This window comes from Gemmatimonadaceae bacterium (genome assembly GCA_019752115.1).
Taxonomy (GTDB): Bacteria; Gemmatimonadota; Gemmatimonadetes; order Gemmatimonadales; family Gemmatimonadaceae; genus Gemmatimonas.
The window spans coordinates 1-57671 of the sequence record JAIEMN010000026.1 but is presented as its reverse complement, the minus strand read 5'-3'; the positions used below and the strand labels follow the sequence as shown (position 1 = coordinate 57671).

Below are 57671 nucleotides of genomic sequence, written 5' to 3'. Positions count from 1 at the left end.
GGGCTCTTCGAGATCCGCCATGACCCGTCGATTCTGGCGGCGGTGAATCCGATGTATGCGGTGGTGTTCGCCAAGGCGCACGGCGTGCTGGCCTTCCTGGTGCTCGGCTCGGTCGTGCTCGTGGTGACCGGCGGCGAGGCGCTCTACGCCGACATGGGCCACTTCGGCCGCCGTCCCATCCGCGTGGCATGGCTGGGGCTCGTCTTCCCGGCGCTGCTTATCAACTACTTCGGCCAGGGCGCGCTGCTGCTGCGGAGCCCGGAGGCCGCCGAGAATCCGTTCTTCCTGCTGGCCCCCAAGGCGCTGCAGCTGCCGCTGCTCGTGATTGCCACCATGGCGGCGATCGTGGCCTCGCAGGCGCTCATCTCCGGCGCGTTCTCGATCACCCGCCAGGGGATCCAGCTGGGCTACATCCCGCGCCTCGAGATCCGCCACACGAGCAAGACCGAAGAAGGGCAGATCTACATCCCCGAAGTGAACTGGTTCATCGCGGTGGGGTGCCTGCTCATCGTGATCGCCTTCCAGAACACCTCGAACCTGGGCGCGGCCTACGGCATCGCGGTGACGGGCACGATGTTCATCACCACGCTGCTCTTCGACGTGGTGGCGAAGCTCCGGTTCCGCTGGGAATCGTGGAAGGTCATGTCGCTCACGGCGTTCTTCATGTCCTTCGATCTGGCGTTCCTGGCCGCGAATCTGGTGAAGCTCCAGCACGGCGGGTGGGTCCCGCTCGCGCTCGGGATTTCACTGTTCGTGCTGATGATGACCTGGAAGCGCGGGCGCATTCTGCTCAACCAGCGCCTCGCCGAAGGCACGATGCCCATCCAGCTCTTCCTTGAGGGGGTCGAGAAGTCGCAGGTCCATCGCGTGCCCGGCACGGCGATCTTCATGACCGGCAGCGATGAGGGGGTGCCGCCGGTCCTCCTGCACCATCTCAAGCACAACAAGGTGCTGCACGAACGCGTGCTGCTGGTCTCGGTGAAGACGGCCGATGTCCCCGAGACGAGCGCAGGCGAGCGCGTCCGTGTCATGCCCCTGGGTCACGGGTTCTGGCGCGTGATCGCCAGCTACGGCTTCATGCAGACGCCGAATGTGCCGCAGGTGCTCGAAGTCGTGGACCAGATGGGCATCCGCTGCAAGCCCATGGAGACGTCGTATTTCCTCGGTCGAGAACGTCTGATTCCGACGCCGACCCGCGCGACCGACAAGGTCGCCCTCTCTCGCTGGCGGAAGGTCATTTTCGCCATCATGGCCCGCAACGCCCGTTCGGCCACGGAGTTCTTCTGTATTCCGCCGAACCGGGTTGTGGAACTGGGCACGCAGATCGAGTTTTAATCCCGATGGCGTGCAGCCAGTTGGCTGCGCTCCAACGGTTCGGACTCGTTGTGCATTAGTGTGATTGGCGGGGCTCGATGTCGGGCCCCGACCACGTCCGGTTCGCCTGAGCGACCGGGACGTACTGAAGGGTACCGATGGAGTACCATGACCAATGCATTCCCGGGTGCTGCACTTGGCACCCGCCAATCTCCCGCCGGGGGCGTCGCTGCGGTTGACAGCGGCACCGTCCTGCTGGTCGACGACGAGGAAGGCGTACGCGCCGTGACCTCGGTGCTGTTGCGACGCCGTGGCTTCCGCGTGGTCGAAGCGGAGCATGGCAGCGATGGCCTCGCGCTCTATGTCGCGAACCCGACCATGTTCACGCTGATGCTCGTGGATCTCTCCATGCCCCACATGGACGGTGCGGCGTTTCTCACGGCCGTCCGCGCACTCAATAGCAAGCAACCGATCATCGCCATCAGCGGCCACGATTGGAAAGACGCGCGCAAACTGATCGGCAGCCAGCCGATTGATGGGTACTTGCAGAAGCCGTTCACGCCCGAGCAGTTGTACGAGGCGATCGCGAAGGCGCTGGGGCCGGTGTCGCAGTCCTAGCGAACCCACGACCCACGACCAAGAACGCGAAACCCTGAACTGATCAGTTCAGGGTTTCGGGCTTTTGGTCGTGGGTTTTGGGTTACTGCCTTTAATCACCCGCGACCGGCACCGGCTCCATCCCACCAACCGCAGACGTCGCCTTGGCGGCGGCGCGGTCGCGCTTCCGGTTCGCCAGGCGATCGAGCAGCGTGTACACGACCGGCGTCACGTAGAGCGTGATGAGCTGCGAGAACGCGAGACCACCCACCACCGCGAGGCCGAGGGGCTGGCGGGATTCGCCACCGGCGCCGTAGCCGACCGCGATGGGGAGCGTCCCCATGAGCGCGGCCATCGTGGTCATCATGATCGGGCGGAAGCGCACGCGCGCCGCTTCCACGATCGCGTCGGCCGGCGCCATGCCGTCCTTGCGCTCGGCTTCCACGGCGAAGTCGATCATCATGATCGCGTTCTTCTTCACGAGGCCGATGAGCATGATCACGCCGACGTAGGCGTACACGCTCAGGTCCTTGCCGAAGAGCATGAGCGTGATGAGCGCGCCCACCGCCGCGAACGGCAAACCCGAGAGAATCGTGATCGGGTGAATGAAGCTTTCGTACAGGATGCCGAGCACCATGTAGATCACGAAGATCGCGACGACCAGCAGCGCGAGCAGGCCACTCTGTGCCTGCGCGAAGGCCTGCGTATCACCACTCAGCACCGCCGTGACGCCGCTGGGGAGCACGTTGGCCGCTTCACGCTGCACCGCGTCAACCGCCGAGCCGAGGGCCACGTTGGGGCGCGTGTTGAACGAGATCGACACGGCCGGCTGCTGCCCGTTGTGCTGCACCGACTGCGGGCCGACGCCCTTCGTGAAGGTGGCGACGGAGCCGAGGTTCACCAGCTGCCCCGTATTGGAGCGCACGTACAGCTGGCTTAGGGCCGCCGGATCCTTCTGGAACTCCGGCAGGAGCTCCAGAATGACCTGGTACTGGTTCGTCTGCGTGTAGATCGTGGAGACCTGCCGCTGCCCATACGAGTTGTAGAGCGCGGCCTCGAGCTGCGCGGCGGTGACACCAAGGGCGGACGCGCGTTCGCGATCGATCGTGACCGCCACCTGCGGATTGCCGACCTGCAGATCGCTCGAGATGTTTTCGAGCTCCGGCAGCTCGCGCATGCGCTGTTCGAGGGCGCGTGCGGAGGTATAGAGTTCCGCGATATCGGCGCCCTGCAGTGAGACCGAGTAGGCGCTGTTGCCGCGACGGCCACCGATGTTGATCGGCGGCGGATTGCGGAAGAACACCTGCACGCCCGGCACCTGCGAGGTCGCGCGCGTGAGCTCGCGCATGATCTGATCGACGTGCGGGCGCTTGAACTTCTTGCTGTCCTTGAGGGTGATCTGGATGCGGCCGGAGTTATTGCCGCCAAATCCACCACCGCCACCCACCGACATCAGCGCGAACTCCACGTTCGGGTTCGCCTGAATGATCTTGCCCACCTCGCGCACCTTGGCGGCCAGCGCGTCGTAACCAATGCCTTCGGGGCCTTCCACCGAGCCCTGGAGGCGACCGGTGTCTTCCGACGGAATGAAGCCCTTGGGGATGTACATGAACAGCGCGACCGTCAGCACGGCCATGAAGGCGCTGAAGGTCATGGTGAGGCCACGGTGCCGCATGACCCAGCCGAGCGAGCGCACATAGCCGCGCTCGGAGGCCTGATAGAGCCGCTCCACCGAGCGCCACGAGCCTGTCCCCTCATCGTGGGCGTGGCCTTCCCCGCCCTTGAGGAAGCGCGCGGCCAGCATCGGCGTGAGCGTCAGCGAGACGAAGCCCGACACCAGGATCGACACGCCGATCGTCACCGCGAACTCGCGGAAGAGGCGCCCGACCAATCCCGGCATGAACAGCAGCGGGATGAACACCGCCACCAGCGACAGCGTCATGGAGAGAATCGTGAAGCTGATCTCCTTGGAGCCGTCGAGCGCCGCCTGTAGCGGCTTCTTCCCCATTTCCATGTGACGCACGATGTTCTCGAGCATCACGATCGCGTCGTCCACCACGAAGCCCACGGCCAGCGTGAGCGCCATGAGCGACAGATTGTCGAGCGAGTAATCCAGCATCCACATCACGCAGAACGTGCCGACGATCGAGAACGGCAGCGCGAGCGACGGGATGATGGTGGCGCGGGCATTCCGCAGGAACAGGAAGATCACCAGCACGACGAGCGCGACGGTGAGGAGCAGCGTGAACTGCACATCCTCCACCGAGTGCTGGATGCTGACCGAGCGATCGAAGATCGTTTCGACCTGCACACTGGGCGGCAGCTGCGGGAGCAGCTTTTCCATCTCGGCCTTCACGCCATTCGCGGTGGCCACGGTGTTCACGCCGGGCTGCCGGATGATCGACAGCGAGATGTTCGACCGACCGTTGAGCTCCGACATGCCGCGCATCTGCTGCAGGCCGTCGAAGACGTTCCCCAGGTCGCCGAGACGCACCGGGCTGCCGTTGCGGTAGGCCACCACGAGCTGACGGAATTCCGCCGCGTTCTTGAGCTGGCCACTCGCCTGCAGCGTGAACGACTGGTTGGCGCCCATGAGCACGCCAGCCGGCTGATTGGAGTTGCCCTGATTGATGGCCTGCTGCACTTCGTCGATGCCGATGCCGCGCTGCTGGAGCGCCGCCGGATCGAGCTGAACGCGCACCGCGAACTTGGCCGACCCGAACACCTGCACCTGCGCGACACCGCTGACGGTGCTGAGGCGCTGCCCGATGAAGGTTTCGGCAAATTCGTTCAGCTCCGTGCGCGAGAGCACGTCGGAGTTGAGCGAATACATCATGATCGGCGTGTCGGCCGCGTTCGCCTTGTTGTACGACGGCGGATTGATCCCCTGCGGCAGCTGGCGCAGCGTCTTGGAGATCGCCGACTGCACGTCGGCCGCGGCCTTGTCGATGTCACGGTCCAGATTGAACTGGATGGTGACGTTCGTGCTCCCCTGCGAGCTCGACGACGTGATGTTGTCGATGCCGGAGATCGTGGAGAACTGCTGCTCGAGCGGCGTCGCCACCGACGTGGCCATGACTTCCGGACTCGCGCCCGGCAGACCGGCCGACACCGTGATCGTGGGATAGTCGATCGTGGGCAGGTCGCTCACCGCCAGACTGCGGTAGGCCACGAAACCGAACACGAGAATGCCGATCATGACCAGCGTGGTCATGACCGGCCGACGAATCCAGATCTCGCTGAGATTGACGCCGGACTCCGCCTCGGCGCCCGGCTTCACCACATCACTCATGGAGTCCCCCCTCCGCGACGCCCACCCGACCGCCCACCAGCATTCCCGCCGTTCGAGCTCCCGCCGTTCGAGCTTCCGCCGTTCGAGCTCCCGCCGTTCGAGCTCCCGCCGTTCGGGCTTCCGCCGTTCGGGCTTCCGCTCTTCCCGCCGTCCGTCTTCCCGCTGTCCACGGCACCCGGCCCCGCCGCCGCCGACCCACCCGCCCCATTCCGCCCGCCACGCCCACCGCGCCCGCCCCGTCCACCGCGGCCACCACCGGCCACGGCCGAACGCAGCTGCACCTTCGCGCCGTCGCGCAGCTTCTGCTGTCCTTCCACGATGACCGACTCGCCGCCCACCAGGCCGCTGTCGATCTTCACCATCTCGCCGAACTGGCGGCCGACCTTCACCGGCGTCCGCACGGCGGTGCCGTCCTGCATGAGGTACACGAACGTGTTCGTCCCCGACTGAATCACGGCCTCGGACGGCAGCGTGATCGCATCCTGCTCCACGGCGAGTTCCAGCGCGACGTTCACGAACTGCCCGGGCCAAAGCGCCCGATCTTCATTCGGCACTCGCGCCTTGAGCAGCACCGAGCCACTCGCGCGATCGATCTGGTTGTCCACGAACGCGAGCGTCGCGGTGATGACGTTCACCGTGTCGCCGTTGCGCGTGATCTTGACCGGCAACGGCTTGTCCACCCCGGCGCGCTTGCGGAGTTCTTCGAAGTCGCGCTCCTGCACCGGGAAGCGCACCAGCACCGGACGCAGCTCGTTGATCGTGACCAGCTGATCGGTGGACGCGCGCACCAGCGCACCGAGGCGGAAGTTGATCTGCCCCGTGCGACCGGCGATGGGCGCGCGCACCGTGGTGTTCTCGAGATCGAAGCGCGCGCGGCTGATGAGCGCCTTGTCGGCCGCCACCGTCGCGCCGAGCGCGGACGCTTCGGCGAACGCCTGATCGAGCTGCTGCTTGGTGATGTAGCCATCCTTTGCGAGCCCGGCGAAGCGCGCCGAGTCGGCGCGGGAGCGGGCGAGGTTGGCTTCATCGCGAGCGAGGGTGCCGAGCTGCTGATCGAGCGTCGCCTGGAAGGGACGCGGGTCGATCTGGAAGAGCACCTGCCCCTGCTTGACCTCGTCGCCTTCGCTGAAGTTGACCTTGGTGATCTGCCCGGAGACGAGCGACTGCACCGCAACGGTCTTGTTGGCTTCGACCTGCCCGTTCGCGAGCACGACGTACGGCAGCGGGCCTTTCGCGGCCGGCTTGACGGTGACGACGGCGGGGGGACGCTGCGGGCGCGGCGGCTCCTTGCACGCACCGAGCGTGAGGAGCGTGAGCGAGGCACCGGCGACCGCGGACTGTATCGTGAGCCGGTGCGCGCGGCGCATCGGCAACTGGTTGACTGGCATTCGCTTGGCGAACGGCGGGGCGAAAAAGACACCCCACGCGCCACGGCGGGCGGAGGGGGCGTCCGAGAGGGGTGAAACCTTGGAAGCTACGTCTGATTGTACGCCTGCGAATGGCCCAGCGTTGGTACAGGTGGGACGAACCGTGTGAGGGATGAGATGTGAGCAACCCCTCAGGCGTCAGGCGGAAGAACATCAGGGGGAAGGCATCAGGACTGCCCCCACGGCAGTCCTGATGCCTCCCCCCTGTATCCCTCCCCCCTGACCCCTGAGGGGTTCCTCACCACTCACGTCCGACCTCCAAGAGGTCAGACTACCATTCCCCTTTCCATACTACAGAATTACCACCACCCTCCGCCCCCTCGCCGGCACCTCCCGCAGGTCAAAACTCCTGAGCCCGCCCTCCAGGCCGCGCTCCAGCCCCCGTTCGATCCCCCGGCGCATCTCCTCGATGCTGTCGCGCAGCCGGTCGAGGTCGATCCGCATCTCCTGGCCGTCGAAGCGCAGCCGCCCGATGTCGCCATCGCGATCGAACTCGAACACCCGCGGCGGCTGCGGCGCCCGGGGCGCCGACGGGGCCCGCGGGGTCAGGATCTGCATCGCGCCATCGCCCACGGAGATGCTGAAGCCGGTGCGCGGCAGGTCGCTCGCCTTGGCCGCCGTGACGGCGACGTCCCGATAGCGGCCATTGCCATAGACGCGCAGCGTCAGCGTCTTGCCCGGGGCCGCCTGCTGCACCTCGCGCACAAAGCGGTTGACGCGCGCCGACACCGCGGGCGCATCGTCCACATCCTCGCGCGCGACGCGCACGTCCACGCCGTTCACCGCCGCCACCCGTTCGCCTTCCACGATCCCGGCCTTCTCGGCGGGTCCGCCGGTGACCACGCTGCTGATGAACAGCCCGAGCGTGTCGCGCGCATTGCCCGCCGCGCCCACCGTCAGCCCCACCATACCGCGTTCGGCGCTCCCGCGCTCGTCCGCCTGACGCTCGCCGGCGCGGCGCTCCATCACCAGAGGTTCACCCGGAGCCCGCGCCGCCACGGCCCGATCCAGCTCCGCCTGCGAGATGGTCTTCACCGCAAGCTTGCGCGGCGCGGTCGTGCCCGAGCGCACGAGCAGCGTGATCTCGTCACCCGGCTTCACGGTGCCGAGCGCGCGCTGCAGACGGCGCTGAGCCAGGCCGCCCACGGCGAGATCCTCGGCGTCTTCGCGGCTCAACCGGAGCGACGTCCCATTGATCTCGGTGATGACGTCACCGGCCTTGAGCCCCGCTTTGGCGGCGGGACCGTTCGCGTCCACCTCTTCGACGCGCACACCAGCGGTGTCCGCGCGCGAGCCGGTGGCCATGAGAATGCCGAGCACGGCACGATCGCCCGGTGGCGCCATGCGGCGGACGGCGATCTGCGGCGCCAGGCGAATGCGCGCGGTGGCGTCCTGCGCCACGGCGCGGCACGGGGTCACCAGCGCGGACGCGGCGACCGCGGACAGCACGAGTCCAGCAGAGATTGGGCGGGCGTATGCCCGCAACGGAAAGAGCACCATGGAAATCCTCGCAGCAGGTGGTTCGTTGTCCCGTCGGACACGCCACCACCGGCGAAGGGTTTCCTCGGCCTCGCTCAGGGGCGGGGCAGGCGCGCGCGGATCTGCCGCGCGAGCTCGTCGCGGCGAATGGGCTTCTCGAGCACGAGCAGGGTGGGGTCGGCCACAAAGGCCTCCGCTTCCGCACTCGAGGCGCCCCCGGTGAGCACCACCAGTCGCTCCCGCAGCGCCGGATGCGCGGTCGCGAGGCGCCGCGCGAACTCGGGGCCGGAGACACCGGGCATCATGAGGTCCGTGATCACCAGATCCACCGGTTCCGACGCCAGCCACGCGAGCGCCTCCTCGGCGCCACCGGCACCGTGCACGGTGAACCCTTCGGCCTGCAACCCGCGCACGAGCGCACGCAGCGCGGCCGGATCGTCTTCCACCAGCAACACGCGCGGCGCAGCGGCCGCCGGGTCGCGCGGGGCATCGCCCGGGGTTGCACCAGCGCTGGGCGGTACAGCGGAAGGCAGGCCGCCGGCATCCACATCACGCGCGGCAGGCAACATGATTCGCACCATCGCGCCGCCGGTGGCGCGATTCGCAAAGTGCATCGACCCGCCATGCGCCTCCACGATGCCGCGGGAGACAAACAGCCCGAGCCCGGTTCCGCCGTGCTCCGCGCGCGTCGTGACGTAGGGTTCCCCCAGGCGGGTACGCACCGCCGACGGAAAGCCCGGGCCTTCGTCGAGAATCTCGATCTCGGCGTCGCCCTCGAGGGTGGTGCGCGTACTCACGATGAGTCGCGTATGGCCGCGCGTGTTGCCGCTCGCGTAGGCCTGCAACATGGCCTGCGCCCCGTTCACCAACGGATTGAGAATCACCTGCACCAGCCGCCCTTCGTTGCCACGCACCAGCGGCGCCTTCCCGAATCGCGTTTCGACGGCCACCCCCTGGCGGAGCTGCGGGGCGGCCACGCGGAGCGCCGCATTCACCAGATCGCGGACATCCAGCACGGCCCGATCGGCATCACTCGGGCGTGCGTAGGTACGCAGCCCTTCCACCACTTGGCGGATGCGCTCCACGCCGTCGTACGCATGGGCCAGCGCGGCGCCCGCCTCGCTCTCGGGCGCGGGCGCGAACTGCGCCTGCAATTCGTCGAGATTGAAGCGCAAGTACTGGAGCGGGTTGTTGATCTCGTGCCCGACACCGGCGGCGAGACGACCGAGCGCGGCGAGGCGCTGCTGCTCCACCATCGCCACGCGCGCCGCATCGCGCTCTTCGGTGCGGCGATCGACTTCACTGGCCAGCTGCTGCGAGAGCGTATCGAGTTCGAGGGCGTCGTCGCGAAAGCGCCGGAGCAACTGAATCGTGACCGGCGCCACGGCACAGACATACCCGATATCGGCGAGGTAGACGAACTCGATCCACCCTGCCGCCACGGCGATCTCCTCCGCCACCGCGGCGAAGAGCAGTGCAAAACCGATCAGAATGCCACCGGATCCCGGCTCGCCTTCGCGCCAGCGGCGCCAATAACCGGCCACGCTCAAGAGGAAGAACACGAACGGGACGATCGTGACCACGCTGCCGAACGTCGTCAGCTCACCGCTTTGGTAGGTGATGCCAAAGCGCGGAAGCTCGAGGATCATGGGTTCGGGCTTCACCACGAAGATGCCCGTGGCCGCCAGAAACGCGGCGGCGACCACGCCACCGATGGCCCACCGCTGCACCCAGCGCGGCAGCGACGCCCACGTGCCGTCTTCGCCCACGTGCGAGTAGACCAACCAGCTCACGGCGTTCAGCGTGCCGTTGAACAGATTGGCCCGGGTGGCCCAGATGTACGAGCCCTCGCGCAGCACCGACGACGCGAGCAGGTCCACCAAGGCGTAACACGCCGCGGTAAACGACACCGCCGCGAACCACCGGACCCGACGCCATCGCGGCGTCGAGCCCAGGGTCAACACCACCGCCGTCGTCGCAAACTGCAGCGTCAGACTGACGAGCGCGATGGCCAGCAGCAGGTTCATGTCATTCCCATTGGGGGGAGTGTGCGGTGATTACACCACGATATTGAGCAAACGCTTCGGGACGAAGATGACCTTCTTTGGCGTATCTGTCACGAACTTCGCAATCGCGGCGTCGGCCAGCGCCAGCGCCAGCACCGCCTCCTGCGTGGCATCGGCGGCCGCGCGCACCTTGCCGCGCACCTTCCCGTTCACCTGCACCACAATGTCCACTTCGTCGTCCACGAGCATGGCCGGATCGTAGCTCGGCCAGCCGGCGTCGAAGACACTGGCGGTGTGGCCGAGCGTTTCCCAGCACTCCTCGGCCAGATGGGGCGCATAGGGCGCGACCATGGGCACGAGCGGCTCGACTTCGGCGCGGTGTGGGACGCGCTCACCGCGACGCACGGCGTTCATGTACTCCATCATGGCCGCGATGGCCGTGTTGTAGCCCAGGTTCGCCGTATCTTCGCCGACCTTCTTGATGGTGCGGTGCAGCTTGCGCATCACGTCGGGATCGGGCGCGCCCTCCGTCGTGGCATCGCGCACCGACGCCCACAGGCGGTCGAGGAAGCGACGCACGCCACTGATCCCCTGATCGCGGAAGTCACCACCTTCCTCGTACGGCCCGAGGAACATGAGGTACATGCGGAAGGCGTCGGCCCCCCACTCCTCCATGTACTGGTCGGGATTGATGACGTTGCCCTTGGACTTCGACATCTTCGCGCCTTCGCGAATGATCATGCCATGCGCGCGGAAGCGCGTGAACGGCTCCTCGAAGTCGATGTGCCCCGCGTCCTTCATCACCATCGTGATGAAGCGCGAGTAGAGCAGATGCAGCACCGCATGCTCATTGCCACCGATGTACGAATTCACCGGCAGCCATGTCTTCGTGCGCGCGGCATCAAACGGTACATCACTGCGCGTCGCGCTCGGATAGCGCAGGAAGTACCACGCGCTGTCGAGGAACGTGTCGCTCACATCGGTTTCGCGACGCGCCGACTTGCCGCACGTGGGGCACGGCACGCGATACCACTCCTCGTGACGCGCGAGCGGCGAGATGCCGGAGTCGTCGGGCTTGAAGTCGGGGATGTTCGGCAGCTCGACCGGCAGGTCCTGCTCCGGCACCGGCACCGCACCGCAGCTGTCGCAGTAGATGATCGGGATCGGCGGCCCCCAGTAGCGCTGCCGCGAGATGCACCAGTCATGCAGGCGATAGTTCACCACCGCCTTGCCATGCCCCTGCTCGGCGAGCCACGCGGTCACCGTGCGCTTGCCGTCCTGCACCGCGAGTCCGTCGAACTGCGCGGAGTTCACCAGGCGGCCGTCTTCGTCATCGGTAAAGGCGGCATCGCCCAGCGGCGTATCGGCCTGCTGGTCGGGCGCCGCCACGACGCGTACGATGGGCAGGTGGAACACCTGCGCGAACTCGAAGTCGCGCTCGTCGTGCCCCGGCACGGCCATGATGGCGCCGGTGCCGTACTCCATGAGGACGTAGTCGGCAATCCAGATCGGAATGGGCTGCTTGGTCGCCGGGTTCACCGCGTAGGCGCCGGTAAAGACACCGGTCTTCTCGCGCGTGCTCTTTCGCGACACGAGATCCTGCTTCTTCGTGCTCTCGACATACGCCGCGACGGCATCGCGCTGTGCATCCGTGGTCAGCGACGCCACCAGCGGATGCTCGGGCGCCAGCACCAGGTACGTGGCGCCAAAGATCGTATCGGCGCGCGTCGTGAACACGGTGACGCGGTCGCTGTGCCCCTGAATGTCGAACGTCAGCTCGGCGCCTTCCGAGCGGCCAATCCAGTTGCGCTGCGCCTGCTTGGTGATCGCCGACCAGTCGAGCCAATCGAGATTGTTGAGCAGCCGCTCGGCGTAGGCGCTGATACGGAAGAACCACTGCTCGAGGAAGCGCTGCTCCACCGCCGTGCCGCACCGCTCGCACAGCCCGTTCTCGACCTGCTCGTTGGCCAGCACGGTCTTGTCGGTGGGGCACCAGTTCACCGCCGCGGCCTTCTTGTACGCGAGCCCCTGCTTGTGGAGCTGCAGGAAGACCCACTGCGTCCACTTGTAGTAGTCGGGGCGCGACGTGTCGACCTTCTGCCGCCAGTCCACCATGAAGCCGGCGCGCGAGAGCTGTCGCGTGAAGTTCGCAACGTTCTTGGGCGTGAGCTCCATCGGATGCGCGCCGATCTTGAGCGCGTAGTTCTCCGAGTGAATCCCGAACGCGTCGAAGCCGAGCGGCTGGAAGACGTCGTGTCCGATGAGCCGGTGGTAGCGCGCGGAGATGTCGCTGCCCGTAAAGGCAAAGAGGTTCCCGACATGCAGCCCTTCGGCGCTCGGATACGGGAACATCATCAGCGCATAGAACGGCCGCGCGGGATCATCGAGCTTGGCGGCATTGGTGCCACGGGCGTCCCACGCGGCCTGCCACTTGGGCTCGACGGTCGCGGGCGTATACGGAGTCGGGAGTTCGGTCTCGGACATCCCTCTAACTTAATCGCCCGTTGCCTTCGTTTTGCCGCTTGCGTGGGCTTGGAGTTTGGCGCGTGGGTGTGGCGGCGGCGTGTCGTCCGAACGCTGGTGATCCGGGGTTGGGAAGCGCGGGCGCTGCGCGCCGCGCTCCCAAGCCCGGACACCCAGCGCTCGGACGACACACCGTCGCCACACCCCCAGGCACCCCCGCGTACCCGCTGTTCAGACCCCAGCGCAGGCAGGGCCACCCTCAAGCACGTCGGCCATCGCCGCGCGCCCCGCTCCCCAGGCGAGCGCCCAAAGGGCGCGTCGCCGACCGCAGTCCCGCGGCGCCCGAGCGCAGCCCGGGGCGCCGGCCCGTGTCTCGGCTGCGCGCTGGGTCTCCGGGCTTGGGAACGCCAAGGCGCAGCCGGCGGCGTTTCCCAACCCCGGAGACCAGTGCGCGGGCGAGACGCGGGCCGGCGCCCCCCCGGCACGACCTCTCAGGTCACCGCTTGTACAGGTAGGCCGCGTCCACGAGGCGTGCGCCAGCCGAGTCGCAGACGGCGAAGCGGCCGCCCGAGAACATGGTGGCCCCGCCGAAGCGACCGTCCTTGGTGATGGCGTAGAACTCGAGATCGAACTTCGGCCGCCCCTGCGCATTCAAGAGCCGCGCCTCGGTCGTGGCCACGACGCGCTCGAGCACCTTGAGGCAGGCCTCCTGCGGCCCCATCCCCTGGCGCATGAACTCGACGATCAGGAACGACGAGCAGGCCTTGATATTCGCCTCGCCGCGCCCCGTGCTCCCCGCCGCGCCCACGAGGTTGTCGCAGTACTGCCCCGCCCCGCAGATCGGCGAGTCGCCGATGCGCCCCGGGATCTTCCACGCCATGCCGCTGGTCGTCGTCACCGAGCCCAGGTCACCCTTGGCGTCCACCGCGTTCATGTTGATCGTCCCCGTCGAGAACTTGATCTTGATGTCCTCGTCGTGGTCGAGCCAGAAGTCGTTCGGATTGAGCCGTGCCTTCCAGCGCATCCAGTCCTGGCGGGTCTTTTCGGTGAGGAGATTCGTCTCCTTGAAGCCCATCGCCTTGGCGAACTTCTTGGCGCCGGCGCCGACGATCATGACGTGGTCGGTGTAGTCCATGACCGCCTTGGCCACGAGCGAGGGCGTGGCGATGTCTTCGATCGCCGCCACCGAACCGGCCCGCTTGGTCGGCCCGTGCATGCACGACGCATCGAGCTGCACGACCCCCTCTTCATTCGGGAAGCCGCCAAGCCCCACCGATTGATCGTCGGGGTCGAGCTCCTGAATGTTGACGCCGGCAATCGCGGCATCGAGCGGATCCTCGCCGGCCATGATCTTGTCGTAGGCGACCTTCACTCCCCGGATGCCGTTCGCCGACGACACCACGCAGGGCCGCGCCCGGAAGCCGGGGGTCGTACCGGGGGGCTCCAGCGGTTCGCCGGCGGGGTCGAACAGGTGATCGGGGAGGCGCGGCAGGAAGCCGGCCGCGGCCAGCGCCGAAGAGCGCTCAATGAAGTCGCGACGAGACAGTGGCATGGGTTCGGGTTGAGGACGCCTGAATGTCCGCCGCTCGCGTCCGTTTGGCCAGCGGGCGCGCACGAGGGTGGGCGTTGGTGCGCGCGCGTGGCGGGCACCTGCGCGGGCGCGTGGCGGCGCATGTCGCGGAGACGCCGGTGATCCCGGGTTCGGCAACGCCTTGGCTGCGCCGTCGGCGTTCCGAAGCCGGGACACCCGGCGCCTCCGCGACACACGCCGCCACGCGGGGCCGCCCTCGCGCACCACCCGGCCAGCTGTCGGGGCGGCCGCGGAATCCGAGCGCCAGGTCTCCGGGCTTCGGAACGCCAACGGCGAAGCCGAGGCGTTGCCGAACCCCGGAGACTGGCGCTCGGAGGCCGCGGTCGCCCCGACGGCCCGCACCGATTGGCCCGCACGGATTGGCCCGCACCGATTGGCCCGCATCGAAAGGCCGCGCACCGAATGGCCGCAGCCGGGTACCCAGACCCGTGTGGCGCTGACTGACGTCATCCGTCAGATATCCGAACACGCTGTTCCCACCTGTTTCTCCCCGCCATGACCACTCCGGCCGAAATCGCCGATCTGCTGCGCGCGACCTCGTTCCTCGATGGGCTCACCGACGCGCACCTCTGGAAGCTCTCCCGCCACGTCACCCCGCACACGCTCGCCGTTGACGAAACCATCTTCGTGGAAGGCGACGAACGGCAGCGGCTCGCCATCCTGATCACCGGCGCCGTCGCGATCGAAAAGTCGGGCGATGGCCGCACCACGCGCCTCGTGACCCTCGGGCCCGGCGAGGCCGTCGGCGAAGGGCTGCTGCTCGACGACACCGTGCACGGCACCACCGCGCGGGCCATCATGCCCGGCGTGGCGATGCTCATGAGCAAGCAGCAGCTCGATGACATCACGCGCGAGGCGCCGCAGCTCTATGCCGTGCTCGTGGGGCGTGCCGCCCGCTCCATCTCCGCCCGGCTCAAGCGCGCCGACGCCACGCTCGTGGGGCGTGGCCGCACGCTCGGCTTCGGCGGCCATCGCACGCGCGTCGAACACGACCTCCTGGGCGACCGCGAGGTCCCCTACGAAGCGCTCTACGGCGTGCAGACGCTGCGCGCCCTCGAGAACTTCCCGATCACCGGCATCCCGCTGCGCGAGTTCCCGGTGCTCATCGAATCGCTGGCGTGCGTGAAGGAAGCCGCGGCGCTGACGAACCAGGAATGCGGACTCCTCGATGCCGAAAAGACCGATGTGATCGTGCGCGCCGCGCGCGAAATCCGCGCCGGCCGGCATCACGAGCATTTCCTGGTGGATGTCATTCAGGGCGGTGCCGGCACGTCCACCAACATGAACGCCAACGAGGTGATCGCGAACCGCGCCCTCGAGCTGCTCAATCAGCCGCGCGGCACCTACGACGTGATCGGCCCCAACGATCATGTGAACCTGTCGCAGAGCACCAACGACGTGTATCCCACGGCCGTGCGCATCGCGCTCCACAAGAGCCTGAGCGTGTATCGCCGCGAGCTGGCGCGCCTTGCCGATGCCTTCGAAGTGAAGGGCACCGAGTTCGCGCCGCTGCTCAAGATGGGGCGCACGCAGATGCAGGATGCCGTGCCCATGACGCTCGGCCAGGAGTTCATGGCGTTTGCGCACACGCTCCGTGAGGATGTCGATCGGGTGGCCGAAGCACAGGGGCTCATCCGCGAGATCAATCTGGGCGCCACCGCGATCGGGACCGGCATCAATGCCCCGCCGGGCTACGCTGAGCTCGCCTGCAAGAAGCTCGCGGAGATCGCCGAAGTACCGGTCGTGACCGCGCCCGATCTGGTCGAGGCCACGAGCGACACCGGCGGGTTCGTGCAGCTCTCCGGCGTCCTCAAGCGCACGGCCACCAAGCTCTCCAAGATCTGCAACGATCTCCGACTACTTTCGTCGGGACCGCGCGCCGGCTTCGGCGAGATCAATCTGCCGGCGATGCAGCCCGGCTCGTCGATCATGCCGGGGAAGGTGAACCCGGTCATTCCCGAAGTGGTGAATCAGGTCTGCTTCGATGTCATCGGCGGGGACGTCACCGTCACGATGGCCGCCGAGGCGGGGCAGCTGCAGCTCAACGCCTTCGAGCCGGTTATCGCGTACCGGCTGCTCCGGAGCATCGACATGCTTCGGAACGCCTGTGCCGTGCTGCGCGAGCGCTGTGTGACCGGTATCACAGCCAACGCCGACCGCATGCGTCACTTCGTGGAGCACTCGATCGGCATCGTGACAGCCCTGGTGCCGGTGATTGGCTATCAAGAAGCGACCGACATTGCCCGAACGGCGCTCGCGAGTGGACGGGGCGTCTTTGATCTGGTTTTGGAACGTGGGCTCCTCACCCGGGAGCAGTTGGACGCCATTCTCAATCCGGCGGCCATGACGGCGCCACGGAACGTCACGCAGGAATTTTCTGCAGTCTCGCGCTCGGCGGCTCCAGCGGTAGAGTTGTAGCAGGCCCGGCGCTGGACCGCCGGGCGGCTGCTCTCCCGTGGGCCTTCGGGCCCACGGTTCACCCGCACCCGATTCGGCCCATGCGCATTGCCTCGCTCCGTTCGCGTCTCACGCTTGCCGGTGTGTTGCTCTTGTCGGGGTGCGGCGGTGGTGGCGATTCGACGGCGCCACCACCGAATCCGCCGCAGGTGCGCGGCGTGTCGGTCACGCCGGCGGCGGCCACGCTGCGAGTGGGTGATAGCCAATCGTTGAGTGCGCTCGTCGATGCGATCAACGGGGCCTCAACCGGTGTGACCTGGACGAGTGAGTCGCCCGCGGTGGCGAGCGTCTCCGCGAGTGGCACCGTGACGGCGGTCGCCGCCGGTACCGCGGTGATTCGCGCAACCTCCACGTTCAACGCCGCCTTCTCGGGCACCGCGCTCATCACGGTGCAGGCGCGTCGCACGATCAGCGTCTCGCCCGCTACCGTCTCGCTCGGTTCGGGGCAGACCGCCACGCTGGCGGCGAGCGTTTCCGGCGAGCCGGGCTTCCCCACCGCCGTTACCTGGCGCACGAGCACAGCGACGGTTGCGACGGTGAACGCCAGCAGCGGCGTGGTCACCGGCGTCGCGCTGGGGACGGCCACAATCACCGCGGTGAGCATCGGCGACACAACGCTGACCGCGACGGCAACCGTGAACATCGTTCCAGTCGTGCGTTCGGTGACCGTCACGCCCACCACCGCCTCGGTCTTCATCGGCAACACGCAGCAGATCACCGCTACCGTGAACGCCGATGCCGGCGCCGTGAATACGCTCACCTGGCGCACCAGCAATCCGGCCGTGGCCACCGTGAGCGGCACCGGCGTCGTCACGGCCGTCACGCTGGGCACCGCCACCATTACCGCGCTCTCCACCGCCGACACCACCAAGCGCGCGACCAGCGCGATTACGGTCCCGGCGCGCACCATTGCCGTCTCCATCACGCAGCGCAACGTGAGCGTGAATCCGGGCACGAGCCTGACGCTCAACGCCGTCGTGACCGCCGACCCGGGCGTCAACGCGAATGTGAACTGGACCTCGAGCAATGCGGCTGCGGCGACCATCAACGCGAGCGGCGTGCTGACGGGTGTCGCGAGCGGGTCCACGCTCATCACCGCGACCTCGCAGGCCGACAACACCAAGCGTGATACGCTCACGGTGAACGTGGTGCCGCGTCTGGCCGCCACGTGGACGCCAAGCCGCCTGGGTGGCGCGCTCTACGAAGATGTGGTGGCGATTGCCCCGATCGATGCCACGAACGCCTTTGCGGTGAATTCGGTGGGCGACCTCTATCGCTGGAACGGCACCGCGTGGGCGCCGAGTGCCACCGGCGCCAGCCTGGGCACGACGTTCTACGCGGTGCATGGCACGACTGCCACGAACGTGATCGCCGTTGGCTCGAATGGGGTGGTCGTCCGCTGGAACGGCACGACCTGGAACGCCATGGCGTCGGGCACGACGCGCGCGCTCTACGGCGTGTGGGTCGAAGACGCCACCACGGCGTATGCGGTGGGCGATAACGGCACCGTGCTGCGCCTCTCGGGGAACACGTGGAGCACGGAAGCGGCGGGCTCCACGGCCTCGCTCAACAGCGTGTGGTCGGGGAGTGGCGTGGTGTACGCGGTGGGCGCCAATGGCGAGATGCTCCGCAAGAGCGGCACCTGGAGCAAGGTCGCGTTGCCGACGCTCGAAACGCTGTACGCCGTGCACGGTCTCAGTGCTACGGACGTCGTGGCGGCCGGCGCGGCGGGCACGCTGCTCAAGTTCGACGGCACCACCTGGAGCACGCTGTCGGCCGGCGGGTTCTCCGGCGCGTTCTATGGGATCGACGGCAGCGCCGCGAATGGCGGACGTCGCTATCTCGTGGGCGACGGCGGTGTGGCGCAGCTCGATGGCGCGACGACGTCGATGGTGAGCACACCGTATGCGCCGCGCATGTACAGCGTGGAGATGGACGCCAGCGGCAACGTCTGGACGGGTGGGCAGCGCGGCATCGTCATGCGCGGCGCGGGAACGTGGAGCACGAACAACATGGCGCCCGACCTGCTCGATGTCTGGACGTCCACGCCAACGAGCGCCTATGCGGTGGGTGAGTTCGGGACCGTCTACCGGTGGAACGGCACCGCGTGGACGCGTCAGAATGTCCCGACCACGGTCACGCTCGAAGCGGTGTGGTCGCCCAATGCGAACGAAGCGTTTGCCGGCGGCGACAACGGCACGATCCTGCGCTTCAACGGCACGGCGTGGACGCTGATGACCGTGCCCACCACCGCGAGCATCTACAACCTCTGGGGCACCAGCAACAGCGATGTCTGGGCGGTCACCTCGGCTGGTGAAGTGCTGCGCTACAACGGCGTGACGTGGCAGCTCGCGGCGAATGCGCCGCAGCCGCTGTGGACGATCTTTGGCGTCTCCCCCACGCAGGTCATCGTGGCCGGTGAGAACGGGCTGGTGCAGCGCTTCAACGGCACCAGCTGGACCACGCTCACGGCCCCCGCCACCGGCACGCAGGCTGGCGTGTGGATGACGTCGGCGAGCGACATCTACGCCGTGGGCGCGAATGGCGCGGGCACCGTCGGCACCGCGTTCAACTACAACGGCACCGCGTGGAGTTCGCTGCAGGTCGGCTCGACGCGCATTCTCACCAGCATCTGGGGGCCGAGCCTCTTCGACCTCTACGCCACCGGCGATCAGGGCACGCTGCTGCGCTACAACGGCAACACGTGGACGGCGGTGAACACGGGCACGACCGATCTGCTCTGGAGCATTTCGTCGGCGCCGTCGGCGGTGGGCGGCGCCTTCGCCGTGGGCTACAACAGCACGGTGCTCGCCGGATCGGGGGGGAGCGCGCTGCGCGCCGGCCCGGCCGTCGTGGGTGGCTCGCTCGAGCCGCGCGCAGGCACCCGGGCCGTGCGCGGCGCCCTTCCCACCGGCGCCGCGCGCAAGGATCGGCGGTAGCGCGACGCCATCGCGGCCGGTGGCGGGGCTCCCCCCCGCCACCGGCACCAATCGAGCTGAACCGTGCGGTCCGTCACGGCGCCGACGCCCGTAACGGAACAATTGTGCCGGCCGTGTGACAATCCGGCCGAAAATCGCTACAACCCGTGCCACTGGTGTGCGTCAGTCGTCTTCGGGCTGGATGGAAGACGTTGGGCGCAGCGGGTCCGCCGGCACCGTGGTCGGATGATGTGGTCGCGAGCGCTCAGACCTTACCGGTACGCGCCGCACCATGCTCGACTCGTCTGCCTTTGCCCCTCTTCGCGCCCGCGTGATCCTCGCGGGCGCTGTGTTGCTGACCGGTCTCGCCGGTTGCGCCCCCGCCGATACGACCGGCCCGGGCGACAAGTCCGCCCCCGGCACGGCGACGCAGATCATCGCCTCGGTCACGTCGGTCGATCTCTTTTCGATCGGGGCGTCGGCGCAGGTCACGCTGCAGGTGAAGGACGCCAAGGGCGCGTACCTCTCGGGCCCCACGGTCACCTGGTCGAGCAACGACATCACCGTGGCCGACGTGTCCGGCTCCGGCGGTATCGCCGTCATCACCGCGCGCGCGCCGGGTCGCACGAGCATCCGCGCGGCGAGCGGCCCGATCTATCTCGACATTCCCGTCACGGTGAGCGCGGCGCGCGCCATCACCCTGACGCCGAGCAGTGTGCAGGTGCGCCTGGGCGATACGTATGCCTTCGTGCCGACGATCGACGCCGACGGCACCGCCAAGCCCGAAGTGCGCTGGACCACCGACAGTCCGGCGATCGCGTCGGTGTCGGCGAGTGGCACGGTCACGGGCATTACGGTGGGGACGACGGCGGTGCGCGTCACGGTGGTGGGCGATGCGCGACTGACCGCGTCGGCCACGGTGAACGTCGCCGCTCCGCGCTCGGTCAAGCTGTCGCCAACGACGCTCAGCGTGCCGGCTTTCGAAACGGCACTGCTGCAGGCCACGGTGGATGTGAACGCCGGTGAAAGCCCGGCGCTGACGTGGACCACGGACAATCCGAGCGTCGCCACGGTGGCGAGCAACGGTCAGGTGACGGGTGTGAGCGTGGGCACGACCAAGGTGCGCGCGGTGTCGGTTGCCGATCCGCGGGCCCGCGACTCGGCCACGATTCAGGTCACCGCGGTCCGCGCGGTGGTCGTGACGCCGGCCACCGCCTCCATGGCGACCGGTGAAACCAAGACGTTCATCGCCACGGTGAACAATCCGCCCAACGGCAACAGCGCGGTGATCTGGCGCTCGTCGAATCCGTCGGTGGCGATCGTCGCGTCGAACGGCATGGTGACGGGCGTCTCGCAGGGCTCGGCGACGATCACGGCGCTGGCCGCCGGCGACACCACGCGACAGGGCTCGGCGGTGGTGAGCATCGTGCCGGTGGTGCGCGACATCGATGTGCAGCCCACGGCGCTGAGCGTGTTCCCCGGTGAATCGCGCGCGCTCACGGCCACCGTGACCGCCGATCCCGGCATGTCCAATCAGGTGACGTGGACGTCGAGCAATCCGGCGATCGCGACCGTCAGCGCGTCGGGCAGCGTGACGGGTGTGGCGGCCGGGACGGCGCTGATCACGGCGCGGGCGGTTGGTGACTCGACGCGCACGGCGACCTCGCTGATCACGGTGCGGACCTCGCCGTCGGTGACGCTCTCCCCCACCGCGTTCACGCTGGGGCTCAACGAAACGAAGACCTTTGCCGCCACCGTGTCGGTGCCGGTGGGCGTATCGAACGCCGTGACCTGGACGTCGGCCGATCCGACGATCGCCACGGTGAACGGCAGTGGTGTGGTGACCGGCGTGGGCTTCGGCAACACGTCGATCACGGCCACCTCGGTGGCCGACCCGAACGCCAAGGCGAGCGCCGCGATTACCGTGGCGCCGCAGGTGACGGCCGTGAGTGTGTCGCCGGCGACCGCCACCGTGGCGCCGGGCGCCACGGTGCAGCTCACGCCGTCCGTCACGGCGCAGGGCGGCTTGTCCACCGCGGTGACCTTCCGCAGCAGCAACCCGAGCGTAGCCAGTGTGAACTTTGCCGGCGTCGTGTCGGCGATCGCGAACGGCGCGGCGACCATTACGGTGACCTCGGTCGCCGACACCACCAAGAAGGCCAGCGCGGCCATCACGGTGTCGTCGGGGCCGCTCCGCATGGCGTCGAGCTGGTCCACCACGCGCCTCGGCGGCGCGCTCTATGAAGACGTCGTCTCCCTCGACGCGGTGGACAACAGCACGGCGTTCGCCGTGAACTCGATCGGTGATGTCTTCCGCTACAACGGCACGAGCTGGCAGCTCGCGGCGGCCGGCAGCGCGTATGGCACGCAGTTCCTGTCGGTCAGCGCCGCCAGTGGCAGCGCCGCGGTCGCGGTCGGAACCAATGGCAAGATGATCCGCTTCGACGGCACGAGCTGGAGCGCGGTGAACACGGGGACCACCGCGACGTTGAACAGCGTGTGGCTCGAGACTGCGTCCAGCGGCTTTGCGGTGGGCGCGAACGGGACGGCGCTCCGCCTGTCCGGTGGCAGCTGGGCGCTCACGACGACCGGCTCCACGCAGACGCTGAATGCGGTGTGGTCCGTGAGTGGAATCGCCTACGCGGTAGGCAGTGCCGGCGAGATGCTTCGCTACAGCGGGGCGTGGTCACGCTACACCCCTGTCACCTCGGAAACGCTGTATGGCGTGAGCGGGACCTCAACGTCAGACGTCACGGCCGTCGGCACGTTCGGCACGATCCTCCGTTTCACCGGGAGCTCCTGGACCAAGGCGACCGTCTCCGAGACGTCGGACTTCTACGGCATCGTGACGAACCCGAACTCGGGCACGAGCTACATCGCCAGCGACGTGGGGCTGCTGCAGTACAGCGGCACGACGCTGTCGACGGTGAGCACGCCCTATGCGCCGCGCCTCTTTGCTGCGACACTCGATGCCAGCGGCGTGCTCTGGACGAGCGGGCAGCGCGGCAGCGTGATGCGGCAGGCTGGCGCGTGGGAAACGGTGAACCTCGCGCCCGATCTCATCGACGTCTGGACGTCGTCGGCCGCGAGCGCCTGGGCGGTGGGCGAGTTCGGTACGACGTATCGGTGGACCGGCAGCGCGTGGGCGCGCGTCGCCACGCCCACGACCGCCACGCTCAATGCGGTCTGGTCCCCGTCGGCCAGCGAAGCCTTCGCGGGCGGCGACAACGGCACCATGCTGCGCTGGAACGGCAGCAGCTGGAGCAGCATGAGCTTCCCGAGCTCGGCCAGCGTGTACGGCCTCTGGGGCTCGAGCAGCACGAACGTGTTTGCGGTGACCTCGGCCGGTGAAGTGGTCCGCTGGAACGGCTCGATCTGGCAGACGGTCGCCTCGGCCGGCAACTCGCTGTGGGCGATCCACGGCAGCTCGGCCAACGACATCATGGCGACCGGCGAAAATGGCGCCGCCCTCCGCTTCTCCGCGGGCACCTGGATTCCGTCGAACGTTTCCACCACGGGCACGCTGGCGGGCGTGTACGCCGGCGGTGGCTTCTACCTCTCGGTGGGCGCCAACAACACCGGCAGCGCGGGGCTCGCCTTCTCGTCGGCCAGCGGCACGAGCTGGACCAGCGTGAACACCGGCAGCACGCGCATCCTCACGTCGATCTGGGGGCCGTCGAGCAGCGATCTCTACGCCACCGGTGAGCAGGGTACGATCCTGCGCTACACCGGCAGCAGCTGGACGAGCATGACGACCGGCACCACGGACCTGTTCTGGAGCGTCTCCGGCGCGAGCGATGCCAGCGCGGGCTTCGCGGTGGGCTACAACAGCACGCTCGCCACCGCGACGTCAGGCACGTCCGTGATGGCGATGCGCGCCGGTCTCAGCGCCGGCGTGGCCAGCCTCAATCCGCGCAGCGGTGCGAAGCTGGTACGCGGCGCGCTCCCAAGCGGCGGTGCCCGCGAGCACCGGAAGCGCTAAAAGACCGTCGTACGTCTTCCCGCCGTATGTCTTCCCGCAGTTCGTCTTTCCGCCGTACGCCGTTCAATCCCGACTAAACGCCGCCAACGTCGGCCCCATCGCATCGATCGTCTCCCGCGCCGCCCAGCGATCGCGGCCGTTGTACAGGAAGGCGAAGGCCAGAATCTCGCCGTTCTCGGCGGTGACGTAACCGGCAAGACCAATGACGTCATTGGTCGTGCCGGTTTTCGCATGCAGGTTCCCCTGCGCCGGCGTGGCGCGCATGCGATTGCGCAGCAGCTCCGATTCCCCCGCCACCGGCAGGGAGGCATGGAAGGCGCTGCCCCAGCTGGCGTGGTGCGCGTGGTCGAGGAGCTGGACCATGGCGCGCGGCGTGACGCGATCGAGCACCGACAGGCCACTGCCATCACTGGCGACCACGGCATCCCCGCGCGCGCCAACCTGACGCGTGAGGAACTCCTGCAACGTGGCGTTGCCCGTCTCCGCCGAGCCGATCCCCTTGCGCTCAACACCGCGCGGGGCGTTGCGGAAGAGCATCTCGGCGAGGTGGTTGATGCTTTCGCGGTTCATCACCGAGATGAGCTTGGCAAGCGGAGGCGACGGCAGGCTGGTCACCAGCGTGGCCCCATCGGGGGTGCGGCCCACCTTGAGCTGCCCCTCAATACGGACCCCCTGCGCCTCGAGCGCCGAGCGGAACGCGCCACCGGTGAACGTCACCGGATCGCCCACCACCAGCTGATAGCGCACCGTCCCGGCGCGCGCGCCGATCGTGCCGGACACCACCACCCGATCATCGCCCACGCGCCGCGCACTGATGCGCGAGCCGCCGCCGGCCACCACGCGCACGGTGTTCGTGATCGAGAGCCCGGTGGTGGCCGGTTCGAGGAACACCTTGGCCGACCCGCCGGCGCTGCTGACCCCCACGATGACGATGTTCTCGTCCAGCGAGAGCGCCGAGAACGGGGCCGCGTAGCCGGCGCCGGCGTAGCGAGTGAGCCAGCCTTCGGGGATGCGACGGGATTCGAACGCACTCGCATCGGCAATGAGATCGCCCATGACGCGCTTGATCCCGGCGCCGGCCGTGAACTGCGCGAGCATCGTCATCGGCGCGTCGGGCCCGCCGCGGATGAAGCGCGGCGAGAGCGACGGATCGCCATCCCCCCGCAGAATGAGATTGCCGCGCAGCGTGCCGGTGACGGGATCGAAGCTCCCCTCACGCAGCACGTCAGTGCTGAAGGCATGCTCCGGTCCCAGGCGATCGAGCGCGATGGCCGACGTGAACAGCTTCATCGTACTGGCCGGCACGATCTGCTGGTCGGGCTGGTGCGCAAAGAGCGTATCGCCGCGCGAGATGCTGATGACCATCGCGCCCCATTCGCCGGTGCGCGTCCGGCTGGTCAGCAGCGTCGCGAGATCGGCGCTCAGCGCCGCGGCGCCACGCGGCGTGGTGTAGCGCAGGACCGGGACCACCGGCGTGCGTGTCCGTCGGGTGGTCCCGCGCGAGGCGCGCGTGGCGGGGCGCTTCTTGGTGACGGCGGGTCGCTTGGGCTGACGCTTCTTGCTTTGCTGCTGGGCGGCGGGCGCGGCCCGGACCGCCGTCGGCACCACGAGCGTGGTCCCGACGGCCAGCAGCGTACCGGTCACCACGCGAATCACGCGTCGAACAGAGAGCAACAGAGGCATCACACCTTGAGAACGTACCCGCGCTTCCAGGCGGCCCAGAGAATCAGGAACCAGAGCAGCACGAAGCAGACCGCATAGGCCAGCGAGGCTTCCCGCGGCGGAAGCCATGACGCATAGACCGTCTTGAACACGAATGTCTGCGCAGAGATCCGGGTGCCCGGCAGGCCCGGCTGGGCGCCCGGCGCCGTTTCCCAGGTCCAGATCGACGCGATGCACCGCGCCATCAGCCCGGAGCCCAGGAACGCCAGCATCGGGTTCGTGCCGTACACGACGAACGGAAAGGTCCACCGCCGCCACTGCATGACATCGATGATCCACATGCACGTCGCGAGCGACACCGCGCCCATACCGGCCGTGAAGAGCACGTAGGAGCTCGTCCAGATGCTCTTGTTGATCGGAAACACCCAGTTCCACATCAGTCCGAGCATCATCGCGATCGCACCGGCCGCAAACAACCCCGCGAGCCGATCCGTGAGCGGCTGCGTCTGTCGCGCGATCCATTTCCCCGAGAACGTGCCGAGCATCATCGTCCCCACCGCCGGGATCGTGCTCAGCAGTCCTTCCGGGTCCCAGGTCTTCGAACCGCTCCACAGGTGATTGACCCCGAAGACGGCGCGATCGAGCCAGGCGCTCAGCAACTGCTCGGGCTTGTCGAGCACGAAGCGCCCGGGGATGCCGGTGTCCGGCACCGGCACGAGGGTCTGCAGCGCCCAGTAGCCGAAGAGCAACGCGGCCACGATGACGACCTGCTGGCGGAGCGTAGTCCGCCAGGTGAGCAGCCCACCGAGCAGATACGCCACACCGATGCGCTGCAGGACGCCCATCACGCGCCAATGCTCGAGGCGATCCATCACGCGCTCACCCAGGCCAGCGCCCGGCAGATTGGGCGGCCACGTAAAGAACGGGAAGCCCGACAGCAGGAAGCCGAACAGGAAGATCAGCGCGCCGCGCTTGAGGATCTGACGCAGGATCGCCGATTCATCGTCGCCGCGCGCCCGTCGCGCGCGCAGCGACAGCTCGGTGGTGATCCCGACAATGAACAGAAAGAACGGGAAGATCAGATCCGTGGGCGTCCACCCGTTCCACTCGGCGTGCTCGAGCGGCGGATAGATCGCGGACCACGTTCCCGGGTTGTTGACGAGCAGCATCCCCGCGACGGTCATGCCGCGGAAGACATCCAGCGAGATGAGCCGCTCGGCGCGCGCGCTCACGGCTGCTTGGCGGGCGTTGGCGCGGGGACCGGCGCGGGCGCCGGGGTGGGCTTCTGGGGCGCCGTGAGCCGCCAGCCGGTCGAGTCACACTTCACCTCGATCGCACGATCGGGCGAGCTCTTGCCGTCATGATCGCCGCCCACGTAGTGCCCGCGGAGGTTCACCGTCACCGTGTTGCCGTTGTCGGTCTCGGTCTTGCCGCGGTAGATCACCAGCATGGTGGTGTACGGCCCGACATCGGCCAGCTTGGTCTTCACCTGCGCCTGCGCCTTGGGGTCGCCGTTCCAGAAGTAGGTCGGGCCCTTGGCCTGCAGCACCTTGAAGCCGTCCTCGGGGACGGCCGAGTCGGTGCCGTAGGCGGAGAGATAGCGCTGGGGCAGCGGGGAGGCCGTCTTGATGTACTCGAGCACGGCCAGGGAGACCGGGGTGGTATCGGGGCTGGTGCAGGCGGGGCCCTTGGCGGCCTGCTTGTTGCCGGCAGGTGAGGCCTGATCCTTCGGCGTCCCGCCACAGGCCGCCAGACCGGCAATCCAGACCGCCAGTACAAGTGAACCGTTACGGACGTGGGGGGTCGAATTCATGGCGGGTTCACCTGGCAGGTGGTACATCAACGGGGTGGGCTGCCTCACGGTCACTCAGAGTGACAGCGTCAGCGAGGTTTGTCGAGGGGCAACCTCGCGCACCCGAACGAGGAGGGATTGGACTGATGGCCTCGAACAACGCAGTCGTACGGGAAGGGATTTCTGCCGGCCTGATCGGCGCCACCGCCATCGCGGCGTGGTTCGGCATCCTCGACGCGGTCGAAGGACACATCTTCGACACCCCGGTGATGCTCGGCGGTTCGCTCGGCACGCTCTTCCTGCAGGGAGACCTGCCCAGCCGCGCCGGCGCCTTCCTGCTCTACACCGTGTTTCACTTCACCCTCTTCTGCGGCATCGGCCTGCTCTTCTCGTGGGTGGTGAACCACGCGGAGCGCGTACCGTCGGCCTTCATCGGCTTCGCCGGCCTCTTTGTGGCCTTCGAAGTGGGCTGGGTCGGGTGGACGTCGGTCCTCGCCGAAGGGTTCGGCACCCTGACCTGGGCACAGGTTTTCGTGGCCAACCTGATCGCGTCGGCCGCCATGGGCCTCTACATGTGGCGGCAGCACCCGGCGCTGCCGAGTCGCGTCAGCGCAGTGCTGGCCGGCGCGCAGGAGTAGGAGCGCGCGCTCAGTCCCAGTCGTAGTCGAGCATTTCTGCGAGAGCGGCCAGGCCGTCGCGCCATTGCGCGGCGGCCTGGTGCGCATCGGCGACCCCGCTGAACTCGATCGCCACCGCGCAGCGCGCATTTCCCTGGCGTTCGATCGCGAGGCTGACCTGCCCACCGCTGGGTAGATCGAACCGGACGAACCGTGGCGCGAGCGCGCTCACGACGCGGAAGCCCGGCTCTGGCGCCCAGTTCCGTCGCGAGGGATCGTTGACCGCCGCGTACACGGCCTTCGCCGGCACTTCGAACACGCGGTGCACCCGATCGGCGCCACCCGCGGGCGCCCGCGAGGACGATCGGGCTGGCGATCCCGATGACGGGCGAGGTGACTCGCCACGCGGGCGACGTGGCGGCTCGCTCCGAGGACGGCGCGGCGGCATCAGTGCGCCGTCTCGGCGTTGGTCGGCGCCACCCACCCGACCTGCGCGCTCGCTTCGCTGTCTTCCCCGCGCTTGGACCACTTGAAGAACACCACCGTCATCACCGCGTAGAAGAAGACACCGCCGGGGATCCACATGATCAACCCGCCGTACTGCTGGTCCTGCATCGGCGTGATGCCGAGGAGGCGCGGCGCCGTCGCGTACGCCGGATAGAGCAGCGTATCGGTCATGGCGATGTAGATCGAGATGATCGACATCGGAATGACCATCAGGAAGCAGTAGAGCATCTGCGCCGGGTACGCCGCGCGTGGCAGCTCGGGGAGCGGCGACATCAGCGGCCACCACATCAGCACGCTCACGGCGATGAACATCAGGTGCTGCACGATGTGCACCGGATGGTTCGCCAGCGCGAGGTTGTAGTTGGGCGGCAGATGCCAGAACGCGAGCACGAGATTGAACCACACGAAGCACGCCACAATGCCGGTGTGCTTCTTGGCCAGACGCCCGAGGAGCGCGACGCGCAGCAGCGGCCGCAGCATCCACCCCGGCGTGCCGGCAATCATCAGCGGCGGCACCACCAGCGTGAGGATCAGGTGCTGCACCATGTGCGCGCTGAACAGGTAGAAGTCGCTCAGGTCGTGGAGCGGCCCGTTCAGCGTGAAAAAGAGCAGCGCGAGCGCCGTGAAGAACGCCAGCTGCTGCAGCGGCGTCGGCCCCGCCGGCGCCGCCGCCAGGTCGAGTTGCGCCGCGGTCGCGGTCTCCGCGGTCACGCCCGCCGGAAAGCGATCCGCCGCCGAGGGCCCCTGCTTCGCACGCCACAGGTACACGCCGGCAAAGGCCGCGATGCCAATCGCGGTGCTCGGGTGCACGGAGAAGTCAGAAAGCGCGAGGCGGGCGACGGGGTGGAGCATGCTGAAAGCTAGCGAAAGACCCGTGAACCCCAAACCCAAGAACCCCAAACTCCAAACTGATCAGTTTGGAGTTTGGGGTTCTTGGGTTTGGGGTTCACGGGTTTACGAGATGACGCCCAACCGCAGCACCAACTTCGAGAACAGGAACATCAACCCGATCAGCGTCAGCGCGGCCACAATCAACGGGCCGGTGAAGAGCGCCCGGAACAGCTTGTTGTCGTACTTGAGGTGCATGTAGTACATGACGACGATGTAGAACTTCACCGCCGACATGATCAGCAGACTCGGGACGAACGCCGCGCTGGCGACGAACGACGGGATGTAGTAGGCCGCGACTTCGACGATCGTGATGACCGTGAGGATCACCGCGATCTTCCAGTACGTCGAGAAGTCCGGGTGATGCTCTTCGTGGGCGTGGGCGTGTGCGTGTGCGTGGTCAGCCATCATCGCCTCACTGAATCAGGTAAACGAGCGTGAAGATCGCGATCCACACGACGTCGACGAAGTGCCAGTACAGCGCGGCGATGTCGACGAGCAACGCGTCCGACGGCTTGAGACCGCGCTTGTAGTCGATCGCCAGCAGCGTGAGCAGCCAGAGCACACCGGCGGTCACGTGCGCGCCATGGAAGCCGGTCAGCGTGAAGAAGCTCGAGCCGAACAGGTTCGTGCGGATCGTGAGCCCTTCGTGGATGAACGACGTGAACTCGTAGGCCTGGAAGCCGAGGAACGTCGTGCCGAGGATCGCCGTGGCCCAGAGCCAGAGCTTCGACGACTCACGGATGCGATCCCAAGCCGTGTGCTTCGGCTTGTCGGCGTTCTGCACCGCGGCGAGCGCCATCACCATGGCGAACGACGACATGAGCAGCACGAACGTCGAGGCGGACGTGACCGGGATGTTCAGGATGGGCTTGAACACCTGGCCGGTGGCCGGATTGGTCCACGCCTCGTGCGGATACGGCCCCTCGGGGCTGCGACCCTTGTAGATGAGGTACGTGGAGATCAGCGACGCGAAGAGCATGCACTCGGACCCGATGAAGGTCCAAATGGCGATCTTGCGGTTGTCGAGCCCGAGCGACGTGTGATGGCCGCCGGCGTGTGCGTGGCCGTCGCCGTGGGCGGCGGGAGCAGTGGTGGCGGTCATCTTAGTGGTGATCCTCGAGGGGCGTGAGCAGCCAGTTGTAGAGCGAGCCGATCCAGATGACCGCGCCGACCAGCATCACGGCGGTCGCCGTCTTCCAGCTCGAATCCATGAACAACAGGCCGCCAAACATCACGATGATGCCGAAGGCCACGATGAGCGGCTGGATCGACGGGTTCGGCATCACGATGCCGAGCTCCTCGGCCGTCGGGATGCGCTTGCCCGCTTCTTCCGCGGCCGTCGTTTCGTGCACCAGCTCCGCGCCATCCTTCATGTTCCAGAGCGGATAGCGGCTCTTCACCTGCGGCAGCTCGGCGAAGTTGTAGTCAGGCGGCGGCGAGGGGATCGTCCACTCGAGCGTGGCCGCACCCCACGGGTTGCTCGACGCCGGCGGCCCCCCCTTCCAGCTCTTCATGACGTTGATCAGGCCGAAGAGCGTGCCGACCATCAGGATCCCCGTGCCGACCGTGGAGATCATGTTGAACAGCTCGAGGCCCTGCCCCGCATCGTACTGGTAGTAGCGACGCGGCATGCCGAGGAGCCCGCTGAAGTGCATCGGGAAGAACGTGAGGTTCATACCGATCAGCGAGATCCAGAAGTGCCAGTTGCCGAGCTTCTCGTCGAGGAAGCGGCCCGTGACCTTCGGGAAGTAGTAGTACATGCCGGCGAACAGGCCGAACACCGAGCCACCGAAGAGCACGTAGTGGAAGTGCGCCACGATGAAGTACGTGTCCGTCTGCTGCAGGTCGGCCGGCGGCGAGGAGTGCATCACGCCCGAGATGCCGCCGATCGTGAACATGCCCACCAGGCCGACCGCGAACTTCATGGCCGTCGTGAAGCGGATCTGACCGCCCCACATCGTCGCCAGCCAGTTGAAGATCTTCACGCCCGTCGGAATGGCGATGAGCATCGTGGCCAGCGAGAACACCGAGTCGGCGATCGGGCCCATGCCGACCGAGAACATGTGGTGCGCCCACACGCCGAAGCCGAGGAAGCCGATCAGGATGCCCGAGTACACCATCACCGGGTAGCCGAAGAGCGGCTTGCGCGAGAACGTCGGCAGCACTTCGGAGACGAGTCCGAAGGCCGGCAGGATCAGGATGTACACCTCGGGATGGCCGAACACCCAGAACAGGTGCTGCCAGAGCAGCGGGTCGGCGCCCTTGGCGATCGTATAGAAGTTCGTGCCGAAGAAGCGGTCGAACTGGAGGAACACGAGCGCGATCGTGATGACCGGGAAGGCCAGCACCACGAGGAACTGCACCACGAACGACATCCACGTGAAGATCGGCATGCGCATGAGCGACATGCCGGGGGCCCGCATGTTGATGATCGTGGTGATGAAGTTGAAGCCGGCCGCGAGCGACGAGATACCCAGGATCTGGAGGCCGAGCACCCAGAAATCCATGTTGTGCTGCGGCGAGAAGGCCTTCGTGCTCAGCGGGGCGTAGCCGAACCACCCACCGTCCGGCGCCATCGAGAAGAAGATCGGCACCGTGATGAAGATGCCGCCGAGCAGGTACACCCAGTACGAGAACGCGTTGAGTCGCGGGAAGGCGACGTCACGGGCGCCGATCTGGAGTGGGATGAGGAAATTGAAGAACGCCGCCGAGAGGGGCATGACGGCGAGGAAGATCATCGTCGTGCCGTGCATCGTGAACAGCTGGTTGTACATCTCGGCCGACACGATCTTGCCGTTCGGCGTGGCCAGCTGGGCACGGATGACGGCGGCCTCGAGGCCACCGAAGACGAAGAAGAACAGCCCGGAAATCAGGTAGAGCGCCCCGATGCGCTTGTGGTCCACCGTGGTGAGCCACGACCAGATCCCCGTGTTCGACGGGGCGGTCTTGGTCTGGGTGTACGGGGGCGCGGCAGCGATGGTTGCCATCGTGTCGTGTCAGTCGGTGACGGTTACTTGAGGGCCTGCAGGTAGGCGACGATATCGGCGATGTCGGCGTCGGTGAGACCGCCCACATTCACGACGTTCTTGCGCACGGGGTCCGTCAGGCCCTTGCCCATCGTGGGCATCAGGCTGCCGGGCTTCATGTGCGGCGCGCTCTTGATCCAGTACGCGAGATGCTTCGCGTCATTCGGATAGAGGCCGCCGGCGATCGTGTAGCGCGTGCCGATGTGCGTCAGGTTCGGCCCCACGATGCCCGCGCTCATCGGATTGCCCTTGATGGCATGACAGCCGATGCAGGTGCTTTTGCTGTAGATGTCCTTGCCGCGCGTCGCGTCGCCCTTGGCCAGCAGCCCTTCATCGAAGCGGATCGCGGTCGTGATGGGCGCCGTCGGAATGACGTGCTTGAACTCCTTCTCGAGCTTCTCGCGCGGGAAGACCCACACGGGCACCTCAGCCGGCGCCGGCTTGGTCGAATCGGCGGCGGGAGCCGCCGGCGCGTTCTGCTGCAGCGAGGCGAGCAGTACCGGCGCGGCGCCAGCGCCGCTCGGCACCGGGGCCACCGCGGCGGTCGACGTCGCCGGCGCGGCCACCGCCGCCGGGAAGATCGCGGCCTGCTTCTGATGCGCCGCCCACTGCTCGAACTCCGCCGGCGTCACCGTGAACACGCGGAAGCGCATGTTCGCGTGCGACGGACCGCAGAACTCGGCGCAGAAACCGTTCCACGCCGAGGTCGGCAGGTCGGCGTTCGGCGTGAACCAGAGATAGTTCGTCCGGTTCGAGATCAGGTCGCGCTTACCGCCCATCTGGGGAATCCAGAAGGAGTGCAGCACGTCCACCGTCTTGAGCTGGAAGCTGGCCGTCTTGCCCGTCGGCAGATACAGCTCGTTGGCCGTCGTGATGCCGTACTGCGGATAGCGGAACTCCCACCACCACTGATGGCCGATGACTTCGACCTGCAGCGCGTCCGGCGCGGCTTTCGCCTGCGTCTTGAAAATCGTGCGGACGGTGGGAATCGCGATGAAGATCAGGATGACCGCCGGAATGGCCGTCCACGTGATCTCAAGGACCGTATTGCCATGCACCTGCTTGGGCGTGGCCCCGCCGGGGCGACGGCGGAAACGGAAGATCGTATAAACCAACGCGACTTCGACGCCCACGAACACGATCGTGCCCCAGAACAAAAGCTTGTCCCAAAGCGCGTCCGTCGCGGTGTTGAAATCGGTGTTGTGCGAGAACGTCGAATTCGGATACTCGCCGCCACAAGCCGCGAGTCCGAGGACGAGTGCGCCCAGCAGCGCGGCGCTTGCCCATCGCCGCGGGCGGAACGTGCCAACCATGCCGGTTCCTGAGTGAGTGGGTACCGCCCACGGCAGTGCCGGTATCGGGAACCGGAACACGCATGAACGGGGGGAGTGGGGAGTAGCAAAGCGAAGCTAAACCGGCGTTTCAGGACCTCGCAAGCAAAGCCCGACGACTTCCAAGGGTTTGCCTGACTTTTGTGGTCGCAGTAACCCCTCAACGCATTTTTCACCGGTTTCTCAGTCCGAATCCGGTCCAATTTTTCGGGATCGGACCAGACCGAACTCGCACGGTGACATGACGTTTCGGGAAGCATCGGCAAGTCGTCTGTGAAACGTGATCCACCATCCGCACCGGACTCGGCTAGAGCGCGCCCGCCGCGGCGGCGCCCTCCTGGCGCTGACCCTCGCCGCCGCCTGCCAGAACGCCACGCGCACCACCGGCGTCCCGGTCGGGATCGGCATCGGCGCCGTCCCCGGGACCCCCGGCTACACCAGCATCACCCAGGGCGTCGAGCTGGCCATCGAGCAGCTCAAGGCCGAAGGGGCGACGTTCCGCCTGCGCGCCCCGGCCCCCGACGCCAAGTCGGCCGTGCAGGTCGCCCAGCAGCTGAGCGCCGACCCCGCCGTCCTCGCCGTGATCGGCCACCCGGAGAGTGGCAACACCCTGGAGACCGTGCCGGTCTACGCCGACGCCGAGCATCAGGGCGCCGACGGCGTCGTGATTCTGTCCCCCACCGCCACCTCGCCGCGCCTCACTGGCGTCAGCCCGTGGTTCTTCCGCATTGCCCCGAGTGATGCCGACGTGGCGCGATTCGCCGCCAGCTGGGTCCTCGACTCGCTGAGCGCACGCCGCGCCGCGGTGATCTACCGCAATGACTCCTACGGCCGCGACTGGACCGAGACCTTTGCCCGGGCCTTTGCCCCCGGCGGGCAGATCATCCTGCGCGAACCGTATCTCACCGGCGCGGTCGAGTGGGACGCCTACGCCGCCCTGCTCGCCAAGGTGCGCCCCGATGTCGTGCTCTTTCCGGGCGACGCGGACGACGCGCTGGCGCTGATCCAAGCGCTGCGCGAACTCAACGTGACGATCCCCTTCGTGGGCGGCGATGGCACCGAAGCGATCAAGCAGGCCGCGGATGCCGAAGGCGCCCACTACGTGACCTTCTTCAGCGCCGCCCAGGCAACGGGCGCTGAAGCCGAGCGCTTCCTCGCCCGGTACCGCGAGCGCTACCACACCGATCCTGACTACTTCGCGGCCCAGGCCTACGACGCCGCGCTGGTCATCGGCCGCACGGCCACGCGGGGGGCCCGCACGCGCACCGCGCTGCGGTTGGCCCTCGAAAAAGTGGGCGGGGATGCGCCGTCCATCGATGGCGCCGGCGGCCCGATCGGCTTCCGCCGCAATCACGATGTGCAGGCGCGGCGCCTCTTTGTCGCCCGCGTTGCGCCGCTCGCCGAGGGAACACCGTGATGCGGCGCCTGCTCGCCCTGCTCCGCCTCGACACCATCACCGCGCGGCTCGCGGTGGGCTTTGGCATGTCCACCACGTTGCTCCTCGTGGCGGGGCTTCTGGGCTGGTACGGCCTGACGCGCACCAATCGTGACACCGACGCCACCGTCCGCGGACTCGCCGAACGCTCGGAGTTCATCGAGCGCACCACGACCACCGTGCTGCGCGAGCTGGTGGCCGGGCTGCGGTCGGTCTCCACGCGGCGCAGCGAAGACGAAGCGCGCTACCAGGCACTCGTGCGTGAAGCCGAGGCACTGCGGCGCGACGCGCTCAAGCGCGCCGATCTGTCGTTCGAGGAACGCCGCCGACTGGAAGCGGTGGGGCGGCTGCAGGCGGAGCTCGAAGTTCGCCTCGCCGTCACCCGTGCCTGGCAGAGTGTGGGACGCGAGCCGGAAGCGGAGCGGGTGCTCGCGGCCACCGTCAGCGACATGCAGACGGTGGAGAACGAACTGCGCGTACTGCGCCGCGAAGCCCGCGACCGGGCGTCGGCGTCGATGGACCGCATGGCGGAACAGCTGCATGACACCGAGGCGGTGCTGGCCGTGGTGGTGGCGCTCGCCTTTGGCGTGGCGGCCTTCTTTGGCCTCACCACCGCCCGGGCCGTCACCGAACCCCTGGCCCGCCTGCGCGATGGTATGAAGGCGATCGGCGCCGGCGACCTGCGCGACCCCGCCCCGTCGCTGACGCCCGACAGCGCGGTGGCGCGCGAGTACGCCGAGCTCATCGAGGCCATGCAGCAGGCGCGTGAGCGCCTGCGTGGGCTCCTCTCCCGCGTGAAGGTCGAGGCCGATCACGTCACCGTCGCCGCCAGCGAATTGCGCGCCTCGTCGTCATCGGCTGCCGCCTCCACGCAGCATGTCACCGCCGCCGTGATGGAGATCTCACACGGCGCCAGCGTGCAGCTCACGGCGCTCAACTACGCGAGTGATACGGTCAAGATCCTCGCCGAAGCGGGCGCCACGATCGGCGAAGCGGCCGATGAAACCGATCGCGTGGGGCGCGAAATCCGGAGCACGACCAATCACGCGCGCGATCAGGTCCAGATCGCCGTGGATACGCTGCTTGGCGCCCGTGAAGCGGCGACGCACACGCGCGATGAGATGGGCGCCCTGCGGGATGCCACGGGCGTGATCGACGATTTCGTGAACGTCATTTCCGAGATCGCGACTCAGACCAACCTGCTCGCGCTCAACGCGTCCATCGAGGCCGCCCGCGCCGGTGCCTCGGGGCGCGGCTTTGCGGTGGTCGCGCAGGAAGTGCGCGCGCTCGCCGAACAAAGCGCGCATGCCGCCGGTGAAGTCACCGAGAACGTGAAGCGGCTGCGCGCGCGCATTGCGAGCGCGTCCACGGCCGTGGATTCGGGGGCCGGTCGCCTGCGCGACGTCGAGACGGTGGCCGAAGCGGTGGGCACGGCGCTGTCGCGCATCGAACACGCCGTGGCCCAGGTCGAAGGCGCCGCGTCCCGCGTGAATGGGGCGGTCGATGCGAACCGACAGTCGCTCGCCGTGGTGCAACGCTCGCTCACCTCGGCCCGTGATACCGCCGAAGGTCATGCCGCCGCGGCCGAAGAGGTCGCCGCCAGTACCGAAGAGACCTCAGCGGCCGCGGAAGAAGTGAGCGCGACCGCCGAGATGCTCCAAACGGCGAGTGTCCGGGTCCGTCAGCTGGTGAGCGAGTTCCGGGTCTAGCGTTCGCGCACGGTGATGCCGCGCGCCGCCAGCTTGTCGAAGTACGCCTGGGCCGGCACGCACTCATCGGGCGTGTGCACGCCCGGCGCGATCTGGCCGCCGGCCTGCAACTGGCCCGTGATCGACAGCGTGAAGCCCGTGGTCCGCATCATGGCCGAGAGGCCATGCGCGGTGTCGTAGCGATCCACGACCTCCCACGTCCGCGTCCCGGCGACGCCATCCTTTACCCCCTGCACCACCACGCGCAGCGCCACCAGATCGGGCTTGCCCTTGCGCAGATGATCACCGGCGACCTTCACGAACACGTCGCGCGGTGACACCGCCTGCCCCTTCACCGACACCTCGGTGCGGTCGAGCAATCCGAGATCGCGAATGCTGCGCATGATCGCGGCGTGCCCCGGATAGCGCAGCGTCTTGTACTCCATGAAGGGAATTTCACCGGCGTAGCGGTAGACCATCGTGGAGAGTCCGCCCGCCGTGTGGAACGCTTCGAGATCGCCAATGGGCGCGTCGAAGGGCACCGTTTCCACTTCGGACAAGGCGTCGACCGTGCGGGGCTGGCCGTCGCGTACCACCAGCGACGGCGTGGTGTAATAGTCCACCATGCCCTCGATCGAGTACGCGATCTGATACCCGAGGGGCGGTTCCGGGACCTGCGGCAGCCCACCAACAAACAGTTGGACGCGGGTGACGGTATCGAAGCAGGTGATGCCGTGCTGGGCGATGATATTGACCATGCCCGGCGCGAGGCCGGTGTCGGGGACGATGCTGATCCCCTTGGCCACGGCGGCGTCATGCAACCGCTTCTGCTGTTGGACAATCTCGGTGTTGCCGCCGAGGTCGGTGAAATGCACACCGGCCTCAACCGCGAGCTGCGCGAGACGGCCGTTGAAGTAGTACGGAATGGCGCTGAGCACGGCATCACAGCGGGCAAACGCGGCACGCACGGCGGCGTCATCACGCACATCGAGCGTGATCGGCACCAGTCGTGCACCGTGCGGTCCGTGGCTGTGGTCGCCGTGCAGAAAGGCGGGCAGGACCGAAACGTTCATGTCGGCGAGCAGCACCTGCGTGACCGACGATTCACGAAGCAAATCGAACGCGCACGCCGTGCCTTGCAGCCCGGCGCCGAGTACGAGCAGACGCATCGGGGACTCCAGATGGGTGGGGAAGTGGTAACCGGGAAGCTAACGACTGACCCCGCCGCATGGCGGTCACGGCTGCTGGAGAGCAGCGCGTCCCTGACGCGCGTGCTGGAACGGGTGCAGCGCGTCGCGGTGATCGGCATCAAGCCCGCGCAGGTGGGCGGCCCCGCGTTTTACGTGCCGGAAGTGATGCAGGCCGTGGGCTACGAGATCGTCCCGGTCCCGGTCTACTATCCGGAGGTCGAGGTGATCTTGGGCGCGCCGGTGCATCGATCCCTGCGCACCATCGAGGGCCCGATCGACATGGTGCAGATCTTCCGGCGCCCGGCGGATGTGCCCCGGCACCTGGACGAGATCCTGGCGGCGGCCCCGCAGGTGGTCTGGATGCAGCTCGGGATCCGCCACGATGCGGTCGCCGAGACGCTCGCCAAGGCCGGCATTGACGTGGTGCAGGACCGCTGCGTGAAGGTCGAGCTGGCCCGGATGGGGCGGTAAGCGGCTCGGGGCCGCGCGCCCCGCGCCCCACTACATGCGGACGCGGTTCCGCCCTTCGGCCTTGGCGCGATAGAGCGCGGCGTCGGCGCGCTGGAAGAGATCCTCGACGTTCTCGATGCGGGCGGCCGGGAAGACCGCCACCCCCACCGAGGCGGTGAGCCGGAGCGGCTCCGCCAGCGCCTCGCGCGCGAACGGATGCGTCTCGACCGCCACGCGAATGCGCTCGGCGAAGCTTTCGGCGCCGGCATCATCGGTTTCGGGGAGCAGCACCAGAAACTCCTCGCCGCCGTAGCGCGCTACGATGTCGCTGCCGCGGATGGTCTGCGCGAGCAGCTGCGCCACGTCACGGAGCACGTCGTCACCCACGAGGTGCCCAAAGGTGTCGTTGATGCGCTTGAAGTGATCGAGGTCGATCATCAGCAGCGCCAGCGTGCTGTCGTAGCGGAGCGCCCGCTCCATCTCGGCCGTGATGCGCTCGGTGAGCGCACGGCGGTTGAGCAGCTGCGTGAGCGGGTCGGTCTGGGCGAGCTGTTCGAGGCGCGCGTTGTCGGCCATGGTGCTTTCGACGAGCTGCGCGCGCTGAATGACCGCCACGGCGGCCGTCAGCACCGCTTCGGCGAACTCGAGATCCTCCGGACCGAAGCGTTCCTGCTCCTTCGTACGCCGCACCAGGAAGACCCCGTACTGGCCGCGGTCGATGGAGAACGGCAGTGCGATCACCGAGCGGATCTGCATCTCGATCCCTTCGGCGTCCCACAGGCCGCGCACGTTGTCATAGATCGCGTGTGTATCGACGTCTTCGATCAGCATCGGCTGGCCACTTTCGAGCGCCGCCTTGAGTTCCGGATAGCGCTCCAGCTGCACCGTGAGGTGCTGCAGCGTCGGATCTTCAAAGGCCGCCACGACGGTCGCGGTCTGATCACCGGGCTGCGCAAGGACCACGGAGCAGTGCGAGACGTTGAGCGCACGCGCCGCGCGCCGCACCAGCAGATGAAAGAGCTCGGTGACCGACAGGTCGCCCGTGACCTCGTGCAGGATGTCCACCAGCTTCCGGCGGCTGTCGGCATCCTGTTGGGCGCGCAGCAGCGCCTCTTCGGTGCGCACGAGCGCCAGACGCGTGGAGCGCAGCAGCGCCCCCATGCGCAGCTGCGCCTGCACGCGGGCGAGCAGCTCCTTGGGGCGATACGGCTTGCGAATGAAGTCGGCCGCCCCGAGCCCCAGGGAGCGCACGGAGGCTTCCTCGGGCGGCTGCGCCGAGAGCATGAGCACCGGCAAATCGCGCCAGCGCTCTTCGCCCTTGATGCGCTCCAGCAGCTGGCAGCCGTCCGCATCAGGCATGAGGATGTCGAGCAGCAGGAGATCCGGCGCCTTCTTCTCCAACTGCTCCAGGCACGCATTTCCGCCGCGGGCAGGCACGACATCGTATCCGTTCTCCTGGAGCAACCAGGTCACGGATTCGAGTACTGCTTCGTCGTCGTCGGCTACCAGGATGCGCGACGTCGCCATTCCGACTCCTCAAGAAGTGGCGCGCGTCGATGGTGACGCGCGCCCCGTACAGTCACTGTGACAGACGACGGCGAATTACTCGCCGTCACCCGCCTCGGGAGCGTCAGCGGCGCCGTCGCCCTCGCCTTCATCCTTGTCCTCAGGGATGACGCGCGCGACGGCCGAGACCACATCCTGATCATCGAGCGCCACGAGCTTGACGCCCTGCGCAATCCGTCCGGTCACGCGAATCTCGCTCACCTTGGTGCGGATCGCGATACCGCCCTTCGTCATGAGCATGAGCTCATCCTCGGGGACGACCTCCATGAGCGCGACCACATGGCCGGTCTTGGCTGTGAGATCGAGCGTCTTGATCCCCTTGCCACCACGCTTCTGCACGCGGTACTCGCTCACCTCACTGCACTTGCCGAGCCCCTTCTCCGTCACGACCAGCAGCGTGGCTTCGCGCTTGATGACCACCATGCCGACCACGGCATCGTTGATCTTGAGCTCGATGCCCTTCACGCCGGTGGTGTCGCGTCCCATCTCGCGCACATCGCTCTCATGGAAGCGGACCGAGAGGCCGTCCCGCGTGGCGAGCACCACGTCGTTGTTGCCGCTCGTCATCTGCACGTCCATCAGCTCATCGTCTTCCTCGATCTTGATGGCCTTGATGCCCGTGCTGCGCGGGTTCGAGTACTGGCTCAGCGCCGTCTTCTTCACCGTGCCGTTCTTGGTGCAGAAGAGCAGGAATTCGGTATCGCTGAACTCCTTGGTCACCACGATGGCGCGAATGCGCGTGTCGGGGGTGACGTTGATCAGGTTCACGATCGGCTTGCCGCGCGTGTTGCGCCCGGCCTCCGGCAGTTCATGCACCTTGAGCCAGAAGCAGCGGCCGTCGTTGGTGAAGATGAGCATGTACGTGTGCGTACTCGCCACGTAGAAGCGTTCCATGAAGTCATTTTCCTTCAGGTCCGCACTCGCCTTCCCACGTCCGCCCCGCGCCTGCTTGTTGTACAGCGACAGGCGCGTGCGCTTGATGTAGCCGCCGTGCGAGATGGTCACGACCATCTCCTCTTCGGCGATCAGGTCTTCGATCGAGAACTCGCCTTCGTCGCTCACGATCTCCGTGCGGCGCGCATCGCCGTACGTCTCGGCGACCTTGAGCAGCTCGCCCTTGAGGATCTCCATGCGACGCGGCTTCGACTCCAGGATGCTGCGCAGATTGAGGATCTCGGCGCGCACTTCCTTGAGCTCTTCTTCCAGCTTGTCACGCTCGAGGCCGGTGAGCTTGGCCAGGCGCATGTTGAGGATCGCTTCCGCCTGCCGCTCGGAGAGCCCGAAGCGCGACTGGAGCTGCAGGCTGGCGGTGGGCGTGTCCTCGGCGGCGCGGATGAGCTTGATCACCTCGTCGATGTTGTCGACGGCGATCTTCAACCCTTCCAGGATGTGCTCGCGCTCCAGCGCCTTGTCCAACTGGAACTGGGTGCGGCGCACGATCACTTCGTGGCGGTGCTCGATGTAGTGCTCGAGGCACTGCTTGAGCGTGAGCACCTTCGGCACGAGCTGGCGCGTGTTCGGATCGGGCACGAGCGCCAGCATGATCACACCGAACGTGCTCTGCATGGCGGTGTGCTTGTACAGCTGGTTGAGCACCACGCGCGGAATCGCATCGCGCTTGAGCTCCACCACCACGCGGATCCCGTCGCGGTCGGACTCATCACGCAGCGCGCTGATGCCGGTGAGCTTCTGCTCACGCACCAGCTCGGCGATGTCCTGCACCAGCTTGGCCTTGTTGACCTGGTACGGGACCTCGGTGATGACGATCTGCGACTTGCCGCTCGATTCCTTCTCCTCGATCACGGCGCGCGCGCGCATCACGATGCGGCCACGGCCGGTATCCTGATAATCGGCGATGCCGGCGCGGCCGTAGATGTAGCCGCCGGTCGGGAAGTCCGGGCCCTTCACGAACTTGCGCAGCGCCGGCCCGTCGAGCTCCGGGTTGTCGATGAGCGCGACCACGGCGCTCACGACTTCCTTGAGGTTGTGCGGCGGGATGTTCGTGGCCATGCCAACGGCAATGCCCGACGACCCGTTCACCAGCAGGTTCGGGAAGCCGCTCGGCAGCACGCGCGGCTCTTCGAGCCGGTCGTCGAAGTTGGGCGCGAAGTCGACCGTGTTCTGGTCGATGTCGTTGAGCAGCTCCACCGCCATGCGCGTCAGGCGCGCTTCGGTGTAGCGGTAGGCGGCCGCGCCGTCGCCGTCCATCGAGCCGAAGTTGCCCTGACCATCGACGAGCGGGTAGCGCAGCGAGAAGTCCTGCACCATGCGGACAAGCGCGTCGTACACGCTGCTGTCGCCGTGTGGGTGATACTTGCCGAGCACGTCACCGACGACCGTCGCCGACTTCTTGTACGGGCGGCCGGGGAGCAGCCCCAACTCATTCATGGCGTACAGCACGCGGCGATGCACGGGCTTGAGACCGTCACGCACGTCCGGGAGGGCGCGCGAGACGATGACGCTCATGGAGTAGTTGATGAACGATTCCTTGATCTCCTCGTCGATCAGACGGGGCAGGATGCGTTCGCGGGCGTTGGGAGCGGTCATGTACGGCTCTGGCAGGGGGTCCGACGTAATGCACTACAGCCGGGGAAATTTAACCGGGAGCTTGCCCGGATTCACATAGGCCGGCACCGCCGTTCACCCATTACCCACGACCAAAAACCCGAAACCCGGAACTGATCGGTTCCGGGTTTCGGGTTCCAGGTCGTGGGTCGTGGGTTGACGGCGGTTCGGGCGGGCCTTATCGGGCGGCCACCTTCGCCTGCGCCACCGCCGCCTCCCGGGCGGCTTCCTCGGCCTCGTCGGCGGCGTCCGCCGCGTCTTCCGAGTTCTCCTCGGCCAGCTCCTCGGCCTCCTCGGCCGCCGCCTCGGCGTCGATCGCCCGGCGCTCGGCCTGATACCGCTCGTACCAGTCGCGGGTGATCTCGGCGGCCAGCTCGCGGTTGCCGAGGCCAAAAGAGAGCGCCAGCGCCAGGGCAACCGCGCCGAACAGGATGGCGAACGCGGTCGTGACGATATCGGTGGCGATCCCCAGCTCCTGGAGCGCCATGAACACCGCCAGCACGATCACGCCCGCCCGACCCGTGCGGGCGAGCCAGGGGCCGCCATGCAGGCCACCGGCCGAGGCCATGATGAGACCGCCCACAAAGCCGCCGAGCACGATGCCGAGGATGATGATCACGATGGCCGCGATCACGCTCGGGATGTAGCTCATGAGCTCGGTGAACACATTCGCGAGCGAGTCGAGCCCGATGGCGCTCGCCGCGATCAGCAGCACGGCGAACATCACGACCCAGAAGAGCAGGTTCGCGAGCACCTTGGCCGGATTCAGATGCGACCCCGACCGCTCCACCGCCTGCAGCACGCCGCCGCGCTCGAGCAGCTGATTGAAGCGCATCCGACGCAGGAGGCGCGCGGTCCCCTTCTCCACCACCTTCGCGACGAGATAGCCGGCGAAGAGAATCACCAGCGCCCCGAAGAGCGCGGGCACGAACTCGCCGAGGAGCGAGAAGCTTTGCTGGAGCCGTTCGCTGAACGTGCTCGTGGTGGTCGGCGATCCGGTCGCCGCCTGCGTAGCCGCAGTGGCGAGGTGCAATGAATCCGCGAGGGGAACCGCTGTCTGCTGGAACAAGGCGCGAGGTATTGGAGACATCAGAGAACCTGCACGAAACTAGTGCCGTCACCGACGCAATACGGAGGGTCCCTGCCGGCGGTTGCGCCCGGTTGCCACCGGACCTAGAGGCGCGTGCCCCGCTTCACGTCGAAGATGGCACTGCGTTTACAGCTTGGACAGAGCAGCCACTCGCGCTGGCGATGATACCCAAGGCCAAAGGATCCGCCGCCGATGGGGCGTCGGGTCATCGGCACGGCACAGCGCGGGCAGTCGGGTAGCGTCCCGCGCTGCACCGCGTCGCGCAGGGCGCGCTCTTCCTCGGCCGTGTAGCGCGCCGCTTCGCCGGTCGAGCCGCCGGACGGTCCCGTCACGGGTCGGCCACCCGGATGACCACCTTCCCGAACTGCTGCCCCGATTCGAGACGGGCGTAGCCGCGGGCGGCTTCGTCGAGACGCCACACCGAGTCGACGGGTGGCTGCAGGGCGCCGGCCCGGAAGTGTGCGGTCATGGCATCGAACTCGGCGTCGTTGCCCATGGTGGAGCCCATCAGCGTCCACTGGTTCCAGAACATGCGGCGGACATCGACCTGCACGAAGGGGCCACTCGTCCCCCCGCAGGTCACCAGGCGGCCGCGTCGGCCGAGCGCGATGAGCGACTGCGGCCAGGTAGCTTCGCCCACCGAGTCGATCACCACATCGACCCCGCGCTTCCCGGTCGCGGCGCGAATGCGCTTCCCCAGATCGGGCTCGCGGTGGTCGAGGCCATGATCGGCGCCGAGCGCCTGCGCGCGGGCCAGCTTGTCGGTAGAGCCGCTGGTGACCCAGGTCGTGGCGCCGGTGAGCCTGGCGATCTGCAGCGACGCCAGGGCCACACCGCCGCCGATCCCCCAGATGAGCACCTGATCTTCAGCACGCAGGCGGGCCCGGGTGTGCAACATCCGCCAGGCGGTCAGCGTCGCCAGCGGAAAGGCCGCGGCGGCCTCCCAGCTGATCGTCTCGGGGAAAGTACGGACGTTGGCTTCGGGGACGGTGACGTACTCGGCGATCGTCCCCGGGCGGTGCTCCCCGAGAATGCCGTAGGTGAGGCAGAGCGGCTGGTCCTGGTCGCGGCAGTACTCGCAGCGGCACTGGCGATCGACCACGCCCGGATTGAGCAGCACCCGGTCGCCCGGCTTGACGCTGGTGACGGCCGACCCGACGGCATCGACGACGCCGGCGCCGTCCGAGCCGAGCGGCATGCCGGGCACAATGCGCGAGCCGGGAATCCCGGCGAGCACCCACAGGTCGAGACGGTTCAGAGCGGCGGCGATGATCCGGACGCGCACCGCATCGGGCGCGTCGACGCCCGGGGTCGGGGCGTCGGACACCACCCGGAGCTGGTCGGGGCCGCCGTGGGCGGCGAAGGTTAGGGCGCGCATACCGGATCTACGTTAGTGGAACGGCGCGCGTGGGTATATTGCGGTCCCACTTCCCGGTTCAACTTCAGCAGGTTGCTCATGTCGTCCATCAAAGTCCCGCCGCTTGGCGAATCGATCGTTGAGGCCACCGTTTCCCGTTGGCTCAAGAAAGAGGGCGACACGGTCGCCACGGGTGATACGCTCGTGGAGCTCGAGACGGACAAGATCACGGTCGAAGTGCCCGCGCTCGAAGGGGGCGTGCTGGTGAAGCGGCTCAAGGCCGAGGGCGACGTGGTGGCCGTTGGCGAAGCGCTCGGTGAACTCGGCGCCGCTGGCGCAGCCGTTGCGGCGCCCGCCACGGCGAACGCCACGGCGAACGCCACGGCGAACGCCACGGCGAACGCCACGGCGAACGCCACGGCGAACGCCACGGCGCCGGCTGCCGCGCCAGTCGCGGCCCCGACCGCGAGCGAGGCCAAGGTCTCCCCCGCCGCTGCGCGCCTGGCGACAGAGTCCGGGATCAACCCCGCCGATGTGACCGGCACGGGCCGCGGCGGCGTGGTGAGCAAAGCCGACGTGATGGCCGCGTCCGCGCCCACGGCCTCCGCGGGCGCCGCGCCAGCCAGCCCCTCCGCGAAAGAAACAGGAGCGGCGCCAGCCGCCGCCGCTCCCTCCGCGCCCTCGCCATCCGCTCCGCGCGAGACTCGGGAGAAGATGACGACCCGGCGCAAGCGGATTGCCGAGAATCTGCTGCAGTCCCAGCACGCCACGGCGCACCTGACGACCTTCAACGAAATCGACATGACCGCGATCACGGCGCTCCGCGAGCGCCTCAAGGATCGGGTCGAGAAGGAACAGGGCGTCAAGCTGTCGTTCATGCCCTTCTTCGCGAAAGCGGCGACGCTCGCGCTCAAGGCGTATCCGGTGGTGAACGCGCAGATCGACGGCGAGACGATCGTCTACAAGCACTACGTGAACATGGGCATCGCGGTGGCCAGCGACGCCGGGCTCGTGGTGCCGAACATCAAGGACTGCGACCAGAAGAGCGTCGTGCAGATCGGCAAGGACATCGGCGCCGTCGCCAAGCGGGCGCGCGATGGCAAGCTGTCGATGGATGACCTCACCGGCGGCACGTTCACGATCACGAACGGCGGCGTCTTCGGCTCACTCGTCTCGACGCCGATCATCAACTACCCCCAGGTCGGCATCCTGGGCCTCCACAAGATCCAGGATCGCCCCGTGGCGATCGAGGGCAAGGTGGAGATCCGCCCGATGATGTACATCGCCCTCAGCTACGACCACCGCATCATCGACGGCCAGCAGGCCGTGCTGTTCCTGGTCCGCGTGAAGGAGCTGATGGAAGATCCCGCCGCGATGCTCGTCTATTGAGAGAGCGTTCGTCTGGCATCGCAGGTCAGAAGTCAGGCGGAAGGAGCAAGGGGGGAGTGCCGTGGTGGCACTCCCCCCTCTGTCCTTCCCCCTGGCCCCTGACCAACGGTGCCCCTCGAGCGCCCCACACCTGCGGTTCGCCCCAAAGCCCGCAAACCACTCTCCCAAATGCACCACGACGCCCCTACGCGTGAGCGCGGGACGTCGGGCTTCGCAGGACCACGTTTTCAACGCGAGGGTTGGGGCCGTGGCCTACGATGTTGGGGCTGATATGGCAGGGCACAGCGAGAATCGTGCCGTCAGCCTATGGACGCGGCGACCGCGTACAGGTAACGACCCCATCATGCTGGCCAGCTGCCAGCAAATATGTGAGCGAGCGCGACCGTGGCAAGACGTCCGGCAATTTGTGCTTTGCCGGTTACCTGGCCGTGACACCACCCGGCGCCCCCCGCGACCGGACGTGGCGGCTGTGTATCTTGCGGCATGAGCTCCCCGAACTCTCCCCAGCACAGCGCCGATGTCGTGGTCATCGGCGGAGGCCCCGGCGGCTATGTCGCTGCCATCCGCGCCGCGCAGCTCGGCCTCACCGTCACCTGCGTCGAAGCCGAGCCCACTCTGGGTGGGACCTGCGTCAGCGTCGGCTGCATCCCGTCCAAGGCACTCCTCCAGTCCTCCGAACACGTGGAGTGGCTGCGGCTCCATGCCGCCGAACATGGCGTGAAGGTGAGCGACGTCGCGATCGATCTGCCGGCCATGATGGCCCGCAAGACGGACGTCGTGGCGCAGAACACCAAGGGGATCGAGTTCCTCTTCAAGAAGAACAAGGTCACCTGGGCCCGCGGCGAAGGCACGCTCAAGCCCGGCAACCTCGTGGAGGTGCGCGCCGCTGACGGCACGATGACCACGTGGCAGGGTCGGCACATCATCATCGCGACCGGCTCGGTGCCGGTGCAGCTCCCCTTCCTGCCGTTCGATGAACGCCGCGTGCTGTCGAACGTCGGTGCGCTGCAGATCCCGGAGGTGCCAACGCATCTCATCGTGGTCGGCGGCGGCGTGATCGGCCTCGAACTCGGCTCGGTGTGGCGTCGCCTGGGCGCCAAGGTCACGGTGGTCGAGTACGCGCCCACGATTCTGCCGGGCAACGACGACGACATCGTGAAGGAAGCCGACCGGATCTTCCGCAAGCAGGGGCTCGAGATCCATGTCGGCACCAAGGTCACCGGCGCCGAGGTGCGCGGCGATGGCGTCACGCTGCACATCGAGAAGGACGGCGCGGCGAGCCACGTCAGCGGTGACTACGTGCTCGTGAGCGTGGGGCGCAAGCCGTCGCTGCGCGGTATCGACGCCGCCGCACTCGGCCTGCAGCTGGGCGCTCGCGGCGAGATTGCCGTGAACGATCAGATGCGCACCAACCTGCCGAATGTCTTCGCCATCGGTGACGCCGTCGGCGGCAAGCTCCTCGCGCACAAGGCCGAAGACGAAGGCGTCATTGCCGCCGAGGTGATTGCCGGCAAGCCGGTGCACATGCACTACCGCACGATGCCGGGCGTGGTCTACACGTGGCCCGAGATCGCGACGGTGGGGCTCACCGAGCAGGAAGTGAAAGCGAGCGGCCGTGCGTACAAGGTCGGCAAGTTCCCCTTCAGCGCCAACGGTCGCGCGCGCACGATGGGCGAAACGCAGGGCTTCGTGAAGTTCGTCGTCGACAAGAGCACCGACGAGATCCTTGGCTGCCACATGATCGGCCCGCATGTGGCCGACAACCTGGCGCAGGTGGTGCTGGCGATGGAGTACCGCGGGAGCGCGGAGGATATCGGGATCACGGTGCACTCGCATCCGACGCTGAGCGAAACGGTGAAAGAGGCGGCGCTGTCGGCGTTGGGCAGAGCGATTCACATGTAAACGGCCTGGTGCCGGGGGCGAGATCTCAACCCCTGAGAGCTCAGGGGGGAGAACGTCAGGGGGAAGAGTTCAGGACAGCGATCAGCGTGCTGTCCTGACGCCGACTCCCTGAAATTCTTCCCCCCGATTTCTCATAGGCCATGAAAAAAGCGGGCGTCGACGAAGTCGACGCCCGCTTGCTCATCCAGTAACCGCCTTAGCGTTCGCGCACCGGAATCGCTGCCATGATGTTGGCCGCTACATGGGCGGGCGTCTTCATCCGCTTCATGCGCTCGGCGTCACCCGCCACCTTCGACCAGAACTCCACGGCGGGGGCATCGGCACGACGCGCTTCGGCTTCGCTCGCTTCCCCGTCCAGCCACTGGTTGATGACGCTGGCATTCGCGTCAGCCGCCGCAGTGCCCGGAAGCGGGACCTCGCGGTCGGCCAAGGGACGATCCTGGACTGGCGCGGCTTCGCGAGCCGTGTCGCGGCCAATCGGCGTCAGGTCGTCGTGCGCTTCGTGTCGGTTCAGCATCACGCGTATTTCTCCTCGAGCAGAGCCTGAAGTGCTTCACGTGCCCTATGCACGCGCATTTTCAGTGCCCCGACAGTGGTCCCCAAGAGGTCCGCCATCTCTTCGTACGAACGCCCTTCCACATGCTTCATGATGAAGGCTTCGCGGAGCGATGGGGCCAGCTGTGCCAGCGCGCTGTCGAGATCCTGCCGTAACTCGGTACGGTCCAGATCTTCATCAGGCGTCGCATAGCCGGATGGCTGATCGTCTTCGTCGTAGCTCAGGTGCGTGCGCCGAATGTTCTTCAGCCAGTCCTTGCACCCGTTGGCCACGATCCGGAACAGCCAGGCGTCGAATCGTCCACGGACTTCACCGAGATGGTGATAGGCCTTGATGAACGACGTCTGGAGAATGTCCTCGGCGACGTCAGGCGAGCCCGTCATGCCAAGTGCATGTCGATACAGCGGATCACTGTATCGGCCGATCAGCGTCGCAAAGGCATCGCGGTCGCCCGCGAGCACTCGGCTGATGACGTCCTGGTCGGAGTCGATCTCGTTCGGAGGAGTTTCGGATTCCGTCATGTTCACGGCGCTAGGATAACGCCACACAGACGGGATTGACACCCCTGCCGAGGAACCGTCCGCCGGAACGGGCTGGTCGTCTCATCGGAAAGACGACGGGGACGCGGCGTGGTCACACGTCTACGCTGAGTGGTATCGGCAGGTCATCGGCAAAACTCCACTGTTTTGCCCGCACTGAAACGCCGTGCTCATCCATTCGCGGTGGCGCCAAGCGAACACGGCCATTCCACAGCGGCGGCACGCCGGTGCGTGCCGCGGTCGAAACATCGCCCGGGAGCTCCGCCAACGACTCCTGGACGGTGCGGACCACGCCACAGGGGACCCCGGCGGCTTCGAGGCGCGTCATCCAGAACGTCGCCGGCTGGGTGCGCACCTGGTCCGCGATGGCCTGCACCACGCGCGCGCGATGCGCCAACCGACCGGCATTGGTGCGCAGGTCGGGATCGTCGGCCAGCACGTCGAGCGCCAGTGCGCGCATGGCCGGCGGCCACTGCCCGTCGGCCCCCACGGCGATCACGAACGGCCGGTCGGCCGCCTCGAAGAGCTGATAGGGGACGAGATTGGCGTGCGCGTTCCCCCATCGCCGTGCATCGCGCCCACTCACCAGCGCGTTCTGCGCGACGTTCACCAGCGCCGCCCGCGCACTGTCGGCCAGGGTGACGTGCAGATGGCGCTGCGCCGCCGGCAGGGGCGCCGCGGCGCGCTCGCGGGCGACCAGGAGGGCGAGGAGCCCGATCGCGGCGTCCTTTCCGGTAATGACGTCCACCAGGGCCACGCCATGCTTCATCGGCGCGCCGGTCGGGTCGCCGGTAATCGCCATCCAGCCACTTTCGGCTTGGGTGACGAAATCGTAGCCCGGCCGGCGACTGTCGGGGCCGAAACCGGAGATGGTACACCAGAGCAAGCGCGGATATCGCGCCATCATCGATGCAGCATCAAGCCCAAATTGCTCGAGTGTCCCCGGCAGATAGTTCTCCACGACCAGATCGGCCTCACTGGCGAGCGCATGCAGCAGGGCCTGGTCCTCTGGCTGCCGGAAGTCCGCGGCGACCGACGCCTTGTTGCGATTGACGCTCAGGAAGTACGCCGATTCGCCCCGATCGTCGAACGGCGGGCCCCAACCGCGGGTATCGTCGCCGGTTTTGGGCCGTTCGATCTTGATGACGGTCGCCCCGAGATCGCCGAGCATCATCGTGCAGAGCGGGCCGGCGAGCACGCGCGACAGATCGAGCACTTTGAGGCCTTCAAGCGGAAGTGGCTGCATACTGTTCCTTAAATGGCTCGATACTCGCGCGAATTTCTACACGCCAGACAGCATCACACAGGGCCCCGACAGGAGCTGCGCGCCCCCCTCGATGGCGCATTATATGTGCGCCGACCTCCGAAATCACGTCGCTGCGCCTTGCATAGATCACTGAAAATCATATAGTTACCCGCGTTCCGGTGCACGTGGTCCTGCTCATGGCGCGTCGTTCTGGCGCCGTCCTCGGCCACCCACCTTGTTCCCTCGTGTCTGGCGGAAGGAGTGCGCTCCACTCATGGCTGATATGCCGCAGGTCGACGACGAAACGCTCGCGGAAGGTGATGCGCCTCCGGCGAGTCCCGCGCCGCGGCGCGGCCCTGGTCACCGGGCTGCCGATGCGCGGGACACCGCCGCGGAAATGGCGCAGCGCGCCCACGAGATCAGTCTCGAGGCGGGCAGCCGGATGGCCGGCGCCATGCGCGATGTGGTGGGGGCGGCGGCCGGACTGAGCGCCTTCGTCATCGAAAGCGCGCGCGACCTCATCAACTACATGGTCCGCCGCGGCCAGATGAACCAGGATGAAGCCGACGCGCTCATCCAGCAGGCCGAGGCCGCCTACATCGCCAAGCACGGCGCGCTGCCGAAGCCGGAGCCCAAGGCGCCGCCGCCAAAGCCCGTCCCGCTGGGGCAGATGCCCAAGGCGGTCACGGCTCCGGCGGCTGCGGCCGAAGCGGCGCTCGAAGCGCGCGCGGCCATGCGCATCGAACCGCAGAAGCCGTCCGACAAGGTCACCTTCGCGCCACTGCCCCCGAAGCCGGCGCCCAAGCCGGCGGCCCCGAAGGCCGAGCCCAAGCCTGAGGTGAAGGCCGAGGCGAAGGCACCGGCCAAGGCGGAGAAGGCCGCGCCGGCCAAGGCCGAGAAGGCAGCCCCCGCCGCCAAGGCGCCGGCCAAGGCCGAAAAGCCGGCGGCGCCCGCGAAGGCCCCAGCCAAGGCCGCACCGGCGGCCAAATCGGCCGCCAAGGCTCCGGCCAAGGCGCCCGCCCCCGCCGCCAAGCCGGCCGCGAAGGCGGCCCCGGCCAAGGCGCCCGCCAAGGCCGCCCCCGCCAAGCCGGCGGCAAAGCCCGCCGCCAAGGCGCCGGCCAAGGCGCCCGCGAAGGCGGCTCCGGCCAAGGCTCCGGCCAAGAAGGCACCGGCCAAGAAGAAGTAACGGCCGCACGTGGAACCCCACGTGCTGGAGGTCTCAGCACCGACCCGCCTCGACTTCGGCGGAGGGTGGACCGATGTCCCCCCCTACCCCGAAGAGCGAGGCGGTTTCGTGTGTAACCTCGCCATCGATCGTCGCGCGACGGTGCGCGTCGTGGCGGGCCCACTCCCGCCCGACGCCGACCCGCTCGTGCGGGCGGCGTTCAGCCGCGCCGGGCGCACGGATCTGTCGGCCACGCTGCACAACGACTTTCCTGTGGGGGCTGGACTCGGCGGATCGTCGGCCGCCGGTGTCGCGCTGGCGGCGGCGCTTTCCGCCGTGCGCGCCGGCGCGATCGACCCATCGGCCTGCGCCGAATCGAGCCGCGCCGTGGAAGTGGAGATGCTCGGGATCGCCGGTGGGCGACAGGACCACTACGCCGCCGCCTACGGCGGGGCGCTGGGCCTCACCTTCGACGGGTCCACACGGGTCGAGTCCATTCCGCTGAGCCAGCACGTCATCGACGCGCTCGAATCGCGGCTGACGGTGATCTACAGTGGCGAGTCGCGGATTTCGGCCGAGACGATCACCGCTGTACTCGACGCCTATGCGCAGCGCGATCGGCGCGTCGTGAGCGCCCTCGATCGGATGGCGGTCCTCGCGCGGGCCATGCGATCGGCACTCCACGCCGGTGATGTGAGCACACTCGCCGACCTCGTGGACGAACATTGGGTGCACCAGCAATCGCTGCATCCGCGGATCACGACGGCGCGCATCGAGGCGATCGAAGCCGCCGTGCGCGCGGCGGGCGCGAGTGGCTTCAAGGCGCTTGGTGCGAGCGGGGGCGGGTGTGTGCTCGCGATCTCGAGTGCGGACAATGCTCCCGCCGTGCACGCCGCGGTGGCTGGGCTCGGTGAGGTGCTGCCCTGGCGCGTGGCGCGTACGGGCGTCCGGGTGGAGGCGGCGCGCGCCGCGCGGTAGACTGCAGCGTGCCCTCACGCTTCCCGCTCGATCCTGTCGCGCTCACCGAAGCGCTCTGCGCGATGGATTCGCGCAATCCCCGCCTGGTCCCCGATGCCCCCGGGGAGTCGGTCTGCGCGCACTTTCTCGCCGAGGTCCTCGAAGGCTGGGGCTTTGCCGTGTCCGTGCAGGACGCCGCGCCGGGGCGACCGAATGTGCTCGCGCGCATCGGCCCGGTGGGCGTGTCGCCACTCGTACTCAACGGACACCTCGATGTCGTGGGCGTGGACGGGATGACGCACGCGCCCTTCACCCCCGAGCGGCGCGGTGGCGATCTCTACGCGCGCGGCTCGAGCGACATGAAGGGCGGCATCGCCGCGATGTGCGTGGCGGCCGCACGGGCCGCTGCGCGACAGGCGCTGCGCAGCGAGATCATCATCGCGGCGGTGTGTGACGAGGAGTTCGAAAGCGTCGGCACGCGGGCGCTGCTCGCCAATGGCCTCCGCGCGACCGGCGCGATCGTCACCGAGCCCACGCGGCTCGCGGTGGTGCCGGCCCACAAGGGCTTTGCGTGGGTCGAGGTCACCGTGCAGGGGCGCGCCGCGCATGGCAGCCGGTACGACGTGGGGTCCGATGCCAATCGCGGTGCGGCGCTCATCACGGCCGCCCTCGATGCCTTTGAGCACACGACCCTCGCCACGCGCACGCATCCGCTGCTCGGGCGGGCCAGCCTGCATGCCGCCATGGTGCAGGGCGGTACCGGGTGGAGCACCTACGCGGAGCGGTGCACCCTGCGCATCGAGCGACGCACCATTCCCGGCGAGCGCGGCGAGGATGCCCTGCGTGAAGTGGAGGCGGCCATCGCGGCGGTACAGGCGCAGCGCCCGGAGGTGCAGGCCCGCGCGCAACTCATCTGCGCCCAACCACCGCTCGATCTGGCGCCCGACGCCCCGCTCGTACGGGCCATGCGCGACGCGGTGCGCGCCGAGGCGCTGCCAGACGCGCTCGATGGCCTCTGGTGCTGGACCGATGCGGCGCTCTTTGCCGCGGCGGGCATTCCGGCACTGTGCTTCGGGCCCGGGGACATCGCGCGCGCCCACTCGGCCACCGAGTGGGTCGAGATCGCGCAGATCGAGCAGGCAACGGCGGTGCTGGAGCGCGTGTGCTCGGGATGGGGATCGACCGCGGCGATGTGAGCGGTGAGGGAGCAGGCTCCGGTGGTGTCGGAGGTCGGTCTACGGACGACTATGGAAGTGGGAGTCGGGATCGTGGTCGGAGGTGCGGGTCGGAGTGCCGCCTGAGAGGACCTGCTTCGCTCCGCGGTTTCGAACGGTCGTGACCGGCGCGTGGACGGCCCCCGGCACTCCGACCCGCACCTCCGAGAAAAATCCCGACTCCCACTTCCATAGTGGTCCGTAGACCGATGTCGGAACTCGGATCTCGGCCACTATAGTTCGGCATGCATCCCACCACCGCCCAGTATGACCTGCTCGAGCGCGCCATTGTGGACGGCGCGCGCCTCACGATCATGCGTCGGGGCACGGAGTACACCGTGATTCCCGAACGGCTGCGCGTCGAGAGCGGGCGTGAGGTGATCATCGCGCGGCACCCGAGTACCGGGCACCGGCTCGAGCTCGTGATCGGCGAGATCGATTCGATCGAGGCCGTGCGGTGAGTGCGCGGTATCCGCTGGTCGCGGTGTACGCCGACGAATCGTGCCTGGGCAACGGCAAGTCGGGCGATACGCCGGGTGGCCTGGGCGCGCTGGTCGAGTTCCGCAAAGCCGATGGGAGCGTGGCCCGCTTCGATCTGTGGGCCGCCGAGCCGGATACCACGAACAACCGCATGGCGCTCCGGTCGGTGATCGACACCTATCGCGCGATGAGCCGGAAGGGGAACGCCCTGTCGGTGCAGTTCACGACCGACTCGCGGTACATCGTGGACGGGATGACCAGCTGGGTGCGCGGCTGGATGGCGCGCGGGTGGCGGCGCAAGGAAGGGCCGGTGGAGAACGTGGAGCTCTGGCAGGCCGCCGTGGACGCCATCGCGATGCACGAGACCCAGTGGAACTGGGTGAAGGGGCACGCCGGGCACCCGCAGAACGAATACGCCAATCATCTGGCCACGCGGGCGGCCGCCGCCCAGGACTCATCGGACGGGCTCATTCCGTCACAATTCGAGACCTGGTGGGCCACCAACGGCGCAAAACTCCGCGGCGGCACGCAGGCGTTGTCACCATTTCCAGTGGCGGAACGGTTCGTGCCAGCCCCGGCGTTACGGGCTCCTGCGACTGCGCGTCGAGAGACGTAGACCGGCGAAGGCGCCGGCCCTCATTTCCCGACGCCCATGTTCAAGCTCATTCTCGTGCTCGCCCTTGGCGTAGTGATCGGCTATCACTACGGCTGGGGAGACGCCCAGGTCAACGACAAGCCGATTGCCGAACGCCTGCTCGATCAGGTGGGCGGCAAGACGCGTGAGGCCATGGGCAACGACGTCGACAAGAAGTTCGGGCAACTCGACAAGTGACCGTCGTTTCCCGCTCCCTGGACGACCTCGATCGGCTCGCGTTCCGACTCTCGCGCACCGTACGGACCCAGTATCCGCACCTGCTGAGCCAAGGGTTCACGCTGACCGACCTCGAGGAGCGCCTCCTTCCCTTCCGGGAGGTGCGCCGGGAGATGGCGAACGCCGGTCCGGATGCGTTCGAGTCGTCGATGCTGCGCCTGATCGCCGGGGAACGGGGCTACGTGGCCACGGAAGCGGCACTGCAGGAGGCGGCGCGCAAGGCGCTGCTCCTCCCCTCGCCGTCGATTTCGCTCGTCCGCGCGTGGGCCACGACGCAGCTCCAGCTGGTCTCGACCAGCATCACGCCCAGCCGCTCGGCGACGCCGGTGTCGGTGGAGGTGTTTCCCATGCCCAGCGGCTTTTCGGTTGCCAGCGGGGTGATCACGCCGGTGGCGGTGACGTGCCGCTACTGCGACAGCCGCCTGCCCCAGGGGCGGAAAATCACCTACTGCCCGCATTGCGGGATGGATCTCTCCAAGAAGCAGTGCCCGGCCTGCAGCACCGAGCTCGAGGTGGGGTGGAAGCATTGCGTCACCTGCGGCCGGAAAGACGAGGCGTAACGACCGCGTCGGTTGAATCCGCCAACGGGTTCCATGTGTATTGAGGGCATGCGATCATCGCGTGCCCTTTTGTCTTCTCGTGCTGCCGTCCTCAGCCTCCTGCTGGGGCTCACCCCCGTGCTGGCCCACCCGGCGCTCGCGCAAGTCGTCGGTACGGCCCCACGCACGGTGCGCTGGACGGTGCGCACCCTCCCCCACCTCGATCTCTGGCTGCATGGGTTCGCGCTGCTGAGCAATGACAGCGCGCAGGCGCCCACCGTACCGCTGTACCTGCGTGGCTATCGCGACTCGGTGAGCGCGGTGCGACGGCGGGCCAATGTGCTCAGCGCGCTCGACGGCAATCAGGCGGCGCTGGTGGAGGGGCTGGGCAAAGGCGGTGGCTACACCAGCGCGCAGTTCGTGCCGTTCGAGTACGCGAGCTGGGACGCGCTGCGCCGCAGCGCCGAGCTGTTCGGGCAGGTGAAGGGCGATCTCAATCGCGCCCCGTCGCGCGAGGCGCAGCAGGAGCTGGTGCCGCTGGCCGCGGTGTTCCGCACCGGCAGTGATCGCGAGTGGCTCCGCCTTTTCCTCGCTGCCCTCACCGACGAACGGATGCGCTGGTTCGATGCCGAGGCGGCGCGTGTGGCGACCGCACGGCGCGATGTGGTGGACGCGGTGGATCGCCTGTGGCAGCAGCAGGCGCCGCGCTTCGAGCGGTTTTTGACCAACTCGGGGCAGCGGCAGGGGGAGCTCGTGCTCTCCTTGCCCATTGGCGCCGAAGGGCGCACGACCACCACGGCCGCGACCACGAACGCGCCATCGCGCACGATGATCGCCGTGCCCTTCCCCGCCCGTGCGGAGGATGCGGCGCAGGCGCTGTACGTGTTCGCCCACGAGATCACCGGCACGATGGTGGGGCCGGTGGTGAGCGACAATGTCACGCCGGCCGAAACGCGCAGCGGGGCCGCCGCGCGCTACACGAGCCTCGCCCAGGTGCTGGCGGGGGCGATGCTGCTGGAGCGGGTCGCGCCGGAGCTTCGCCCGGGCTATCAGCGCTATTATCTCACGCAGGTGGGGGTGCGGGTGTCGGCGAACGCCGATGCCGCCGCGCTCTTTGCGCAGACCTTCTCTCTGCCGACGGCGCTGCGCGACGCGCTCGCCAAGCAACTGGATCTGATTCTGGGCGGTATTTGAGCATGGCCGACGATTCCCTTTCGCGTGTGGCACTCGAGCGCGTGTTGGCGCGCGCGAGCGAGTTGCAGGCGAACACGCCGGGTGACCCGAGCGACACGATCAGCGAGGCGCGCCTGCTCGAGATCGCGCAGGAGGTCGGCCTCGACGTCCATCACGTGCGCCAGGCGATGGCCGAGGAGCGGGCGCAGCTGCCGATGACCACGCCGGAGCGTGGCCCGATGCTCGACGCGCTGGGCGAGGCGTTCGTCGGAGCGCAGCGCGTGGTCCCCGGTGCGCCGGGCGAGCTGCTGACGCGGCTCGAGGCGGTGATGCCGCGTGGCGAACTCCTGCTGCCGGTGCGCCGCACCGGCGATCGGTTGATGCTCGAGCCCCGCCGCGATCCGCTGGGCAACATCTTTCGCGCCATGGGCGTGGGCGGCCGCCGCTTCGATCTGGTGCGCGTGGATTCGCTGGTCGTGAGTGCCACGCCCGTCGATGCGACCAAGTCGGTGCTGCGCTTCGACGCCGTCCTCTCGGGCGCCCGCTCGATGGAGCGCACGACGGTGCTGATCGTCGGCGCGCTACTCTGGCTGCTCGTCGTGGCGGTAGCCGTCCCGGCACTCGTGTTCTCACTCGTCGTGCCCACGTTCGCCCTGGCGACCGTGGGGCTCCTGAGCGTGCTCGCCGCCGGCGGCACCTGGCTCACCTGGCGCGGCATCAAGCGGCGCTATCGCGCCATGCTCGGCCGCGTGCAGATGCGGCTTGATGCGCTGCTCGACGAAGCGCAGGCGGGGCGGCTCAGTGCGCCCGCGTCGCTCTTGGATCGTCTCCTGTCGGGGCGCTGAGCGCTCGCCGGCGTGCGGGCTGAGTAACTGATCACATCCAAGTTGAAATGAGAAAGGCCTTCCCCCGGCTGGTCGCGGCGTAGCACATCTGAGGTGCTCGCC

The 57671-nt window shown here is 67.8% G+C and carries 44 protein-coding genes (1 of these 44 running past the window's edge); 20 read left to right on the top strand and 24 right to left on the bottom strand.

What is annotated here, in order from left to right:
• Both K2R93_14240 and K2R93_14235 read left to right on the top strand, forming a co-directional pair.
• Positions 1–1335: the 3' portion of a potassium transporter Kup gene (locus tag K2R93_14240; GenBank protein MBY0490999.1), read on the top strand. It extends 603 nt beyond the left edge of the window; the window shows 1335 of its 1938 coding nt (coding positions 604–1938); its start codon lies off the left edge, out of view; its stop codon occupies positions 1333–1335.
• A gap of 147 nt (positions 1336–1482) precedes the next feature.
• Complete coding sequence (locus K2R93_14235; protein MBY0490998.1) at positions 1483–1932, top strand: response regulator; 450 nt, start codon at positions 1483–1485, stop codon at positions 1930–1932.
• A gap of 91 nt (positions 1933–2023) precedes the next feature.
• Here the strand turns inward: K2R93_14235 and K2R93_14230 are convergent, their stop codons facing one another.
• The 6 genes from K2R93_14230 to K2R93_14205 all read right to left on the bottom strand — a co-directional run bounded on the left by K2R93_14230 (position 2024) and on the right by K2R93_14205 (position 14130).
• A complete protein-coding gene (locus K2R93_14230; protein MBY0490997.1) occupies positions 2024–5203 on the bottom strand; it encodes an efflux RND transporter permease subunit in 3180 nt (1059 codons plus the stop codon).
• Positions 5200–6570 carry an efflux RND transporter periplasmic adaptor subunit gene (locus K2R93_14225; GenBank protein MBY0490996.1) on the bottom strand — a complete coding sequence of 457 codons (1371 nt, stop codon included), beginning with the start codon at positions 6568–6570 and terminating at the stop codon, positions 5200–5202. The genes K2R93_14230 and K2R93_14225 overlap by 4 nt, the downstream gene beginning before the upstream one ends.
• 351 nt (positions 6571–6921) lie before the next feature.
• Positions 6922–8079 (bottom strand): PDZ domain-containing protein, encoded by a 1158-nt coding sequence (locus K2R93_14220; GenBank protein ID MBY0490995.1) that lies wholly within the window; start codon positions 8077–8079, stop codon positions 6922–6924.
• A 125-nt stretch (positions 8080–8204) separates the two neighbouring features.
• A complete protein-coding gene (locus tag K2R93_14215; protein ID MBY0490994.1) occupies positions 8205–10136 on the bottom strand; it encodes a response regulator in 1932 nt (643 codons plus the stop codon).
• Between the two features lie 30 nt (positions 10137–10166).
• Entirely contained in the window at positions 10167–12599 is a 2433-nt protein-coding gene (gene leuS, locus K2R93_14210; protein ID MBY0490993.1) for a leucine--tRNA ligase, read from the bottom strand.
• 475 nt (positions 12600–13074) lie between these two features.
• On the bottom strand, positions 13075–14130 hold the full coding sequence (locus tag K2R93_14205; protein MBY0490992.1) for a N(4)-(beta-N-acetylglucosaminyl)-L-asparaginase: 1056 nt from the start codon (positions 14128–14130) through the stop codon (positions 13075–13077).
• 534 nt (positions 14131–14664) lie between these two features.
• Between K2R93_14205 and K2R93_14200 the strand changes: the two genes are divergently transcribed.
• The 3 genes from K2R93_14200 to K2R93_14190 all read left to right on the top strand — a co-directional run bounded on the left by K2R93_14200 (position 14665) and on the right by K2R93_14190 (position 23526).
• Positions 14665–16587 carry an aspartate ammonia-lyase gene (locus K2R93_14200; protein ID MBY0490991.1) on the top strand — a complete coding sequence of 641 codons (1923 nt, stop codon included), beginning with the start codon at positions 14665–14667 and terminating at the stop codon, positions 16585–16587.
• Between the two features lie 80 nt (positions 16588–16667).
• Positions 16668–19565 carry an Ig-like domain-containing protein gene (locus K2R93_14195; protein MBY0490990.1) on the top strand — a complete coding sequence of 966 codons (2898 nt, stop codon included), beginning with the start codon at positions 16668–16670 and terminating at the stop codon, positions 19563–19565.
• Between the two features lie 271 nt (positions 19566–19836).
• Positions 19837–23526, top strand: a complete 3690-nt coding sequence (locus tag K2R93_14190) for an Ig-like domain-containing protein (GenBank protein MBY0490989.1) — start codon at positions 19837–19839, stop codon at positions 23524–23526.
• A gap of 63 nt (positions 23527–23589) precedes the next feature.
• On the opposite strand, the gene dacB is transcribed toward K2R93_14190, so the two are convergent.
• Genes dacB through K2R93_14175 form a run of 3 tightly spaced genes read right to left on the bottom strand, consistent with a single transcriptional unit; the run spans position 23590 to position 27001 of the window.
• Positions 23590–25182: a D-alanyl-D-alanine carboxypeptidase/D-alanyl-D-alanine-endopeptidase gene (gene dacB, locus K2R93_14185; GenBank protein MBY0490988.1), complete on the bottom strand. Its 1593-nt coding sequence runs from the start codon at positions 25180–25182 to the stop codon at positions 23590–23592.
• 26 nt (positions 25183–25208) lie between these two features.
• The gene (locus tag K2R93_14180) at positions 25209–26420 is read right to left on the bottom strand and encodes a DUF5009 domain-containing protein (protein MBY0490987.1); all 1212 of its coding nucleotides are present in this window, start codon (positions 26418–26420) and stop codon (positions 25209–25211) included.
• A complete protein-coding gene (locus K2R93_14175; GenBank protein MBY0490986.1) occupies positions 26417–27001 on the bottom strand; it encodes a hypothetical protein in 585 nt (194 codons plus the stop codon). Before K2R93_14175 ends, K2R93_14180 begins: the two co-directional genes overlap by 4 nt.
• Positions 27002–27126: 125 nt before the next feature.
• On the opposite strand from K2R93_14175, the gene K2R93_14170 reads away from it, so the two are divergent.
• A complete protein-coding gene (locus K2R93_14170; GenBank protein ID MBY0490985.1) occupies positions 27127–27618 on the top strand; it encodes a hypothetical protein in 492 nt (163 codons plus the stop codon).
• A 10-nt stretch (positions 27619–27628) separates the two neighbouring features.
• Here K2R93_14170 and K2R93_14165 read toward each other — a convergent pair whose 3' ends face one another.
• The 6 genes from K2R93_14165 to coxB all read right to left on the bottom strand — a co-directional run bounded on the left by K2R93_14165 (position 27629) and on the right by coxB (position 33334).
• Positions 27629–27916 carry a hypothetical protein gene (locus tag K2R93_14165; protein MBY0490984.1) on the bottom strand — a complete coding sequence of 96 codons (288 nt, stop codon included), beginning with the start codon at positions 27914–27916 and terminating at the stop codon, positions 27629–27631.
• 128 nt (positions 27917–28044) lie between these two features.
• Positions 28045–28956, bottom strand: a complete 912-nt coding sequence (locus K2R93_14160) for a cytochrome c oxidase assembly protein (protein MBY0490983.1) — start codon at positions 28954–28956, stop codon at positions 28045–28047.
• Positions 28957–29058: 102 nt separating this feature from the next.
• Positions 29059–29400, bottom strand: coding sequence for a cytochrome C oxidase subunit IV family protein (locus tag K2R93_14155; GenBank protein ID MBY0490982.1), 342 nt, complete (start codon positions 29398–29400; stop codon positions 29059–29061).
• Between the two features lie 7 nt (positions 29401–29407).
• Positions 29408–30097, bottom strand: coding sequence for a cytochrome c oxidase subunit 3 (locus tag K2R93_14150; GenBank protein MBY0490981.1), 690 nt, complete (start codon positions 30095–30097; stop codon positions 29408–29410).
• A gap of 1 nt (position 30098) precedes the next feature.
• Positions 30099–31982 carry a cytochrome c oxidase subunit I gene (gene ctaD, locus K2R93_14145; protein MBY0490980.1) on the bottom strand — a complete coding sequence of 628 codons (1884 nt, stop codon included), beginning with the start codon at positions 31980–31982 and terminating at the stop codon, positions 30099–30101.
• A gap of 23 nt (positions 31983–32005) precedes the next feature.
• A complete protein-coding gene (gene coxB / locus K2R93_14140) occupies positions 32006–33334 on the bottom strand; it encodes a cytochrome c oxidase subunit II (protein MBY0490979.1) in 1329 nt (442 codons plus the stop codon).
• Between the two features lie 298 nt (positions 33335–33632).
• Here coxB and K2R93_14135 point away from each other — a divergent pair, with 298 nt between their 5' ends.
• Together K2R93_14135 and K2R93_14130 are read left to right on the top strand one after the other, a co-directional pair.
• The gene (locus K2R93_14135; protein MBY0490978.1) at positions 33633–34769 is read left to right on the top strand and encodes a branched-chain amino acid ABC transporter substrate-binding protein; all 1137 of its coding nucleotides are present in this window, start codon (positions 33633–33635) and stop codon (positions 34767–34769) included.
• A complete protein-coding gene (locus K2R93_14130) occupies positions 34766–36496 on the top strand; it encodes a methyl-accepting chemotaxis protein (GenBank protein ID MBY0490977.1) in 1731 nt (576 codons plus the stop codon). Before K2R93_14135 ends, K2R93_14130 begins: the two co-directional genes overlap by 4 nt.
• Here K2R93_14130 and K2R93_14125 read toward each other — a convergent pair.
• Complete coding sequence (locus K2R93_14125; GenBank protein ID MBY0490976.1) at positions 36493–37644, bottom strand: saccharopine dehydrogenase NADP-binding domain-containing protein; 1152 nt, start codon at positions 37642–37644, stop codon at positions 36493–36495. The two genes, K2R93_14130 and K2R93_14125, sit on opposite strands and share 4 nt — an antisense overlap.
• 12 nt (positions 37645–37656) lie before the next feature.
• Here K2R93_14125 and K2R93_14120 point away from each other — a divergent pair, with 12 nt between their 5' ends.
• Positions 37657–38136 carry a CoA-binding protein gene (locus K2R93_14120; protein MBY0490975.1) on the top strand — a complete coding sequence of 160 codons (480 nt, stop codon included), beginning with the start codon at positions 37657–37659 and terminating at the stop codon, positions 38134–38136.
• 30 nt (positions 38137–38166) lie between these two features.
• Here K2R93_14120 and K2R93_14115 read toward each other — a convergent pair whose 3' ends face one another.
• The 5 genes from K2R93_14115 to K2R93_14095 form a co-directional block, all read right to left on the bottom strand.
• Positions 38167–39642, bottom strand: a complete 1476-nt coding sequence (locus K2R93_14115) for a diguanylate cyclase (GenBank protein MBY0490974.1) — start codon at positions 39640–39642, stop codon at positions 38167–38169.
• Between the two features lie 75 nt (positions 39643–39717).
• Positions 39718–42228: a DNA gyrase subunit A gene (gene gyrA, locus K2R93_14110; GenBank protein MBY0490973.1), complete on the bottom strand. Its 2511-nt coding sequence runs from the start codon at positions 42226–42228 to the stop codon at positions 39718–39720.
• A 196-nt stretch (positions 42229–42424) separates the two neighbouring features.
• The gene (locus tag K2R93_14105) at positions 42425–43279 is read right to left on the bottom strand and encodes a hypothetical protein (protein MBY0490972.1); all 855 of its coding nucleotides are present in this window, start codon (positions 43277–43279) and stop codon (positions 42425–42427) included.
• Between the two features lie 140 nt (positions 43280–43419).
• Positions 43420–43668: a hypothetical protein gene (locus tag K2R93_14100; protein MBY0490971.1), complete on the bottom strand. Its 249-nt coding sequence runs from the start codon at positions 43666–43668 to the stop codon at positions 43420–43422.
• Positions 43665–44714: a zinc-binding dehydrogenase gene (locus tag K2R93_14095; GenBank protein ID MBY0490970.1), complete on the bottom strand. Its 1050-nt coding sequence runs from the start codon at positions 44712–44714 to the stop codon at positions 43665–43667. Before K2R93_14095 ends, K2R93_14100 begins: the two co-directional genes overlap by 4 nt.
• Positions 44715–44792: 78 nt before the next feature.
• Between K2R93_14095 and odhB the strand changes: the two genes are divergently transcribed.
• Together odhB and lpdA are read left to right on the top strand one after the other, a co-directional pair.
• Positions 44793–46082, top strand: a complete 1290-nt coding sequence (odhB, locus tag K2R93_14090) for a 2-oxoglutarate dehydrogenase complex dihydrolipoyllysine-residue succinyltransferase (GenBank protein MBY0490969.1) — start codon at positions 44793–44795, stop codon at positions 46080–46082.
• Between the two features lie 483 nt (positions 46083–46565).
• Positions 46566–47984, top strand: a complete 1419-nt coding sequence (gene lpdA / locus K2R93_14085; protein MBY0490968.1) for a dihydrolipoyl dehydrogenase — start codon at positions 46566–46568, stop codon at positions 47982–47984.
• Between the two features lie 196 nt (positions 47985–48180).
• Here the strand turns inward: lpdA and K2R93_14080 are convergent, their stop codons facing one another.
• From K2R93_14080 to K2R93_14070, 3 genes are all read right to left on the bottom strand, one after another.
• Entirely contained in the window at positions 48181–48501 is a 321-nt protein-coding gene (locus tag K2R93_14080) for a hypothetical protein (GenBank protein MBY0490967.1), read from the bottom strand.
• Positions 48501–49067: a sigma-70 family RNA polymerase sigma factor gene (locus tag K2R93_14075; protein ID MBY0490966.1), complete on the bottom strand. Its 567-nt coding sequence runs from the start codon at positions 49065–49067 to the stop codon at positions 48501–48503. Before K2R93_14075 ends, K2R93_14080 begins: the two co-directional genes overlap by 1 nt.
• Before the next feature lie 106 nt (positions 49068–49173).
• The gene (locus K2R93_14070) at positions 49174–50325 is read right to left on the bottom strand and encodes a CoA transferase (GenBank protein MBY0490965.1); all 1152 of its coding nucleotides are present in this window, start codon (positions 50323–50325) and stop codon (positions 49174–49176) included.
• A gap of 274 nt (positions 50326–50599) precedes the next feature.
• Here K2R93_14070 and K2R93_14065 point away from each other — a divergent pair, with 274 nt between their 5' ends.
• From K2R93_14065 to K2R93_14025, 9 genes are all read left to right on the top strand, one after another.
• A complete protein-coding gene (locus K2R93_14065) occupies positions 50600–51511 on the top strand; it encodes a hypothetical protein (GenBank protein ID MBY0490964.1) in 912 nt (303 codons plus the stop codon).
• Positions 51512–51619: 108 nt separating this feature from the next.
• Positions 51620–52468 (top strand): hypothetical protein, encoded by an 849-nt coding sequence (locus K2R93_14060; protein MBY0490963.1) that lies wholly within the window; start codon positions 51620–51622, stop codon positions 52466–52468.
• 8 nt (positions 52469–52476) lie between these two features.
• Positions 52477–53643 carry a M20/M25/M40 family metallo-hydrolase gene (locus K2R93_14055; protein ID MBY0490962.1) on the top strand — a complete coding sequence of 389 codons (1167 nt, stop codon included), beginning with the start codon at positions 52477–52479 and terminating at the stop codon, positions 53641–53643.
• 263 nt (positions 53644–53906) lie between these two features.
• Positions 53907–54122: a hypothetical protein gene (locus K2R93_14050; GenBank protein MBY0490961.1), complete on the top strand. Its 216-nt coding sequence runs from the start codon at positions 53907–53909 to the stop codon at positions 54120–54122.
• Positions 54119–54757, top strand: coding sequence for a ribonuclease HI (locus K2R93_14045; protein MBY0490960.1), 639 nt, complete (start codon positions 54119–54121; stop codon positions 54755–54757). Before K2R93_14050 ends, K2R93_14045 begins: the two co-directional genes overlap by 4 nt.
• Positions 54758–54793: 36 nt before the next feature.
• Positions 54794–54973, top strand: coding sequence for a hypothetical protein (locus tag K2R93_14040; GenBank protein MBY0490959.1), 180 nt, complete (start codon positions 54794–54796; stop codon positions 54971–54973).
• A complete protein-coding gene (locus K2R93_14035) occupies positions 54970–55572 on the top strand; it encodes a zinc ribbon domain-containing protein (GenBank protein MBY0490958.1) in 603 nt (200 codons plus the stop codon). The genes K2R93_14040 and K2R93_14035 overlap by 4 nt, the downstream gene beginning before the upstream one ends.
• A 69-nt stretch (positions 55573–55641) precedes the next feature.
• Positions 55642–56745 carry a hypothetical protein gene (locus tag K2R93_14030; protein ID MBY0490957.1) on the top strand — a complete coding sequence of 368 codons (1104 nt, stop codon included), beginning with the start codon at positions 55642–55644 and terminating at the stop codon, positions 56743–56745.
• Between the two features lie 2 nt (positions 56746–56747).
• A complete protein-coding gene (locus tag K2R93_14025) occupies positions 56748–57569 on the top strand; it encodes a hypothetical protein (protein MBY0490956.1) in 822 nt (273 codons plus the stop codon).
• Positions 57570–57671 lie beyond the last annotated feature (102 nt).

Coding starts and splice junctions, on each gene's coding strand:
- K2R93_14235 (MBY0490998.1), top strand. CDS start 1,483: ATGACCAATGCATTCCCGGGTGCTGCACTTGGCACCCGCCAATCTCCC.
- K2R93_14230 (MBY0490997.1), bottom strand. CDS start 5,203: ATGAGTGATGTGGTGAAGCCGGGCGCCGAGGCGGAGTCCGGCGTCAAT.
- K2R93_14225 (MBY0490996.1), bottom strand. CDS start 6,570: ATGCGCCGCGCGCACCGGCTCACGATACAGTCCGCGGTCGCCGGTGCC.
- K2R93_14215 (MBY0490994.1), bottom strand. CDS start 10,136: ATGAACCTGCTGCTGGCCATCGCGCTCGTCAGTCTGACGCTGCAGTTT.
- leuS (MBY0490993.1), bottom strand. CDS start 12,599: ATGTCCGAGACCGAACTCCCGACTCCGTATACGCCCGCGACCGTCGAG.
- K2R93_14205 (MBY0490992.1), bottom strand. CDS start 14,130: ATGCCACTGTCTCGTCGCGACTTCATTGAGCGCTCTTCGGCGCTGGCC.
- K2R93_14200 (MBY0490991.1), top strand. CDS start 14,665: ATGACCACTCCGGCCGAAATCGCCGATCTGCTGCGCGCGACCTCGTTC.
- K2R93_14195 (MBY0490990.1), top strand. CDS start 16,668: ATGCGCATTGCCTCGCTCCGTTCGCGTCTCACGCTTGCCGGTGTGTTG.
- K2R93_14190 (MBY0490989.1), top strand. CDS start 19,837: ATGCTCGACTCGTCTGCCTTTGCCCCTCTTCGCGCCCGCGTGATCCTC.
- K2R93_14175 (MBY0490986.1), bottom strand. CDS start 27,001: ATGAATTCGACCCCCCACGTCCGTAACGGTTCACTTGTACTGGCGGTC.
- K2R93_14170 (MBY0490985.1), top strand. CDS start 27,127: ATGGCCTCGAACAACGCAGTCGTACGGGAAGGGATTTCTGCCGGCCTG.
- K2R93_14160 (MBY0490983.1), bottom strand. CDS start 28,956: ATGCTCCACCCCGTCGCCCGCCTCGCGCTTTCTGACTTCTCCGTGCAC.
- K2R93_14155 (MBY0490982.1), bottom strand. CDS start 29,400: ATGGCTGACCACGCACACGCACACGCCCACGCCCACGAAGAGCATCAC.
- K2R93_14150 (MBY0490981.1), bottom strand. CDS start 30,097: ATGACCGCCACCACTGCTCCCGCCGCCCACGGCGACGGCCACGCACAC.
- ctaD (MBY0490980.1), bottom strand. CDS start 31,982: ATGGCAACCATCGCTGCCGCGCCCCCGTACACCCAGACCAAGACCGCC.
- coxB (MBY0490979.1), bottom strand. CDS start 33,334: ATGGTTGGCACGTTCCGCCCGCGGCGATGGGCAAGCGCCGCGCTGCTG.
- K2R93_14125 (MBY0490976.1), bottom strand. CDS start 37,644: ATGCGTCTGCTCGTACTCGGCGCCGGGCTGCAAGGCACGGCGTGCGCG.
- K2R93_14120 (MBY0490975.1), top strand. CDS start 37,657: ATGGGTGGGGAAGTGGTAACCGGGAAGCTAACGACTGACCCCGCCGCA.
- K2R93_14115 (MBY0490974.1), bottom strand. CDS start 39,642: ATGGCGACGTCGCGCATCCTGGTAGCCGACGACGACGAAGCAGTACTC.
- gyrA (MBY0490973.1), bottom strand. CDS start 42,228: ATGACCGCTCCCAACGCCCGCGAACGCATCCTGCCCCGTCTGATCGAC.
- K2R93_14095 (MBY0490970.1), bottom strand. CDS start 44,714: ATGCGCGCCCTAACCTTCGCCGCCCACGGCGGCCCCGACCAGCTCCGG.
- odhB (MBY0490969.1), top strand. CDS start 44,793: ATGTCGTCCATCAAAGTCCCGCCGCTTGGCGAATCGATCGTTGAGGCC.
- lpdA (MBY0490968.1), top strand. CDS start 46,566: ATGAGCTCCCCGAACTCTCCCCAGCACAGCGCCGATGTCGTGGTCATC.
- K2R93_14080 (MBY0490967.1), bottom strand. CDS start 48,501: ATGCTGAACCGACACGAAGCGCACGACGACCTGACGCCGATTGGCCGC.
- K2R93_14070 (MBY0490965.1), bottom strand. CDS start 50,325: ATGCAGCCACTTCCGCTTGAAGGCCTCAAAGTGCTCGATCTGTCGCGC.
- K2R93_14065 (MBY0490964.1), top strand. CDS start 50,600: ATGGCTGATATGCCGCAGGTCGACGACGAAACGCTCGCGGAAGGTGAT.
- K2R93_14050 (MBY0490961.1), top strand. CDS start 53,907: ATGCATCCCACCACCGCCCAGTATGACCTGCTCGAGCGCGCCATTGTG.
- K2R93_14040 (MBY0490959.1), top strand. CDS start 54,794: ATGTTCAAGCTCATTCTCGTGCTCGCCCTTGGCGTAGTGATCGGCTAT.
- K2R93_14025 (MBY0490956.1), top strand. CDS start 56,748: ATGGCCGACGATTCCCTTTCGCGTGTGGCACTCGAGCGCGTGTTGGCG.